Source organism: Nitratireductor sp. GZWM139 (assembly GCF_030068685.1).
Lineage (GTDB): Bacteria > Pseudomonadota > Alphaproteobacteria > Rhizobiales > Rhizobiaceae > Nitratireductor > Nitratireductor aquimarinus.
The window spans coordinates 1-57671 of sequence record NZ_JAMQML010000001.1 but is presented as its reverse complement, the minus strand read 5'-3'; the positions used below and the strand labels follow the sequence as shown (position 1 = coordinate 57671).

The following is a 57671-nucleotide window of genomic DNA, read 5'->3' as shown; positions in this document are numbered from 1 at the left end:
CATTCACCACATCCCGCGCCGTGCCGCCGCGTTTCAGATAGGCATAGGTGAAGGCGAAGCAGAAAAGACCGCCCAGCGCATAGACCGTTTGGGTGATGTTGTTGCTGGAGAACGACAATGGTGTGAGGTCGATGATCCGATGCCCTGCGGAAGAGCGCAGCACGATCATCGTTTCTGTGACGCCTTGAAGAATGCGCGGGAAGAAAAGCGCGGAAAAGACGCCATAGACGGTGAGCAGAAGCAGCCAGATGCCCGGCGAGGATGACGAGACGGCTGCGAAGACCGGGCGCTCGCCATGCGCCATGAAGAGACGCAGGCAGAAAAAGGCCAGAAGCAGGCTCGGCACGAGCACCGAAGCGCCGCCCAGACCCGGCACGCCAAAGGCTGCCGCAGCGCCAAACAGCGTGGACAGGACGATGACGTAGAACGCCATGCGCGGCGGCGCCAGAAGGACCACCCCACCGAGAACAAGCGATAACAAACCCAGTAATTCGATGCGCATGGCGCGCCTCGCCCTTTAGCCGCACAAGCGGCGTAAACCCGGTTGAGGATACCACGCATGCAATGGAGCGTCCCTGTTTCAGGGATACCTCTTATGGACAGTGGGACCGCGATTGGCTGAATTCCGGGATTGGCGGATGCAGTGATAATCTGCCGCCCGGGAGGTTACCGCATTGCCGTTTTCCTCAGATACATCACGCGCTTCTGGCGCATCACGGATCTCGGCGAAACGCCGGCTCCTTGTGTTCGGGTTTGCCACGGTCCTCACGCTCGGCATGCTCAAGGCCAGCGCCAATGACGAACCGGGCACAGAAGCCGACCGGCTGGACATTAACGCCATGCGCCTGTCGTTCGACGAGGATTTCACAAGTCTCGACGTTTCGGCCTGGGGACCGGGCACACGCTGGATCGCGCATACGCCCTGGTCGGGCGATTTCGGCGGTGCGCGCTTTGCCGATCCCGGTCAACGCACGCCTTTCAGCATCGAAGACGGGATGCTGAAGATCGAGGCAAAACGCGACCCGGAGGGCGACTGGCAATCCGGCCTGCTCGCCTCGATGGACCCCAAGGGCAACGGCTTTGCCCAGCAATACGGCTATTTCGAAATGCGCGCGCAACTGCCCGACGGCCCCGGCGTGTGGCCGGCCTTCTGGCTGATCGGCAAGGACCGCTCGCAATCCACCGCAGAGATCGACGTGATCGAATTCTACGGCGACAAGCCGGATGGCTATTCATCGGTCGTGCATGTCTGGCACCGCGACGGACGCCATTATTCGCGCTTTCACCGCAACAATGTCTTTGAGGATGCGCGACCGGGCGACTTCCATACCTATGGCGTCAGGATCGACCGCGACTGGATCCGCTTCTATTTCGACCGCACATTCGTCTGGAAGACCAAAACGCAGGAAGAGCATCGCCAGCCACTCTACATCCTGCTCAATCTGGCTCTGGTGGACGGACCGACGAAGGACGAGGCCCCCGACCCCTCGCACATGATCGTCGACTATGTGCGGGCCTACCGCCTTGATTGACGGGCAGCCAATGCCCTTCCAGAGCCGCCAATGCCCCCTCAGAGCCCCGGGGCTTAATGCTTTGGGATAGGCCTTCACCCCCTCCCGCAGGCCCCATCGCCGAATGACCTAGATGGGTAAAAACCTAAGACCTCCGGTCGGCGCGGGGCTCATCCAGATGGCCATCTGTTTCTTTGGCCGCCCACGTGGAAGTCTTGGCGTTGAAGGCATGAGAACCAATTTTTCTCCCGCGCCACAACTATAAACAGTGAGCATTTGCAGATGCTTGAAATATAGGCGCGGGCTTTTTCGGGCGGGGCGTCTACATGCATCGAAACCAGAACGACACCGAGCTGTCCATTTCCGGAACGGCCGTTTCTTCCACTCCTCATTCAGGGCACGCATCCGAACGCGGGTATGACCGCGACACGACGGTTCACGACACCGTGGCGGCGCTGGCGCGCCAGCGCCCCGATGCGATTGCGGTCGGCTTCGACGACGAGCGCCTGACCTATGCGGAGCTCGACCGGCTGGCCGCAAAACTCGCCGCCCGCCTCACCGCGATGGGCGTGCGCAGGGGCGACATAGTGGGCCTGCTTCTGCCACGCGCGCTGAAGACGCTGGTTGCCAAGCTGGCGATCCTCAAGGCGGGCGCTGCCTATGCGCCGTTCGATCCGGCCTATCCTCTGGAACACCTTTCCTACATGACGCAGGATTGCGCGCCGCGCGCCCTGATGATCGACGCCGAAAGCGCGGATCTTGCAGCCAGACTTCCCATAAGTGCAGAGCGCCTCATCGACATCGATGCGGCCATGGCCGGGCTGGCTGAGGACAATGCGCCGACCGGCAGCGCCGTGGCCGTCTCGGGCGGTGACGCTGCCTATGTCATGTACACGTCGGGCTCGACCGGCCGGCCCAAGGGCGTGGTCATACCGCATCGCGGCATTGTGCGGCTGGTGCGCGCGCAGAACTATGTCGACTTCCGCCCGGACGATGTGGTGCTGCACACGGCGACGATCTCTTTCGACGCCGCCACATTCGAGATCTGGGGCGCGCTGCTCAACGGGGCGCGGCTCGCCGGCATTGGCGACCGCACGCTTTCCATGCAGCGCATCGCGAAAACGATTGATGATGAGCGCGTCTCGGTGATGCTGCTCACCACGGGGCTGTTCAACCTTCTGGTCGATCATCCGGGCGGCAGGCTCACCTCGCTTCGGCATGTGTTTTTCGGCGGTGAAGTGGCGTCAGCGGATCATGCGCGGCGGTTTCTCGCCGCTCACCCCACATGCCGCCTGACCAACGCCTATGGGCCGACCGAGGTGACCGTCATCGCCTCGACTTTTGAGGTTCCGGCCGAGTTCCGGGACGACGCGATGCCGATCGGCCACTCCATCGCGCATAGCGGCATTCACATTCTTGATGATGATCTTCGCGCGCTGCCGCCCGGCCAGGAAGGACAGCTTGCGGTTTCCGGCGACGGGCTCGCCATCGGCTATCTGAACCGGCCGGAGCTGACGCAGGAGCGTTTCGTGACGATCCGCACCGCAGACGGCGAAAGCCTGCGCGTCTATCTGACCGGCGACATGGCGGTGATGGAGGCGGACGGGCTCCTGCATTTTCGCGGCCGCCGCGACCGGCAGGTCAAGATCGACGGCAAGCGCATCGAGCTGGACGAGATCGAGACGGCGCTGCGCCGTGACGCGCATCTGGCCGACGCCGTGGTGCAGTGTCATCAGGCGGGAACGGCCAAACGGCTGGTCGCCTATCTGCGCCCGCGCCCGGAGGGCGGAGCCATAAACGGTTATGACGAGTTGGGCTTTGCGGCTGCGGTTCTCGGGCGGCTGAAGGGCGTCCTGCCGGCCCATATGGTGCCGGGCCGGGCCATCGTACTGAACGAATTCCCCATGAACCGCGCCGGCAAGGTGGATCGCGCGCGCCTGCCGAACCCGGCTGATGCGCCCGCTTCCGCACCGGCTGCGGCAACGCCCCCTGCAGAGGGCATGGAGGCCGTCGTCGCGCGTCACTGGCGCAGCGTTCTTGGAACCGATGCCATCGGCCCGGACCAGAACTTCTTCGACCTCGGCGGCACGTCGATGCAGCTGATGCGCATTCACGCAGCACTCGAACAGGAACTTGGCCGCGCCATCGATGTGGTGACCCTCTTCGAGCACCCGAAAATCCGCATCCTCGCGCGCTTTCTCGAGAAGCAGGCGGCGGACGGCCCGCAGACCGCCGCCGCCCAGAGCCGCGCCGCGAGGCAGAGACAGGTCATGTCGCAATTCCGCCGGAGCAGAGCATGAACGGGCAGAGCATGAACGAGCACACGACGCCGAACGAACACGCACCGATGGCGGAAGACGATGCGGGCATTGGCAGCATCGCCATCATCGGCATGGCCGGGCGTTTTCCCGGCGCGCCCTCGGTCGATGCGCTGTGGCAGATGGCGCGCGAAGGGCGGCACGCCTTCCGCGCCTTTGCGCCCGACGAGATCGAAGACGCCTATGACGACGCCACCCGCGCGTCGCCCGACTATGTGCCCTCGCGGCCCTGTCTGGACGATGTGGGCATGTTCGATGCGGAGTTCTTCGGCATGTATCCGCGCGAAGCGGCGGTGCTCGACCCGCAGTTCCGCCTGTTTCTGGAGCTTTGCTGGGAAGCGCTGGAGAGTGCGGGCTGCGATCCCTTTGCGGCAAAGGACGCCATCGGCGTTTTCGCCGGGTCGTCGCTGAGCACCTATCTCATCAACAACATCCTGTCCGACCGGAAGAAGGCGGAGGCCTTCACCTCCGGCTATCAGGTGGACATGTTCAACGAGCTGGTGGGCGCGATCAACGACACGCTGGCGACGCGCGTGGCCTACAAGCTGGACCTGAAAGGGCCTGCTTTCACCATCCAGTCGGCCTGCTCCACATCGCTTCTTGCGGTGACGCAGGCCTGTCAGAACCTCCTGACCTATGGCTGCGACATGGCGCTGGCCGGTGGCGTGTCGATCTCGGTGCCGCAGAAGCGCGGCTACATCCACATGGAAGGCGGCATGGTTTCGCCGGACGGGTTCTGCCGCCCCTTCGATGCGCAGGCGGGCGGCACGGTATTCGGCAATGGCGGCGGGGTGGTGCTTCTGAAACGGCTGGAAGACGCCATCGCGGATGGCGACACGATCCACGCCGTCATTCGCGGCTATGGCGTCAACAATGATGGCGCGGACAAGGTGGGCTACACAGCGCCCAGCGTTTCCGGTCAGGCCGAAGCCATTGCGATGGCGCTTGCAAGTGCGGGCGTCGATCCGGCGAGCGTTGGCTATATGGAGTGCCACGGCACCGCTACGCCACTCGGCGATCCCATTGAGTTCAACGGCCTGATGAATGCCTTTGGCAACGCCGGCCCCGAAGGGCACTGCGCGCTGGGCTCCGTCAAAGGCAATATCGGCCATCTGGATGCGGGCGCGGGCGTGACCGGGCTCATCAAGGCGGCGCTCGTGGTGCGCGATGGTGAAATCCCGCCGGTGGCGAATTTCGTGTCGCCCAACCCGCACATGGCGCTCAAAGGCAGCCCCTTCCGCATCCCGACAGGGCTAACGCCATGGAAGGCGCAAGGCGCGACACGCCGCGCCGGCGTCAGCTCCTTCGGGGTTGGCGGCACCAATGCGCATGTGGTTCTGGAACAGGCTCCCGAAACCAGCACGCTGGAAGACCACACCACCCGGCCGCTCATCCTGCCCCTTTCGGCGCGCAATGAAGCAGCGCTCGCCACCATGCGTCAGAACCTGGCCGATGCGCTGCGCAAAGGCGCACAGCCGCTTGCCGCCGTGGCGCACACGCTTCAGGAAGGAAGGCACGCTTTTGCCCATCGCACTGCCGTCATCGCACGCACGCGCGACGAGGCGATCGCCGGGCTGGAGGCCGAACGCCCGATCAGTGGCGAAGCAGCACCGGAAGCCCCGCCCGTGGTCTTCATGTTTCCGGGCCAGGGCGCACAGCATGTGGGCATGGGCGGCGCGCTTTATGAAAGTGAGCCTGCCTTTGCCGAATGGATCGACCGGGGCGCTGCACTTCTGGAACCGCTGATCGGCCGCGACATCCGCGATTTCATCCGCCTGCCCCAGAACCGCGCGGCAGAAGAGCTTGCCGAAGCGCTGCGCGACACGCAGATCGCGCAGCCTGCGCTCTTCCTCGTCGAATATGCGACGGCGAAACTCTGGATGAGCCGTGGGCTGATGCCCGACGCCCTGATCGGCCATAGCGTTGGCGAATTCGTCGCCGCGACGCTTTCAGGCACGATGCGGTTTGAAGACGCGCTGCGTCTGGTGGCTGCGCGCGGAAGGCTGATGCAGGACCAGCCCAAAGGGGCCATGGTTTCGGTGCGCGCCGATGCCGAAACGGCTGCCGCACATCTGACCGACGGGGTGGAGATCGCCGCCGTCAACGCGCCGAAGCTCAGCGTCATCTCCGGCACGTTCGAGGCCATGGATGAAACATGCGCCGCGCTCGATGCCGCGGGCATTGCCTATAGCCGGCTGCACACCTCGCACGCCTTCCACTCGGCCATGATGGACGAGGCGGCGCAAGCGCTGGAAGAAGAAACGGCGATGGTCGAATATGGTCCGGCGACCATCCCTTACATTTCCTGCGTCAGTGGCGACTGGCAGACCGATGCGCAGGGCGCGTCACCAGCCTACTGGGCGCGCCACTGCCGCGACGCCGTGCGCTTTGCCGATGGCATTCAGGCCATCGCGCGCGACCGCCAGCCGGTGTTCATCGAAAGCGGCCCCGGCCGTACACTTTCGGTCTTCACCGCGCAGACGCTGAAGCGCGACGCCATTGCCGCCATCATCCAGTCCCTGCCCGAACACGACCGCGCATCCCTCGGCGAAGAAGCCTTCGCCGGGGCGCATGCGCGGTCGTGGATCGCCGGCTGCGCGCTGGACTGGCCGGCCCTGCCGGAAACGGCGCGGCGGAAGATCCCGCTGCCAACCTATCCATTCCAGCGCCAGATGCACTGGATCGACGCACCGAAGCCGGAAAACCGGGCGAGCGCCGCGACCGATGCGCCGCAGGCGGAGCCTCAGCCCGTGGCCCAGACCCAGACAACCATGACAGACGGAACGAGCCCAATGACCGCTGCACCTTCGACAACCGACCGGCCAGCCATGCTGGAAAGCGCCCTGATTGCCCTTCTGGCCGACCTTTCGGGCGAGGAAATGCCTGACGACGCGGCCGGCGCGACCTTCCTCGAGCTTGGCTTCGATTCACTCTTCATCGGCCAGTTCGCGCAGAAGGTGGAGAAGGAATATCGGATCAAGCTCTCCTTCCGCGAATTGCTGGGCAACATTCCGACCATTCATGACTTGGCGCGACACCTGGATGCCGAACTGCCGGCAGATGCCTTGCAGACGGCGTCTCCCCCTCCGGTGAAACAGGTCCCCCCCACGCCGGACGTCGCGCCCGCTGCGCCATCTACCTCGGTGAATGGAACCCCACAGCCGCCTCTCGGGCTCGAGGCGCTGTTCCAGTCTCAGTTGCAGATGGCGCAGCAACTTTTTGCGCAGCAGATGCAGACCATCCAGTCGCTGGGCGGCACGGCGGCAGCGGCAATGCCGCCCCCCGCCGCACAGGAGGCCGCGCCCCCTGCGCCAGCGCCGTCCCCTGCCCCGACACCCGAAACAACCGGTGATGAAAGCGAAATCGGCGGCAGCCGCATCCGTGTCTACAAGCCCGGCGCACAGGCCGGCGATCAGACGCTTTCGCCCGAAAAACGCGCCTTCATCGACGATCTGGTGACGCGTTATTGCGCGAAGAACGCAGGCTCCAGGGCGTTCACGCAAAAGCACCGGCCGCATCTGGCCGATCCGCGCGCAGCCTCGGGCTTCCGCTCCGACTGGAAGGAAATGGTGTTTCCCGTCGTCTCCGACCGGTCAAAGGGATCGCGCATCTGGGACATAGACGGCAATGAGTATATCGACCTCGTGAACGGCATGGGCCAGACGGCCTTCGGCCATGCCCCCGATTTCGTGACCGAGGCGATCCGCGCGCAGGTGGACAGGGGCTTTGCCATCGGTCCGCAGACGCCGCTTGCCGGCGAGGTGGCCGATCTCATCAGCGAGCTGACCGGACACCAGCGCGTGACCTTCTGCAACACCGGTTCCGAAGCGGTGATGGCCGCCATGCGGGTTGCCCGCACGGTGACGGGCCGCGACCGCATCGTCGTATTCGGCAATGATTATCACGGCCAGTTCGACGAGGTTCTGGTGAAGGGGCGCAGCCGCGCGGGACAGCACCGGACGCTGCCGATTGCGGCAGGCATTCCCTCGGATTCACTCTCGAACATCACCGTTCTGCCCTATGGCGCAGCAGAAAGCCTCGACTGGATCCGCGCCAATGCGGAGGACATCGCCGCCGTCATCATCGAGCCGGTGCAGAGCCGGCATCCCGAATTGCAGCCCGTCGAGTTCGTGCGCGCGCTGCGCGCGGTGGCGACGGAACGCGATTTCGCGCTGGTCTTCGACGAGGTGGTAACCGGCTTCCGCGTCGACCCCGGCGGCATTCAGGCCCTGTGGGGCATTCGCGGAGACCTGGCGACCTATGGCAAAGTGCTGGGCGGCGGCATGCCCATCGGCGTTCTGGCCGGCGACAGCCGCTATATGGATGCGCTGGACGGCGGACGCTGGGACTATGGCGATGACAGCGTGCCCATGGTCGCGCCGACCTTCTTTGCCGGCACATTCGTGCGGCATCCGGTGGTGCTGGCCGCAACCCGCGCCGTGCTGCAACACATCAAGGGCGAAGGCCGCGCGCTTTATGACCGGGTGGCCGGTCGCACGGAGCAGCTGGTCACACAGCTGAACACCCAGCTTTCCGAGCGTGGCATCGCCATGCCGATCCACGGCTACAAGAGCTGGTTCGTGACCGATTTCGGCAATGCCGATCCACTCGGCTCACTGTTCTACCCCCATGCGCGCCTTCAGGGCCTGCATGTGCAGGACGGCTATCCCTGTTTCCTGACAACCGCGCATTCGGAAGAGGATTTTCAGCGCATTGCCGCCGTGTTCGCAAACACGCTTGATGCCTTGCAGGAGGCCGGCATTCTTCGTGGTGAAGATGCGCAGAGCGCCCCTCTTTCAAAGCCCGCGCCGGAAGTGACGAAAACGGAAACCCCGCCCGCTCCAGCGCAGGCCCCGCTGACCGAAGCGCAGAAGGAAATCTGGCTTGCCGCGCAGGCGGGCGATGAAGCCTCGTGCTCGTTCAACGAATCCTTCAATCTCACGCTCGATGGCGCGCTGGACGAAGCCGCTTTCCGTCGGGCGCTCGACCTGGTGGTGGCGCGGCACAATGCGCTCCACATCAGATTTGCGCGCACCGGCGAGCATTTCGAGGTGATGCCCGATTTCCGCATCGACATGCCGCTGACCGGGCTTCCCGATGAAGCGGCGCTGGCCGCGATCATGGACCGCGAGGCCCGCACCGCCTTCGATCTGGTCAATGGACCGCTGGCGCGCGCGGAACTCGTGAAGCTTTCGGCAGACCGGCATGTGCTTGTTTTCACCGCGCACCACATCGTCTGCGATGGCTGGTCGGTGAATGTGCTGGTGGAAGAACTGGCCGAAGCCTATTCGGCGCTCGAGAAGGGCGCGACGCCCGACCTGCCGCCGGCGCTGGCCTTCTCGGCCTATGCGCAGGGCCGGGCGAACCGGCCCGGGGCGAGCAGCGAGACGGAACAGTTCTGGCTTTCGCAGTTTGAGACCGTGCCGGATCTGCCAGACATGCTCACCGACCGGCCACGGCCGGAACGGCGCAGCTTTGCCGGCGGTACCTGCACCGCGCATATCGGTGAGGACACCTACAAGCGGCTGAAGAAGGCCGGTGCAAAGAGCGGCGCGACGCTGTTCTCGACCCTGCTGGCAGCGCTGCAGGTGATGGTGTCGCGCCTTTCCGGCAGCAACGACATCGTGATCGCCGTGCCTTCGGCGGGCCAGAGCCTTGTCGGCGAAGAAACCCTGGTCGGCCATTGCGTGAACCTCCTGCCGCTGCGCCAGACGCTTGACGAGGACCGCGCTTTCTCCGCCCATCTGAAGGACACACAGACGCTCGTTCTGCAGGCCTTCGAGCATCAGGACTACACCTATGGAACGCTGGTGCGGAAACTCGGGCTGAAGCGTGACCCGAGCCGCCTCCCGCTCACCGAAATCCAGTTCAACCTGGAGCGCATGAGCAAGGGGCTCGACTTTGGCGGACTGTCGGCGAACGTGACGCCCAATCCCAAGGCGTTTTCCAATTTCGACATGTTCCTCAACATGATCGAGAGCAGCGACGGCATCCGCATTGATGTCGATTACAATGGCGATGTGTTCGACCCGGAGACCATTGAGCGCTGGCTCGGTCACTTCGCCACGCTGGCGGCGGCGCTGGCCGACGACATCGATGCGCGGATCGAACGCCTGCCGCTTCTCTCAAATGATGAGGCGGCATGGCTGACCCATGGTCTGAACCAGACCGAGACGCCCTGTGAAAGCGAGCGCTTCGCCTTCGAACTTTTCGGCGACCGGGCTGCTGAGACACCTGACGCCATCGCAGCCATGCATGGCGATGAAACGATCACCTATGGCGAACTGGATGCGCGAAGCTGGCAGCTTGCCCGCCTGCTTCAGGAAAAGCTCTTCATCCCCGGCCGCCGCATCGCGGTGGCGCTGGACCGGTCCATCGACATGCTGGTCACGCTGCTGGCGATCATGAAGGCGGATCACATCTATGTGCCGCTCGACCCGGATCACCCCGAAGCGCGTCTCAGCCAGACCATGGACGCAGCCCATATCGCCGCCGTGATCTGCCGGGATGAACGCATTGCCGCGCTTGCAAGCCACGATGTGCTGCCGATCCGGCTGGATCAAGAACGTGCGGCCATTGCCGCGCAGGATGCCGCGCCGCTTCAGATCCGCGCGCATGGCACATCGCAGGCGGCCTATATCATCTTCACATCCGGCTCGACCGGTGTGCCCAAAGGGGTGGAAGTGCCCCACAGCGCGCTGGTGAACTTCCTCACCTCCATGGCGAAGGAGCCCGGCTTCACGGCGCAGGACACGCTTCTGGCCGTCACCACCATCTCCTTCGACATTGCTGCACTCGAACTCTATCTGCCGCTCATCTGCGGCGGGCGGGTGGTGATCGCCGACCGGCTGCAGGTGCAGGACGGGTTCCAGCTCGTGCACCTTCTGAACGCGTGCGGGGCGAGCGTGCTCCAGGCGACGCCGACGCTCTGGCAGATGCTGATCGAGGCGGGGCTTGGCGAACGTCCGGCGCTCAAAATGCTGTGCGGCGGCGAGCCCCTGCCACCGGCGCTGGCGCGCAGCCTGATCGAAACCGGCGGCGAATTGTGGAACATGTACGGGCCGACGGAAACGACGATCTGGTCGTCCGTGGCGCGCATCGATGATGCGGATGCGCCCATCACCATCGGCCATCCGATCGCCAACACGCAGCTTCACATACTCGATGCGCGGGGCCGGATCGCGCCGGTTGGCGTGACGGGCGAGCTGAACATTGGCGGCGACGGCCTCGCCATCGGCTATTTCGAGAATGGCGAACAGACCCATGCGGCCTTCCGCAACGTCTCCATTGGCGGCGTTCCGCAACGGCTCTATAAGACGGGCGATGTGGGGCGGCGCATGCCAGACGGCTCGCTCCAGCTTCTGGGCCGCCGCGACAACCAGATCAAGCTGCGCGGCTTCCGCATCGAACTTGGCGACATCGAGGCGGTGGTTTCGGCGGCGGAGGGCGTGCGGCAGTGCGCCGTGGCCGCACCCGTGAACCGCAATGGCGACCGGCAGCTTGTCTGTCATGTGGTGCCCGATGATCCAGCGAACCCGCCGCGCCCGGATGCGCTGAGCGCGCATGCAAAGGCGCATCTTCCGGGCCACATGGTCCCCGCCTTCTGGGTCGAGGCCGAAGCGCTTCCGCAGACGGCCAATGGCAAACTCGACCGCAAGACGCTGGAACAACAGGGCATTCCGCGTCAGGAAGCGGCCATCATCCGAACCGCGCCACGCACACCGATGGAGGAGAAGCTCTCGGCCATCTGGCGCGACGTGCTGAACATTCCCGAGATCGGCGTCGAGGAAAACCTCTACGCGCTGGGCGCGGATTCGCTCAGCATCTTCCGCATCGCCGCAAGGATGATCGACGCCGGCCTGCCGCTGGAGGCGCGGCATCTTCTTCAGCACCCGACCATCGGCGAACTGGCGCTGATCGCCGAGGAAGCAGGCGATGAGCCGGTCAATGGCGTGCAGCCGCATGTGCCCTCGCTCAAGGATTTCCGGCATGGCGCACGCCGCCGCATGGAGGCGCACTGATGACCGACACGGAGCACCGCCCGCTTGCCGAGGGGGCAGACGAGATCATCGGCGAATTCCCCTGCACGCAGACGCAATTGCGCTGCTGGTTTCTGGACCGCTTGAGCCCGGGAAACCCGGCGCTCAACGTGGCCGTGCGTTGGGAAATCCGGGGTGATTTCAAGACCGAGAGCATCGAAACGGCCTTTCGGCAGATCATCGAGCGGCACGAGATCCTGAGAACGCGCTTTATCGAAATGGGCGGGCAGCCCGTGCAGCAGGTGGTGCGGGCGGTCTCGTTTCGCATGCCGGTGATCGATCTGCGCCATGTGCCGGCCGACCAGCGCGAGGCGCGCGTCCAGTCGATCAGCAAGGAGACGGCGGCGGCACCCTTCGATCTTGGCCAGGCGGGGCTCTTCCGCGTCACGCTCCTGATGGTGGAGAACCGGCGCGGCTTCATCCTGATCACCGCGCATCAGTCCTGCTTCGATGGCTGGTCGATCCGGGTTCTGGGGCGCGAGCTTGGCGAACTGGCTGCCGCCATCGACGCCGGACGCCCGGCGCAGCTGCCGGAACTTGCGCTGCAATATGGCGACTTCGCGCTCTGGCAGGACGAGTACCGCAACAGCTACGGTTTCGAGACCGAGAAGACCTATTGGCGCGAACAGCTGCGCGATGCGCCCTATTTCGAGATCCCGCCCGACCGGCCGCGTGGACGCGTGAAGACCAGCCGTGGTGAAATCCTCTCCGCCGTGCTTCCGATGGAGCTCGGCGAGCGGATCGAGGCGGCGGCGCGGGCGCAGCATGTTTCGCTGTTCAGCTATGGCGCGGCGGTGATCAGCGCAGCGCTGCATCACTATTCCGGCAGCCGCGAAATCCTGTTCGGAACGCAAATCGCCGGGCGCGAGGATGTGGATCTGGAAAGCCTGATCGGCGTCTTCATCAACAATCTTGTGCTGCGCTTCGACATTGCCGACGATCTGAGCTTCGCCGATCACCTGGCGCGGGTGAGCGCCACGGTGGGGGCCGCGCTCAATCATCAGAAAATGCCGTTCAACAATCTGGTGGAGCTGGTCAATCCTGCACGCGATCCCTCGCGCAATCCACTGGTTTCGCTGAACTTCAACCAGCAGAAGGCGTTTCTGGAAGACACGCGCTATGGCGATTTCGAGCTGATCAGCGCGCCCTCGCAGTCGCCGGGCGTCATCTACGATCTGAACTTCATCATGATTGGCCGCCCGACCGGCTGGCGCATGTCGGTGGAATACAACACCGATCTGTTCGATGAGGCGACGGCGCAGGAACTGCTCGACCTCTGGCAGAAGGCCTATGCCTTCGCGCTGACCGACCCGCAGGCGAAGATCGGCGACATGAAAGGCCCCGTGCGCGCACCCGCATCGCCGCAGGAGACGCGCGCAGAGCCGGCTTCGCACGTGGAAGCCCTGCTTCTTGCGCATCGTGACGTGGCTGATGCGGCGGTCAGGCGCGATGCCTCCGGTGCGTCTCACGCCTATGCGGCGCCGGCTGCCGGCCTTGCCACACCGCTTGAAACGCTGCCGGCGCATCTCACCGCCTATCTGGCAGAACGGCTGCCTGACGACGAGATGCCGGCGGGCATCAGCATTCTGCTTGCCCTGCCGCGCCGGGCTGACGGCGCGCTTGATGATGCAGCACTTCCCATGCCCGACCCCATGCCTGCGCCCGTCGCTCCGCCAGCAGCACGCAAGGCATCGCCACCAGCGGATCGGGAGGCGGAGCTTGGCCGGGTGTGGGCGCGCGTTCTCGCTGTGCCGCAGGTGCAGGGAAGCGATGATTTCTTTGCGCTCGGCGGCCATTCGCTTCTGGCGCTGCGCATGTTCTCGGCAATGCGCGAGACCTTCGGCGTGCAGCCGGACCTGGCGGTGCTTTTCAAGGAGCCGACGCTTTCAGGCTTTGCCCGCGCGGTCTTCGGTGAGGCGGAAGCACCGGTCGCAGACCATGCACCCGCTGCGCCGCCTGATGTGGAAACGGCGGAGCAGAACCCGGCGATCATCGACTGGGAAACCACCATCTACCGGCAGGGCAGCGGCGATTGCGCGATCTACACGCTCAACCATCCTTTCCTCTATTACCGGATGGCCAAAACGCTTCCCGGCCATGCCTCGGTCGTGAACCTGCACATGTTCAACGCCCGGATCGATGCGGAGACGGAGAACCTGACGCTGGAACAGATCGCCGGCGATGCGGTGGACGCCATGCAGCTTGGCGACCGGCCCAAAACGGTGGCGCTGGTGGGCCTTTGCGTGAACGGCATTCTGGCGGCGGAGATGACGCGGCAGATCCGCCTCAAAGGCCACGATGTGAGCTTTGTGGCGCTGATCGACAGCTGGGCTCCGGGCTATGTGCGCTCGCAGCCACGCTTCACCCGCTGGCGCTGGAACACCGAGAAACGCGCCAAGCGCCTGCTCTACTTCACCGGCAAGCTGATCCGCGGCCGCATTTCGATGATGACCTATCTGAAAGAGTTCAGCTTTTCGCTGAAGCTGGTGGAGCGCTATGCGCCGGACCGGGCGCTGAACCCCGAGGAAGAGGCAAACGAGGCGGTGACGCAGTTTCTGGTGCGGGCAGCGCGGCGCTACACCCCGCGCGCGCTCGATGGCGAAACGGTGCTCCTGTTCCGCAGCCAGGCGAACCATCCGCGCGCCAAACCGCTTCTGTTTGGCTGGCGCGGCTTCGTGCCGGATGATTCACCCGTGTTCGACCTGCGTGGCTGGCATGAGGATTCGCTCAGCGACAGCGGCATCGACAAGCTCTCGACCGTGCTCGGCGAGCGCCTTGAACTGGGAGGCGGCTCTGAACGCTAAGGGAAAACCGGCCAGCAACAGGAAGCCGCAGGCGCGTCCCCTGCGGATCGGGATTGTGCGCGCCATCGGGCAGACCTTCGAAAACTGGGAACTGCTTTTGATCGAGCGCCTGCTCTCGGACCGGCGCTTCAGGCTGGTCGCGTTCCTCACCGATCCCGCTCCACACCATGCGGCCCGGCCCGGCCTTCTGGCCAGAACGGTGGCGCGGATCGACAATTCGCTTTTCGCGCGCCAGCCCGCCTATCGCGCACGCCGCTTCGAGCGCGCGCGCAGTTCCTTCGTGAGCATTCCGCTGGAAGAAACCGGAGAGAACAGCGACCGCCACAGGCTGGAACTCGATCTGGTGCTGCGCCATTGCGAGGGCGCGCTGCCGGAAATGCTGACCGAAAACCTTCGCTTCGGCGTGTGGTCGCTTAGCCATGTCTTCACCCAGTCCGGACCCGTGAACTGGGAGGGCATGGGCGATGTGGCCGAAGGCGCGCCGACGAGCCATCTCTCGCTTTTCGTCGAGACTGCGCGCCAGCCGGAACGGCGTGCAATTGCGGAGGCCGAGTTCAATGTGAAGTTCAGCGCCGCGCGCAACAACGCCTTCATGAAGGAGAAATCGGTTCTGCTTCTGGTTCGGGAACTGCGGCGACTGGCCGAGACCCGGAAACTGCCGAAACCACTGAAAGCGGCTGACAGTGTTCAACCTGCTGCACCGCCCGGCCTTCTGACGACCGGTCGCTATGCGGCAGCACTTGCGAAGAACGTGACGCAGCGGGCGCTGAAATCCGTGCGCCGCGCCTCCCATCAGGATACGGCCGTGTGGACGCTCTACAGCGGGCGCGGGTCCATTGACGATTTCGATCCGAGCAAAGCCACGGAAATCCCGCCAACGGACACGGCCATCAAGGCCGATCCCTTTCTCTTTCACCATCAGGGAAAGACCTATCTGTTCTACGAGAATTACGGGCGCGGCGACACCAGGGCGCACATCGCGGTCGGCGAGATCACGCGGCGCGGCTTCGAACCCATCGGCATTGCGCTTGGCGGTGAGGAACACCTCTCGTTTCCCTTCGTTTTCAAGCATGGCGACGAGATCTTCATGATGCCGGAAACGCATCAGCGAAAGCGCATCGAAATCTGGCGCGCGGTCAGCTTTCCGCTGATCTGGGAGCCCTATTCGCGGGCGCTCGAAGGCTGGTCGGCCGCTGACAGCACGCTGTTCCACCATCGCGGCCAGTGGTGGCTTTTCACCAATCTGTCAGAGCATCACGCTTTCGAAGATCATTGCTCGGCGCTCTACGCTTTCCAGGTCGATGGCCCGAAACTCAACCGGCTTGTGTCGCACCGGCGCAACCCGGTGGTGATCGGCAGCGCCACGGCGCGCAATGGTGGCCGCATCTTCTCGCGCCATCGCCGCCTCTACCGGCCCGCGCAATACAATGCCCATGGCATTTACGGATACGGTCTCAACATCATGGAGATCGAACATCTGGACATGGAAGACTATCGGGAAACCTGCGTGCGGCGCATCCTGCCCGACTTCAAGCCGGGCCTGAGCGGCTGCCACCATTTCGATGCCAGCGGCTCCCGCTACATTCTGGATGCGCGCCTCAACGCCTGAGAGCGCTCAAGGCGAGCGCCCGGATGCCACGCGCCGCGCGTTTCGCGCCCCGGAGCCGGTTGCCGGCGACCGCGATAGTTGAGCGCAACGGCGTTGCCGGCCGTCATCGCGGCCACCGCACCGATATAGCCGCGCGGCAGCGCAAGGTTGGCAAGCCGCCACTGGGCCGGTGCATCGGCAACGCCATCCAGCCTCAGAAGCCGCGGCTGACCTTCCGGGTCGATGGTGACATCGAAGGATTCAAGCGGCAGCGAAAGCCCTGCCCCGTGCGCCTTCACGAAGGCTTCCTTGCGGGTCCAGCAGCGGAAGAACGCTCCCAGATAATCCTGCGAGGGAACGGCGGCGAGCGCCTCGTTCTCTGCCGGCGAAAAGAAATGCGCGGCCAGGTTTTCCCGAAACGGCAGAACGCGCTCGATGTCAATGCCCAGCCGATAGCGGTCCGATACGGCGAGCACCGCCATGCCCCCGCTATGGCTCAGGTTGAAGTGAAGCGGTGGTTCGCCGCGTCCGGCCAGCCGTGGTTTGCCAAAGGCATTGTAACTGAAGGAAAGACGCCTTGCGGGAACACCGAGATACGCCCCCAGAATGACCCGCAGCCGGCCCCGCCCGGCGATGAAGCGCAGGCGGTGCCTCTCATGCACGAAGCGGCCTGCGCGTGCGAATTCCGCCTCATCGAGAGCGGAGACGAGCTGCGGCAGCGCATCTAGGGGAACATCAAGCGACCATTGCCAGACATCAATCGTGCTGGCGCCAATACCGATCGGTTTAAGATGCATAGGACAACCGCCTTTCCTGTGAACTCTGGCCGGCCATGCGGCGGGCAAGATAGGCCATGAGCGCCGTCGGATAGTTCTCGCCAAGGCTGATGCGGCAGGTGCGCTTGAGAATGTCGCGCGAGCGGGCGCACATGTCCGGCCCGTAATCCACGCTGGCCTTTGCCCAGCCATAGGGGTTCATGGCCGGATGGAAGGCGCGCTTTTCAAGGATCGGCGTCCAGTGGGTGCAGACATGACGGCTGGAATCGAAGACCCGATACACGCCGCGCCTGTGTTTTGCGGCAAACGTCTTCGCCTCCTCTTCGGTCTCGAAGAGAAGGTGAAGGCCAACCGCATTCTGCGGATCATTGTGCGGCCCCAGCCGGAAGGCGTCGCAGCCCGACAGGATGCGCGCCATGACCTGATGCCGCCGGCGCATGCGCTTCAGCATCGGGTCGAGTTTCGCGAGCTGCACATTCAGCATCGCGCCCTGGATCTGGCTTGCCTTGAAGTTCACGCCAAAGAAGCTCGGCTCATTGTAATTGTCGAGATGGCCGCGAAAGAGCTCGCCCACATCGTGATACATGCGCGCGCGGGCAAAGAAGCGGTCGCTCTGCGAGGCCACCGCCCCGCCCTCGCCGATATTGATGTTCTTGAACTGGTTGAAGCTGAACGCGCCAATGTCGCCAATGGTGCCCACGCGCCGGTCGCGATAGGTGACACCGACCGCCTGGCACGCATCCTCGATGACAAGCAGGCCATGCTTTCGCGCCAGCGCCATGATCGCTTCCATGTCGCAGACCATGTTGGCCATGTGCACGGGCAGGATCGCGCGGGTGCGCGGCGTGATCCGGCGCTCGATGTCGTCGGGGTCCATGGTCAGCGTTTCGTCGATGTCGACAATCACCGGCACGGCCCCAACCGCAAGCACGGCGGCGGCGGTGGCGATCCACGTATAGGCGGGCACCAGAACCTCATCGCCCGGCCCCACGCCTGAAGCTGCAAGGCCGCTGATCAGCGCCCCGGTGCCGCTGCTGACGGTGAGCACATGCCTGATGTCGAACTGTTGCGAAAACGCCTTCTCGAACCGGTCAAGCGGCCCTTCGCCCGGTCCCCCATAACGCGCCAGACGACCAGAGGCGATGACCCTTCCGATGGCCAGCCACTCACGCAAACCAACCTTTGCCATAGTGTTTTCCCGCTTTGCCGGCGGGCGGCTTCATGCCCGGTCTGCGCGGTGCGCAGAAGGGGCACGTCGCTTGCGCCGCGGCGCCCCATTTACGCTTCGAGCCTATGCCGCGCCCAAGGGGTTTTCAAATAATCCAATCATCCGAAACAGGGGCGCTCCGGCCCTACCCGGCCATGGCCAAAACCCTTAGCAAGTAGCCCCTTCTATGCAATTTGGATGAATTCGGCCTGGGCCGTGTTTTTGCTAGCCTTGCTGCGGGGTTTTCACGGCGCGGCAAGCCGTTTTGTCCATGGCTGAGCCGCCCTCTCAGGTGGCAATGTGTCCGATACAGACTTGCGAACCATGCCTTCCGGCACTCAGTTCGAAGCCGATCTCGCCCTTGTGGGCGCGGGACCGGCAGGGCTGGCGATTGCCCGCGAGTTTGCCGACACGTCCGTAAAGGTTCTGCTGATCGAAAGCGGCGGCACGGATTTCGATCCGGACGCGCAGACACTCAACCGGGTGGAAAATGTCGGCGACCCGAATGCGCGGGACGCCATGCCGCTCCAGCGCGGCTATACGGGCGATCTCGCCTGGCTCAACGATATTCCCGCCTTCGAACTGCGCAACCGTCTGGTCGGCGGCAGCACCCACACCTGGGTGGGCAAATGCGCCGCCTTCGATGACATCGATTTCGACATGCGCAAATGGGTTCCCGGCTCCGGCTGGCCCTTTCCGCGCCGCGATCTCGCCGGCGAGCTGGACCGTGCGGCGGAACTGCTCAATCTCGGCCCCAACATCTATGACAGGGCGCTTTATCACCGGCTGGTCTCGCCGCCGGCCGAAATAGATCTGAACGACGATCTGGTGCGCACCTTCTTCTGGCAGTTCAGCCACAGGGCGGGCAGCAGCGAGCCGCTGCGTTTTGCAGATATCGCGGCCAGGCTGACGGCGAAGAACATTGACATTCTCACTCATGCGACCGTCACCCGCATCGGCCTTTCCGAGAATGGGCGGCGGATCGAGACGCTCGACCTGAAGAGTCTTTCGGGCACCGAGGCGAGCGTGCGGGCGCGCAAGGTGGTTCTGTGCTGCGGCGGCATCGAGAATGCGCGGCTTCTGCTTGCCTCGAACGACGTGGCGAAACAGGGCATCGGCAATGAGCGCGACTGCGTGGGGCGGTATCTTGCCGATCATCCGCGCACCGTGATCGCCCGGTTCGGCAGGGACACGCTGCAGGACGTGGCCGAGCATTTCGGCTTTTACGGCCTGACGCACAATCACCGCACGCATTTCTATCTGCGCGGACTGGCGCTGAGCCCGCGTCTTCAGGCCCGCGAAGGGCTGCTCAACTGCGCCACCTATCCGGTGCAGATGCTTGCACCGACCGACCCATGGGTGGCGCTCAAGCGCTTTTATGCAGGCAGGCAGCGGTTTCGGCTCGGCGATCTGCGCACGGCCCTTGCCGCGCCCGGCGGGCTGGCGGCTGGCCTGCACCGGCGGCTCATCATGAAACGCGGCCTGCCGCGCCAGATGACGGAACTGCGCTTCGACGCGATGGTCGAGCAGCGGCCCAACCGCGAAAGCCGGGTGACGCTTTCATCGCGGCGCGATCCGCTTGGCATCCCCATGCCGCGCGTCAACTGGAAGATAGGCTGGGCGGAAACGGCCAGCGTGGCGCGGCTTGCCGAGTTGATCTCGGCGGAATTCTGGCGGGTGGGCCTGCCGCAGCCAGGTCTTGAACAATGGGTTCTGGACGAAGACTTCAAACATGCGCCCTTCGCCGACATGGCGCATCCCGCCTGCACCACCCGCATGGGCGAAGACCCGTCGTCCAGCGTGGTCGACCGCAATGCGCAAATTCATGGCGTCGAAGGGCTTTATGTGGCGGGAAGCTCCGTCTTTCCAACGCCCGGCCATGCGAACCCGACGCTGATGATCCTCGCGCTGACCCTGCGGCTGGCCGACCACCTGAAAGCACGGCTCTTGCGCTGAAAGCCCCTGCCGGGGTTTCCTCTAGCCTTCGGACTTCAGCCAGCCGGTCCATTTCCAGCTTGCATAGAGAACGCTCAGATAGATCAGTGCGCCGACGAGCACCTGAACGGCCATCTGCGAATAACTGGGCAGATGCGCTTCGGCGGGCCAGTGCGCAAGCGACGAGACACCCACGAACATGACCGCAGCAGCGAGCCCGATCAGACCGCTATTGGCCGCGATGCGGGACCAGTCGAGCCGGCCATAGCGCGCCTGATACCAGATCGAGAGCCCGCCGGCGAAGACAGCCGCCACGCATTGACCGAGCGCCGCATAGACAAGCCCGAAAGGCGCAAGCGCAACCATCATGCCGATGGAGGTGACACTGATCATCAGCGAGAGCGGCCAGAGCCGGCTCACCTCGCCTCGCACCGAAAGCAGCGGTTCGGTCACATAACCCTGGAACATGAGCAATTGCCGAACGGCGAGGATCTTCACCACCAGCGCCACCGGCGCCCAGCCGCTGCCAAGCGCGATATCCACCAGATTGGTCGCCACCAGAAGAAGGCCGACATAGACAGGGGCAGCCACGGCGAAAAGCACCGGCAGGAAGACGTTGCCCGCCCGCGTGATCGCATCGTCACCCGTCCCTGCATCCTGATTGCCGGCACGGCGGAAGATCACCCAGGCGAGAAGACGCGCCGGCTCGCCGACGAGTTCGGAAAAGGCAGCGACGATGCGCTCGGCCGCCCGGTAATAGCCAGCATCGGCAAGGCCAAGCAGGCTGCCCACAAGCAGCGTTCCCGAATAGGCGCGGCCGAAAACGATGAGCCGCACGCTCACAATGTAGCGCGCGAAGTGGATCACTTCGGCCAGTACGCTGCGGTCCGGCAAGCGTGGGGCGATCCAGCCCAGCACCCAGATGCCGCCAAGGACATTGAGGAGGTTCGTGACAAGACGACCGATCACCAGCGCGACGATGTTCCAGCCCGTCCAGAGGCCGAACAGCGCCACCACCAGACCGCCTGCCTCGCTGATCATGCGGATGATCGCCTGACGGTTGAGCATATGGCGATGAACGAGCGTGCCGTCATAGACCGTGTTGAGCGCGGCGGGCACGAACCACAGTGTGAAGAGCGCGAACAGCCAGGATTGCCACACCGGGAACCACAGCCCGCCGACGATCAGAACGCTCCAGAGGCCAAGCAGCGTGAAGCCGCTGCCGCTCAGGAGTGCGATTGCCGCAAGCTCGGGAAGCCTTTGCTCGCCATGTTCGGAGCGCATGATGAACTCGGCCCACCCGCCTTCGCTGACCACGACCAGCAGAAACGCGATGGCCGAGACGAAGGCGAAGAGGCCGAATTCGGCCGGTTCCAGCACATGGGCGGCAGCGACGAAAACGGCAAGCTGCGCCACCTGCGCGAACAGCCGGGCCACCATGACCCAGACCCCGCCGCCCAGCAGTGTGGAGAGCGGCAGACCGAGAAAGCCGGCGGGCTGTGTGTCATCCTGCCGAGGTTTGTGATCCGGTTTCACCAGCCGTTCCCCCCGCCGCTATTCACCTGCGCGGGCGCATCAGCTACGCTTTCCTTGAAATGACCGATGATTCGCCGTCTCTGGCGGTGCATAAATCGGAAGTGCGGTTGCATGGATTTCGATGCCCGATCTCGGTGCGGCCCGGCGTTGAGACAGGGGCTGCAGATGGTTGCGGTTCCTCGTGAGCGGTTACAGCTTTGGTGCTTTTCGGCGAACAACGAGCAGACAGTGCGAGACGCGAGTAAAGAAGACCAGATGAACCAGGGTTTCCTGGCCCGGCCCTTCAAGGCGATCAGCGCAAAGATCGCCACGCGTTGGATTGTTATTGCCTTCTGTCTTGTCGTCTGGCTGGCCGTTGTCTTTCTCTACCTCCTCTAGAATTCCCGTGTGCGCTCTGCTCTGCGCCAGAGCAATTCCAGGAAAAGCGGGAACCGGTTTTCCGTCCGGAATTGCGCAGGAAACGCCCTAACAACCATTGTGATCGAACAGGAACACGCCGACCGTGCGCCAGACGATCTTGAGGTCGAGCCAGGTCGTGCGGTTCTGGAAATAGTGGACATCAAGCCCGACGCGCTGGTCGTAAGACGTGTCGTTGCGCCCTGACACCTGCCACAGCCCGGTGATGCCCGGCTTCATCAGCAGATAATCATTGATGCGTTCGCCATAGCGCACCATCTCGTCTTCCACGATCGGGCGCGGCCCGACGACGCTCATCTCGCCTTTCAGCACGTTGACGAACTGCGGCAGCTCATCGAGACTCGAAACCCGAAGGAAACGGCCAATGGGATGGATGCGCGGGTCGTCGCGCAGTTTCTGGCAGGCGCGCCATTCCTGAAGAAGCACCGGATTCCTGTCCAGAAGCTCCTTGAGCAGCCGGTCGGCGTCGCGCCGCATGGTGCGGAACTTGAGACAGTCGAAAACGCGCCCGTCGCGACCGATGCGCTTCTGCCGATAGAAGACCGGCCTTCCGTCGCTGATAAGGATGCACATGGAGATCGCGGCGAAAGCCGGCAAAAGAAAAAAGAGAACAAGAATACTGAAGACGATGTCGAATGTTCTCTTGAAAACAAAATAGGAGCGGAAATGTCTTACTTTCCGCAGCTCCAATTCCTGTTTTACGGAACTATCGTATGCGTACAGCATGAACCCGCCCCTGGGTGTTGTTCTGTGTGCCTCGACGTCGATCATTATAAAGCCGCGCAAACCGCGTGATATAACTCCATCGGGGTAGTGGACGGCGCTATTTAGGTGCAATCCACCGAACAATCGGACCATCCCTACCCCCGCAACGCCGCCGGTCTAATCGGCATCATTTGAGTTGCTGGGCGGCTGGCCAAAAGCATTAGCGCTCCAGACTTGTGCGATGGAGGGAACGCCCTGTTTCGGTTGCGGCGGCCTTTGCACGCGTGGCCCGCAGAATGCGGCGTCCGTGCTCTGCACTGGCGCGCTCCAGCACGCTGCCATAAAGCGCAAGCAGCGCTGAAAGCCACGTCTGCGCCGTATTAGCGAGCTGCGGCGCGGCCGCCAGCGCATTGTCGCTCATCGCCGCGACCAGCCCGTCATCATCGGCAAGCCGGCGCAGTGTGGCGGCCAGCGCCTCGATGCCGCCGGTCGGGAAGGTGAAGGCCGCGCCCGCATGCGTCAGCTCCCGACCCAGAAGCGCGTGGCCGGGCAGCACGACCGGAATGCCGCTGCCCACCGCTTCGAGCGCCGCCAGCCCGAACGGCTCGGGCACACGCGAGGAAATGACCACGCAGCGCGCAGTGCGCATCAGCTCCGCGATGCGGGCGCGGTTGCACCAGCCGTGCAGCGTGACTTCCGGATAGCGGTTTTCAAGAACGGTGCGCCCTGCCCCTTCGCCGATGACGTGAAGCGGGACGCCGGCCAGACGGGCAGCCTGTGCCGCGTCTTCAAAGCCCTTTTCCGGTTCCAGCCGCCCGACAAAGAAGAAGTCACGCATCGCCTGCGGCCGCGCGCCCGACCGCAGGAAGGGCTCGACCGGGTTGCGGATGGTCACCATGCGGCTGTCATCGATGCCCGAACGGGCAAAGTAATCCCGCATCGCCTCATGCACGAGAACGATATTGGCCGGCTGGCTGTGAAGCGCGAAGAAGCGTTGCATCATCATATGCCGTGCCGAGCGCCAGGCCTTTTGATGAAAGCCGCGCTTGTCGCATTGCGTGGTCAGGCAGCGCAGCGACATGGGCGCAAGCTTGCACACCGAAGCCATCGGGTAGTTGATGAAGCCGCCATTCGGGCAGGCCAGAAAATAGTCATGCGCGTGCAGCACGACACGCCCGCGCACCGGCATCAGCGCGCGGAAAATGGAGGGTGACAGGATCTTCGACCACCCATGCACGTGATAGATGGTCGAGGGTCTGTCGTGCGCCTCGATCCAGCCTCTGAGTGCGGCATGGGCGTTGCGATTGTAGAGCCCGCCGACAAAGGCCGCGATCCGCCCGCGCTCCACGAGCGGCCTGCCGCCCAGATGCACCGCGTCTGGCTGGCCTGCCTGCGCAGGACTGTCGCCGGCAAAGAAGGTGACCGGCACGCCGGCCTCGCGCAACAGGCGCGCGGACAGGCACGAAAGGTTGGATGCGCCACCGATCTCGGCTGACCTGTCATTGATGATGACGACACGTCCCGGACGCATGGCTGGCTCCTAGTCCAGAACGGTGACGTTTTGCGGCGCAAGCCGGCCACGCACGAGATCCACCAGCGCGCGCATATTGCCCGAGAGCCGGCCACGCCGGTCCACCCAGGGTTCTGGCCGGAAGATCTTCACCGTGTTGGCGACAAGATTGCGCATGATCTGCGGCGCGGCATGGCGCGGGCTCATGGTCTTCTTGCGCATCAGATAGACCGGGTTGGCGATCTGCGAATAGCCAAGCCGGATGCCCGATGTGCGCCCCGTCTTGGTGCCCAGATGCACCCCGCGCAGCCTTTGTGAGCGCACGATGCGCCCATGGCGCGCAAGCTGCCGGCTGAAATCCACATCCTCCAGCCAGCCATAGAGCGGCAGGTTTTCATCAAACCTCAGCCCATAACCACGCACCGTCGACATGCGAACGGCCATGTTGCAGCCATAGCCGTTATAGACCGGCTGTTCGCCACCGCGCGGCGGCGCGTCCGACCGGGTGCGGATGATCCGCAGCCCGTCTTCCAGCGGGATTCCCGGCCCCAGAATGCCGTCGGCATCCACCGTTCCCGTGCTCATGACCACATCCGGATATTCCCGGAAGATGCGCACAGTCTCTTCCACATAGGAGGGGGCGACGAGGAAATCGTCATCCAGAAAGAGCAGAATGTCGGCCTTGCCGACGCATTCAAGAATGCGGTTTCGCTGTCGGCAGAGCCCGCGCTCCGAGAAGACCACGCGGGTTCGCCCGGAAAGCGCGCCAAGTGCGGCGGGATCGACGTCATCATCGGCAGCCGCGCAAATGACGATCTCGTCGACCGGCTGCGACTGGTGCAGAAGATGCGGCAGGACAGAATGAAGGATCGGCCGTCGGCCAGTGGTCGCAATGCCCACGGCCACCCGATAGTGCATGTGTCGATGAAACCGTTCAAACGCCATGATGCTCTCCCGCTCCAACCGTGTTTCTGCTGGAAGGTCGCCACCACTGCCCCGATTTGCGCTTGTTGAAGACCACGCCCAGAATGCCGACGCGCGACTTGCCGAAGGTGGAAAGCGCATTCGCCAGCCACTCCACAGTCATGTTGCGGCGGTTTCCGAGCACGAGAAGAATGCCGTCGACATAGGCGCTCGCCGCGCGCGCATCGGCGGACGTCGCGAAGGTGGAGAGGTCGACGATGATCACGTCATAGTCGTGCCGGAGCTCTTCCAGCTTCTTCTTCAGCGCCGGCAGATGGCCGAAGCGGTGCCCCGGATGCGCGGCCTTTCGTATCTGGTCGACGGTCAGGACGGGAAGGATCGGCGCTTCATCGTGACGGACCTGCTTTTCGCCCTTGCGCTTTCCATCGGCAGGCGTGTCCAATTCCAGATCGTCGCGATAGATCGCAAGCCCTGCTTTCGGGCCTGCACTGGCGGCCTGAATGCTGAGATAGGGCTTTTTGAAATTGGCGTCGACCAGCACCACCCGCAGCCCTTCATTGGCGTAGAGCTGGCCCAGATTGGCCGCGATGGTGCTCTTGCCCTCGCCGCCACCGACCGATGTGAGGCCGACGACGATCGGCCCACCTGCAGGAAAGGCCGCGTCGATGGAGCTTTTCACGCCGCGCAGCGCCTCGGAGAAACCCGAATAGGGCGCATCCAGAACGAAGCGCAGCGCGCCCTTGCTGCCGGGGGCCTGGAAACGCGTGAAGGGCACATAGCCAAGCGTGGGCAGGCCCAGTTCGCGCCCCAGCCGCTCGCCGGAGCTGATGCGCCGGTCGAGCACGTCGCGCAGGCCCGCAAGCCCCAGCCCGCCGGCAAAGCCAAGCATCAGCGCCATCGGCATGATGAGGGTCGTCTTCGGCCAGTTCTTCGCGAGCGGCGGCGTGGCCGCCGTCACCATGCGCGCATCACCAATCGGGAAGGACTGTTTCTGCAATGTGCTGATGAGCTGCTGCAGAACGCTTTCATACATGCGGCGATAGGTGGTCGCGCGGCTCTCAAGCTCCGTCAGCTCGACCCGTGCGAGGTTCTTTTCCGACACATTGCCCTTGATCGCATCGAGCTGCTTCTGAAGGAGCTGTTCGCGCGCCTCAGCCGTGTCGAGATTGGACTTGTAGACCCCCTGAATGCGCACCAGCTCGGTGGTGATGAGACCTTCAAGACGCGCGATCTCGGCCTTCGCCGCAAGCGTCGGCTCGCTCTCTGCGCCATACCGCGTCTGCTGCGCCTCAAGTCGGGTGCGCGCGGCGCCTAATTCGCTGCGCAGCCGGTTGATCTCGGTGTTGTTCAACGCCTCGCCGACATAGCTGTCCGGCAGTTCACCGGCGAGCATGCGGTTGATCGTGGCAAGCCGCGCGGCCTCGCCCGCTTTTGCAGCCTGCGCGGACAGCAACTGGCTGCTGATCTCGGTGAGCTGCTGCTGATCGAGACCGGACGCACCCACCTGTGCGATGTCGTTGCGGTTTCTGTATTCCTCGGCGCTGAGGGCGGCCTCATGCGCCTGCTGACCGACCTCGACCAGCCGGTCCTCAATCCATTGCGCGCCCCGCGCGATGATCTGCGATTTGGCGTCGAGGCTCGACTGCATATAGGTGTTGGCAATGGCGTTGGCCGCCCGCGCCGCCTTGACTGGATCGGTGGAGGTGTAGCCGATCTCAAGCACATAGGACTGACCCACACGCCGAACCGAAACGCGCCCCAGAAAACCCGCCATGGTGCGGCGCATGATGTCTTCTTCATCGGGTTCGCCCGCGGCCGCAGCGCCTTCATCCCCCTGATCGAACACCGATAACAGGGAGGAGATCGCACCGCGCACCGCAGACCGCCATGAAGAGCTGGTCTGTATCTCCGGATCTTCGGTCAGGTTGAGCTGCTTGATCACCGAGCGGGCGATGGCCTCAGACTTGACGATCTCCACCTCGCTGGCGATTTCCGCCGTCTCGATGATGATGGTGCCGGTGGAAGCATCCTGCGACGCGATGCGGGCCTGTTCGCGGTCGATCACGATGCGCGCAATGGAGGTGTAGGTGGGCTGGGTCTTGGCGATGTAGAGCGCACCAAGCGCAAGCCCCGCCGCCGAGGCCAGCGCGAGGATGAAGAAATGCCGGCGCAGAAACGCCCATATGTCGCGGAATGAAATGTAGTCCTGCTGCTGCCGGCTTTCCCTGGACGCCATGTCCGTCCCGGTCAGCTTTCTGATTTCCTGCACCACCATGTCCTGTCCCGCCCCGTCTTGTAGCGCCGCCTTAAGGCACGGCGATCTAGCGCGACTGCGCCTGCATGATTTCGTTTTCCAGAGACACGCGCGGCGTTGCGGCGCGCAGCAGATCGAGCTGCACGTCAAGAACGTCGCCCGGCTCCAGACGCGTCGTCTCGCTTGCCTCGACCCGCATTGTCTGATCGCCGCCACGCAGCACGCTGAAGCGCAGCGGCTGCTGTTCCACCGCGCGCTCACCGCGCCGCAGGAGCGAAGCGCCCGTTGCCTGAAGAAGCTGCTCCGTTACCCCGCGACGCAGTTCAAGATCGTCGATTTCCAGATTGACCTTCTGCAGTTCCGCGCCGATTTCGGTGCGCCGCACGCCTTCAAGGCTGAGCGCGTCGCGCTCGGTCTCGCTCAGCCGCTGCTGCGCGCGCATCGAAGCGACCGCCAGATCGAGGCGGCTTGCCTGCAGATCCGCCACGATGCGTTCAAGCCCGGTTTCGCGCGATTTCGTGACCGTGCCCTTCTTGACGAGCTGGGCCACATTGCCGAGTTCGTCCTGGGCGATCTGGATCTGCCGGTCCTGCGCGACCATCTTCTCGCCGAGGATCTTGATCTCCTCGCGGAAGAGCGTTCCAAGCTCCGAAAGCGAATTGTGTTGACGCTGATAGGCGTTGCGCCGGGCCTCGAAAATGGCCTGCTCGTCCCGCACGAACTGGGCTGCATGACCCGCCAGCGGACGGCCCTGCAACGCCGTCTCGAAATCGACCTCGGCGTTCTCGACCAGCTCCGCCTCAAGGCGCGCACGGCGTGTTGAAAGCTGGAGAAGCTGAAGATCGATGCGGCCGATCTCGCCGGCGTAACGGATCTGTTCAAGCTCCGAATAGCCGCCGGACTGGTCGGTTCGGCGCACCCGCCCGCCCGCCATGGCGAGCGCCTGCAGCACGCTGAGCCCCGGTTTGAACTCGAACTCGCCCGGCCGCTCCACGCTGCCGGTGACGAACACGGATGGATACCGCACCACCTCCACCGTGGTGTCGGGCGGCGCGAGTAGACCGGTCTTTTCCTGAAGTGCCGCCGCAATCTCTCCGGCCAGCGCCTGCGGTGTCCGGCCTTCGGCCTCCATCGGACCGACCAGCGGCAGCGCAATGCGGCCCGAAGGCGAAATCGCATATTCGCCATTGAGCGCCGTCCATTCGCGATATTCGCCCTGCGCCTCCACCCACTCGACCACCGCGATCTTCACCCGCGTCTGCGGCAGGAGCCGAAACTCCTCGGAAGCGCGGGAAGGAGTGCCCGGCAGGAGAAGGAGAAGAGAAGCGAGGAGAAGCATGAGGGCCGCGATGACGCGCCCTGACAGATGGTCGGTGGAGACTGTGCACTTGATGCTGCGCTGCTTCATCCTGCCCGTTCCGAATAGATGCGGTTCTGGATCGATACGGTTCCGGGGAAGACGCGAGACCTCCTCCCCCACCGTCGATCATCGGGCGAAACGGCGTCAGGTAAATTCGGTTGAAATGCTGTGCGGCTAGTTCCTTTCGGCTAGGGCGTCTAAGCCCATTGGGCTTTTGAGGCAGAGCGGGCAGCCCCGCCCCTTTGCAACCGTCCGATCGGATGATGACCTAGCCCGTTTGCGCGCAACGCTCCCTCGTTCAGACATGCCTTAAACCGTATTGTCGGCGTGCCCGCGCGCGCGCTTTCACAGCAATATCCCGGAAGACAAATCCGGGAGGAGCACCGTGCGCGTCGCCATTGTCCATTACTGGCTTGTCTCCATGCGTGGAGGCGAAAAGGTCGTCGAAGCCCTGTGCGACATGTATCCCGATGCGGACATCTTCACGCTGATCTATGACGAGAGCCGGGTTTCGGAGAAGATCCGGCGGCACCGGGTCATCCCCTCCTTTTTGCAGAAAATCCCGGGCTCGCGTCGCCACTACCAGTCGCTTCTGCCGCTGATGCCGTTTGCGCTGGAGAGCCTTGATGTGTCCGGCTACGATCTGGTGATTTCCAGCGAATCCGGCCCGGCCAAGGGCATCACGCCGGGGCCGCAGGCTACCCATGTCTGCTATTGTCACTCGCCCATGCGCTATGTGTGGGATCACTATCATTTCTACCGCGCCAATGCCGGGCCGCTGGCCCGCCTCATGATGCCGTGGATCGCGCCGGCGCTGCGCACCTGGGATGTCACCACCGCCGCGCGCGTGGACGCATTTGTCGCCAATTCGCGCCATGTGGCCGACCGGATCGGGAAATACTATCGGCGTCGCGCAACCGTGCTCAATCCACCGGTGAGCGTCGATGATTTCGCGCCGGCTGCAAATCTTGGCGATCACTATCTCGTTGCCGGCCAGCTCGTCGGCTACAAGCGGGTGGATCTGGCCGTACGCGCCTTCACCACGATGGGACGAAAGCTCGTCGTCATCGGCGAAGGGCCGGAGACAGAGGCGCTGAAGCGGCTCGCCGGTCCCACGATCATATTCCTCGGCCGCGCCCCCTTCCCGCAACTGAAGGAGATGCTGGCGACCTGTCGTGCACTCGTTTTTCCCGGCACCGAGGATTTCGGCATCGTGCCCGTGGAAGCGATGGCGAGCGGCAGACCCGTGATCGCCCATGCCAGTGGCGGCGTGCTCGATTCCATCGTGCCCGACCGAACCGGCCTTCTGTTCGAAGACCAGTCCGAGGCCGGGCTGATCGACGCCGTGCATCGTTTCGAAGCGATGGAGAGCGCCTTCCGGCCAGACCTGATCCGCCAGCATGCCGAACGCTTCAGCGACACGCATTTCAAGGCGCGCCTCCAGAAAATCATCGATGACGAGATCGCCCGGCGAAAGCCCGCGCCCGTTTCGCCGATGCCGGCGCGACGCCCGCGCACACCGCTGCACCCAAGGCTTGCCGGCGTGAAGATGCAACGGGACACCCATATGAGAAACGGAGCGTGACGGGACCATGTTTTCAGCTCTGCGCATACGCAACACAGAGCCCGACCGGGACAGCGATGCGGCGCGGTTCGCGCAGCTTCTGGCGAATCTTGAGGAACTGGAGGCGGCTTTGCGGCACGAGCGACAGGGCCTCAAGGAACGCTGCGAGCGCGTGGCGGCCACTGCCGCCTTTGCGCAGGAGCGTTTCGAGGACCACCCCCGTGAGGCACGGCTCTCCACGCAGATCGATGACATGACCTGCGCCATGAAAACCTACACGCGGCGCATGGCGGCGCTGCAACGCCAGATCGGCCTTGTCGGGCAGCTTCGGCTGATGGCGCAGAGCTTTGTCGCCGACCATGACGAGACACCGTCCTACACGCTGGCGCGATCCGAACTGCGCCACTGAACCGGCGCCAAAGCCATGCCTTTCAAAATGATTAGAGGAGAACCGCCGATACGCTGACAAGATGAAAGGCATAAGACCTAAGCGCAGGGGATTTGCACCAACGTTCTATCTGCACGGCGCGCGCGGGCTTTTATGATTTCAGGCAGTTGCAGGCATTGCACAACACAAGTCATTGGGTGTTAAGCCACCGCCTTCATTGAGGTTTTCAGGGAGGCTTTCAGGCTTGACGCAATAGATAAACGAGGCTCCGGATCGTCACGCCGAGGCAATGGCGAGGGATGTCTCCCGGTTCAAACGGAGAGGAGCGAACCGGGGGAGCGGGAGGATATGCGAAACGATGGCAGTGAGCCGGTGTCGGCCAACCAGGCACCGGACGGCGGACCAGGAAAGGTCGGTGAACCGGGCAGAATTCTCATGACAAGCAGTGGCAGTTCAGAACGCGCAACTCAACAAACCGACACAGCCGACATGCTCGCGCTCATCGAAGAGAACATTCGCACCTTCGAGCTGAGCCTGTCGGGAATGCGCGTTGTGGTTCCCGTCGACAACGGGCTTCTGGCCGCCACCGCCACCATCGCACTCATGGCCGGGGCAAGCGCCGTCACCGCCATCACCCCGCCCGCCACGCGTTTCCAGCCTGCTGAAGAAGCAGCAGACGCAACGCGTGCGCTGGCCGAAGCAGCCGGACTTGCGGACGCCCTCTCCATTGAAGAGCGCATTGACGACGAGACCTGCCGCACCACCAACATTCTGGTGAACGGCCCATCCATTCGCCCCATCACAAGGTCCCTGATCGAGCGCATGCACGAACACTCGGTCGTGGCGCTTCTCCACGAAGCATGGATGACGCTGACCGGCGAGGTGGATGTGGAAGCCTGTCTGGAACACGAGGTGCTCATTTCCGCCGTCAATGAATCCCACCCCCTCGTGGGCGGCAGGGAATACCAGAGCGCGCTTTGCCAGGCGCTTTTCAGGGATGCCGAAATTCCGCTGGAGGATGCGGACATCGTGCTCATCTGTGACAATCCCCTCTCCGACAATCTGGAACAGGGCCTGCGCCGGGCCGGTGCGCAGGTGGCTGTCGTGGCCCACGCCAACCAGATATTCGAACACAGCTGGGACGCCATCCTGCTCGCCAAGCGGCCGCATGACGAACCCCGACTGGGCATTCAGGATCTCGGCTGGATCGCCAAGAGCGCTCCCAATGCAACGGTGATCCAGTATTGGGGCGATGTGGACCGGAAGGCGGCGCGCTACTTCGAACTGAAGGTCTGGCCGCAGCGCACGCCTGGCAAGGGACAATGGGGCCTGCCGCTTGATACGCTCGGCCCCGGTCCGATGCTGCGGCGCATCACAGGCGGCCTGAAAGCGGCCCAGACCGTGCTCGCCGGCCAACCGATCGCACCGGGTGATCTGGCGCAAACCCTTACATCTCCCGACATTTTCAATGGCGATTGACATTCGCCAATCTGCGCCTCACGCCTTCGCAACTGCGAAAAACTGTGTCATATCCCTGTCGCTATCGCACGGATGCGACCCTTTCCGGATCGTCTGGCGAAAGCGAAGGGAGGAGTATATTGAGCGCCACCGCAAGAATTGCAGCTCTCACCCCGCCTGACATTCTGGCGAGAAAGGGGGGCGAACCGCTCGTCTGCCTCACCGCCTACACCACGCCCCTCGCCCGCATCGTGGACCGGCATTGCGACATCGTCCTTGTCGGCGACAGCGTGGGCATGGTTCTTCACGGTCTGCCAAGCACGCTCGGTGTCACTCTCGACATGATGATCATGCACGGGAAGGCCGTGCGGCGGGGCGTGGAACGCGCTCTGCTCGTGGTCGACATGCCCTTCGGCTCCTACGAGGAATCGCCGGAGCAGGCCTTTCGCAATGCCGCCCGCATCATGGCCGAAACGGGCTGTTCCGCCGTCAAGCTGGAGGGCGGTGAGACGATGGAAAGGACCATCCGCTTCCTCACCCGCCACGGCATTCCCGTCATGGGGCATATCGGCCTGACCCCGCAGGCGGTGAACAGTTTCGGCGGCTACAAGGTGCAGGGGCGCGGCGATGACGCCTTCCACATTCTGCGTGACGCGGAAGCCGTGGCGGACGCCGGCGCGTTTTCCGTGGTGCTGGAGAAGGTCCCGGCCGCACTTGCCGACCGGATCACCGCCACCACCCCCATCCCCACGATCGGTATCGGCGCATCCGCATCCTGCTACGGCCAGATCCTCGTCGTCGACGACATACTCGGGATGTTCGATACGTTCCGGCCGAAATTCGTGAAGCGGTTCGCAGAGCTCGGCCAGACAACGGATGAAGCCATTGCCGACTATGCGCGCGATGTGCGCGCAAGGCGCTTCCCCGCCGCCGAACATGTTTTCTCCGACACCGTCCCGGCGCTCCACAAGGGAAAGACCGAATGAGCCTCAGCATTCTCCGCACCGTTGCCGATCTGCGCGACCGGGTTCAGACGTGGCGGCGCGCCGGCGAGCGCGTAGCGGTGGTGCCCACCATGGGGGCGCTGCACGAAGGCCATCTGAGCCTGGTGCGGGCCGGCAGGGAGCGCGCGGAACGCGTGATCGTGACGCTCTTCGTCAATCCCAAACAGTTCAACAACGCATCGGATCTGGCAGCCTATCCGCGCACCGAGGCTGACGACGCGGCGAAGCTTGCGCCATTCGGCGTCGATGTTCTGTTCGCGCCCGGCGTTGAGGAAATGTATGGCAACGGCTTCGCCACTACCGTTTCGGTCTCCGGCGTGAGCGAGGGCCTGTGCGGTGCGCACCGCCCCGGACATTTCGACGGCGTCGCCACCGTGGTCAGCAAGCTTCTGCTGCAAAGCGGCGCGGACTGCGCGCTCTTCGGCGAAAAGGATTTTCAGCAGCTTCTGGTGGTGCGCCGGCTTGTCGCCGACCTCAACATCCCGACAGAGATAATCGGCTGCCCGACCGTGCGCGAGGCCGATGGGCTAGCCCTCTCGTCGCGCAATGTGCGCCTGACGCCGGAAGAACGCCGCAAAGCGCCTGCCATCGCCAATGTGCTGCAGGAAACTGCCACGCGTCTTGCCTCGGGCATGGCGGCCGCGCCGGTTCTTGAGGAGGCGCGTTCGGCACTGGAAGCTGCCGGTTTCGACCGTGTCGAATATTTCGACCTGAGGGACGCAGAAACCCTGCTTCCGATCGACCGCGTCGATCAACCCGCAAGGCTGCTCGCCGCCGCCTGGCTGGGTGAAACACGCCTCATCGACAATCTGCCGGTGATACCTCTGGGGAATTGAAGACCGGCTTTTGCTGATACGGATTTTGCAATAGCGATCACGTCACAGCTGCGTGATTTTCAATCCCAACCACTTGATTTCACAGTGATCGCCCGCCCTGCGATACTCCGCGCTTCGGCAAGTGTAAGATCGCGCCGAAGTCCGTAAAAAATCACCATCTACAGGGAGGTCGTTATGAAAACCCTCATTCTGACGGCATTGGCAACGCTGTTTCTCGCCGCACCTTCAGTCGCCGTGGAACCGATCAAGGGAAGCCTGAATTACGAAACCAGCATGTCAACGCTGGACAACACCCCTATCGGCTCGGTGACCTTCAATGACTTCTACAACAGGGGTACCCACTACCGTGAAATCTACATCGTCGGTCCGGACCGTCGCCTGAACCTGGTCAACCGCACGGTGGTCAGCGATTGATGTAACATTGTCTGTTTCCCAGCTAAAACGGCCCTGACATTCAGGGCCGTTTTTTTGTGCGCCCTGCACGCTTTTTCCTGTCCGCCCCGTCTTCATCCTTGAGACGATGGGAGAGGATGGCGGTGGCGACGGTGGTGGCCGTGGCAACGAAGACACCGAGGCCAATCAGCACATAGACGATGGTGAACATCTTGCCTGCAAAGGTTTGCGGGGAGAAGTCTCCATAGCCCACGGTCGAGATGGTGATGACCGAGAAATAGACTGCATCCAGAAAAGACCAGTCTTCAGCCCAGGAATAGAAGATCGCGGCACACAGAACGATGGTGCATGTGAAAGCCATCAGGCTCAGAACATTCCTGTCGGAAAAGGCCGCACGCACCCCCCGCCAGAGTTCCGCGATCATCCTCATTTTTCTTCGCCGTTTTGCAGCACCGCCTGCACGTCTTCGGCAAGAAGGAGTGCAATCGGCCGCGTGCCCTCAAAGTTTGCCAGAATGATTGCAAACATCGAAGTGAGCGGAATGGCCAGAATGGCGCCCGGAATGCCCCACAGGGACGACCAGAGCGCAAGCGACACAAGCACCACGAAAGGCGACATGTTGATCCGCCGCCCGATCATTCGCGGCTCCAGAGAATTGCCGACCCACATCTGCGCACCCGTGAGCAGGATCGCAACAACAACCGTCGTCTGGATCGAACCGAACTGCGCAAGCGTCAGAAGCACGGGGAAGACCACGCCAAGCAGCGACCCCACATAGGGGATGTAGTTCAAGAGGCCGATAAGCACCGCCCAGAACAGCGCAAAATCGACGCCAAACAGCTTGAGGACCGTAAAGGACATGACGCCCAGAATGACGTTCACAAGCGTTTTGACGGTAAGGTATTCGCCGATATTGCGGTTGATGTCGCGCACCATCATATGCGCCTGGCTGGCCCGCTCCTGAGGCAGGACAGCAGCGATCTTGCGCGCAAAGCCGCCACGCTCGGCCATCAGAAAGGTGGAATAGATCACGGCCATGAAGATCACGCCGGCCAGCGAGCCGACCGAGCCGATGCCGACAGCCGCAATCCGCTGCAGGTTGATCCGCCCCCAGAGCGTCTCGATCAGCGTGCTGAGATTGGGAATTTCTTCAATCTCGAAGCGGGCCGATATGCTCTCCAGCATATCCGTCAGGTTCTTCTGGTAGACGGGCAGGCGCGCCATCACCTGCTCTGCCGTGCCGACCAGAACGCTCGCCAGAAGCAGCAGCACCAGAACGAAAATCGCCAGCACAACGCCCCTGAGCGCCCATTCCGGCAACAGGCCGATCAGCGGCACCCGGGCAAGCGCCGCTGTCGCGGTGAGCAGGACATAGACGGAAATGATCGCGATGAAGATCGGCATCAGAACCGATTTCCCGACCACAAGTATCCACCCGATCAGGACCGCCAGTACGACGGCCATGACCAGTGTGGTGAAGGCACGAAGCGGATCAGCCTTTTGGAGCATGTTGTCTCAGACGCAGCGACAGAAGCACGAGTGCAGCGCCGCTTGCGAGCAGTTCGAGTGCAACGATCAGCCCGAAATTGAGGCTGAGGCCCATGAGCACGATCAGGCCGAGAACGGCCGATACGCCGCCCGCCACGAGCAGCGCGGGGAAAACCGTGTCACCGCGCAGGCTACGCCCCATCCACACCTTGCCGAGGCCCGACGCGAGCAGGAACACACCCAGCAGGACGCGCAGTATGCTGCCATCGCCAAACGGTCCGAACAGAAGCGACACGCCGAGAAAAAGCGCGGCTGCCGCCAGCAGCCCTGCGCCGGTCATCGTGCGAACATCCTTCGCCTTATAGGCTGCCCAGCCCTGAAGGGCGCCGACGATGACCAGCGCCCAGCCACCCAGCGTGATCGTCAGGTTCGAGGCCGAGTTCAGGTTGAACAGGGCAGCCAGGCCACCGACCAGCGCCACAACGCCGGCCAGGAGCCACAACATCCAGTGCTTCATTTTATCTCTCTCACACTGCCGGGCTTTTGCGGGAAAGCGCCAGCACAATCAGGGACACGCCATTGGAGATCAGTTCCACGGCGAGGAAAATGCCCAGAACGACCAGCGCCGACTGCGGGAAGTTCGCGAGAATCATGCCACCGAGCACCAGCGAGACGATGCCGGCCAGGATCATGATCCAGCGCAGACGCGAATCCGATGCGCCAATGCCCAGGAAAATGCGCATCACGCCCATGGCCAGAAGCATCGCAGCGACCACGAAGGTCAGCGAGACCATGCCGCCAAGCGGATTCGCAATCAGGCTCACGCCAACGAAAAGCAGCGCCAGCCCCAGCAGGATGGACAGAAGCCGTCCGCCCCACCCCTGATCGTTGAACACCGACAGGATCGTCAGAATGCCCACAACGATAAACACCCAGCCGGCCAGAAGCTCGGCCGTGAGCGTTGCGGCCAATGGATTGGCCAGCGCGATAAAACCACCGACAAGCGAGATAATGCCCGCGAGCAACCACCAGAACCAGTTCTTCATTTTACTCTCCTTGAGGCCGCCTAGAGCAGCCATTCCACCGGCAACCAGCCGATAACAACTGTAGCAATCTGCTGGAACCATGTAGCGCCAGGTTCTTCCTGATAGATTACCGGATCGCCCTGCCGCTTCTCCTCTACCCAGATCATCTTGTTTTCCGGTGTGAGTTCAGGCTGATAGCTTACCAGATCGAGCGGACCATCAAAGCCGGCGCTCACCTGCTGCGCCATGGACGGACTGTCGATCAGGAAACCCATCTCGCAATTCAGCATCGCCGAGCGCGGATCGAAGTTGAACGACCCGATAAAGATGCGCTCGCCATCCATCGCGAAGGTCTTCGCGTGCAGGCTCGCGCCCGAAAGCCCCAGCGGCTTCAACTGGATCGCCGATTCAGGCGTCACCCCGCCACGCAGCTTCAGCTCATAAAGATTGACGCCGGCCTCCAGAAGCTCGCGCCGGTATTTGGCATAGCCGCTGTGAACGAGAAGCACATCCGTGGTGTTGAGCGCGTTGGTCAGGATGTTCACCTGCCTGTCGGTGCGCGCCAGATCCCCGAAATAGGCGGCCCCGATCTTTCCCGGCACGAAATAGGCCGAGATCAGATCAAGCCTCTCGCGCGTTTCGCCGAGAAGCGCGCCCAGCCGCATGATCATGAGTTGATCGCGCGTGGCGATGCCCTGCCCCTTGACCGGATCGTCGGCCACGAGCTGCACATTGGTCCATTCAAGCGCCTCGCCGCCCCCGGCATAACGCGCCGCACTGCTTTCCAGTTCGGCCAGAACCGCGCGGGCTTCCTCGCTGCCCTCCACCTCCGCGACACGCGTCTCGAAGCCGGCCATATCGCCCGAACCATTGATGATCGTCTCGACGCTGAACACGGAAGCGCTGTTCCAGTATTGATCGAACACGGCCGCCGTCTGCGGCAGCACATGGCCCGTCGCCAGCACGTCCATGTCCACATAGAAGGCGTCGCCGATCTGGAAATATTCATCGCCGATGTTGCGGCCGCCGATAATCGCCGCCGCACCGTCCGCGATCAGTGCCTTGTTGTGCATGCGCCGGTTCATGCGGAAAAAGTCGAACGTATATCCGAAGAGCTTTGGCCGGCGCACCGTGGAAGGATTGAACAGCCGGATATCGAAATTCGGCAGCGTGTTCAGCGCGGCCATGTAGCCGTCGAGGCCCGGCACGCCATTGTCGTCGAGCAGGAGGCGCACCCGCACTCCGCGGTCGGCGGCCTCTTTCAGAGCCGCCAGAAGCAGGATGCCGGACGTATCGTCATGCCAGATGTAATATTGCGCATCGATGGAGACTTCGGCCCGCTCGATCAGCGCGAGCCGGCTCGCCAGCGCATCCTTGCCATCGGCCAGCGGAAGAACGCCGGTTTTGCCGGGGTGGCTTGAGGCCCCCTGCGCCATCAACCGCCCCAGCGGTGTGGCGGGATCGACCGCAATCGTCTTTTCCGGCGCGCGATTGGAAATGTCTGGAAGCGGGAACAGCAGGCGCAGAATGATCACCGCCACGGTGGCCGCGATCGCGATGGAAATCAGAGTGAGTATCACCCGCTTCATGCGCAAGGAGCTCCCGGCCGCGTGGATAGAAGCCCCAATGTATCCCAACTATATGAAGAATTGGCAAGAAACCGGCTTTGCGTGTCGAGAAACGGAATGAAAAAGGGGCTCTCGCCGGTGTGCGGGAGCCCCTTGTCTTTCTCGCCGGTGCGCCTTCGTTCAGGAGGCGAAGGCGGTCTCGTAGATTTCAGGCTTGAAGCCAAGGATGCGCTGATCGCCGAGATCCAGAACCGGGCGCTTGATCATGCTGGGCTGCTCCAGCATCAGCTTGACGGCCTTGTCGGCGTCGAGATCCGCCTTGTCCGCATCAGACAGTTTGCGGAACGTCGTGCCGGCGCGGTTGAGAACCTTTTCCCAGCCCAGCTCGCGGACCCAGGCTTCCAGCCGCTCACGGTCGATGCCGGCGGTCTTGTAGTCGTGAAACGCATGCGCAACGTCATGCGCCTCAAGCCAGGACCGCGCCTTCTTCATCGTGTCGCAGTTCTTGATGCCGTAGATCACGACAGGGTTCGAAGCGTTCATCGCCGGATCACTCCCACTCAATGGTGCCGGGCGGCTTGGACGTCACGTCGTAAACGACGCGGTTGATGCCCTTCACCTCGTTGATGATGCGGGTCGCCGCGCGGCCGAGGAATTCCATGTCGTAATGGTAGAAATCGGCGGTCATGCCGTCGACCGACGTTACCGCACGCAGCGCGCAGACGAACTCATAGGTTCGTCCGTCGCCCATAACGCCCACGGTCTGCACCGGCAGAAGCACGGCGAAGGCCTGCCAGATCGCATCGTAGAGACCGGCCTTGCGGATTTCGTCCAGATAGATCGCATCGGCGGAGCGCAGGATCTCGAGCTTCTCGCGGGTCACGCCGCCGGGGCAGCGAATGGCGAGGCCCGGTCCCGGGAAGGGATGGCGGCCGATGAAGCTGTCGGGCAGGCCGAGCTCCTTGCCGAGCACGCGCACCTCGTCCTTGAAGAGCTCGCGCAGCGGCTCCACCAGGCTCATGTTCATGCGCTCTGGCAGACCGCCTACATTGTGGTGCGACTTGATGGTGACCGAGGGACCGCCGGTGAACGAGACGCTCTCGATCACATCGGGATAAAGCGTGCCCTGCACCAGGAAGTCGGCGCCGCCGAGCTTCTTGGCCTCTTCCTCGAACACTTCGATGAACAGGCGGCCAATGGTCTTGCGCTTCGTCTCCGGGTCGCTCTCGCCTTCCAGAGCGCCGATGAAACGGTCGGAGGCGTCCACCAGGATGAGCGGGAGATTGTAGTGCTCGCGGAACATGGCGACGACTTCCGCCGCCTCGTTCTTACGCATCAGGCCGTGATCGACCAGAATGCAGGTGAGCTGATCGCCAATGGCTTCATGGGTGAGCAGCGCGGCCACGGAGGAATCGACGCCGCCGGAAAGCGCGCAGATCACCTTGCCGTCGCCAACCTGCTTGCGGATGGCTTCGACGGCCTGCTCGCGATAGGCTGCCATCGTCCAGTCGCCCTGAAGGCCGGCAATGTTGTTCACGAAATTCGAAAGAAGCTTCGCGCCATCCGGCGTGTGCACCACTTCGGGGTGGAACTGCACGCCGTAATATTTGCGCTCCTCATTGGCGATGGCCGCAAACGGCGCGCCCGTGGAGGTGCCGACAACGCGGAAGCCGGGCGGAATGGCCGTCACGCGGTCGCCATGGCTCATCCAAACCTGATGGCGCGTGCCCTTGGCCCAGATGCCTTCGAACAGCGGGCAATCGTCCTCGATTTCGAGGAAGGCGCGACCGAATTCACGGTGATCGCTGCCTTCGACCTTGCCGCCGAGCTGGGCGCACATGGTCTGCTCGCCATAGCAGATGCCGAGCACCGGAAGACCGGAATCGAAGATCACCTGCGGCGCGCGCGGGCTGCCGATATCGACCGTCGAGGCCGGGCTGCCGGAGAGGATGACCGCCTTGGGCGCAAGGCGCTCAAACGCCTCTTCCGCCGACTGGAACGGTGCGATTTCGCAATAGACTCCGGCTTCGCGCACCCGCCGCGCAATGAGCTGCGTGACCTGGCTGCCGAAATCAACGATGAGAACTGTGTCGGGATGGGATGTCGTTTTCATGGCGAGCCTTTAGAGAAAGATACGGGTGGGCGCAAGCGGGCGGGCAAAGTTTTCCCGGTGCCGAAACGCCGCATCCGGGCCTGAAGCGGCTGGTCTGTTTGTACTGAAAATCATGCAGCGCGCCATCACAAAAGCCCCTTGGCGAGGGCTTCTTCCAACTGATCCACGGCCGATGCGAGCTTCTCGTCGATGACGTGCAGATACTCCGTCCAGTCGGCCACGTGCTGCAGTTCGGCAGCGCCATCGGAGATGCCGCGCAGCGCCACCAGACCGAGACCGAAGCGCTGGCAGGCGCGCAGCGCCGCAAACGTTTCCATGTCCACCATCTCGGCGTCGATGGCGTCATAGGCCGCGCCCGAAACGATATTCGCGCCGGTCGAAAGCGTTGCCTCGCGAATGCCGGGAATGCGATGCGGCAGGGGCATGACCGCCGGATGATCGAGGAACGGCGTCACGCCCTTCTCGAAACCGAGCGGCGAGGCATCCATGTCGCGGTAGGACACGGCGGTCGCCTGATAAACCTCGGTCTGCTCCAGCGAGCGGCTGCCGGCCGAGCCAAGCGACACGAGCAGGTCGGGCAACTGCCCTTCCGCGTCAAGCAGCGCAAGCTCGGCGCCCAGAACAACGCCGGCCTCGACCGGGCCGATGCCGGTCATCAGCGGTGTGAAGCGCTTCTTGAGATGCGGGCCATATTCGGCATCCGCCGCCATCACGAAGAGAACGCGCTTGCCGGAGAGGATGGCCGGTTCCACGGGAGCCCGCGTCATCCTTCCAGCCCTTCCCGTCCGACGATGGTCATCATGGTTCCGGTCATGGTGGCGATCAACTTGGCATCTCCTTCAGAAGAATAGGCATAGGCCTGGCCGTCAGCGACAATGATGGTGCGGCCGGGCTTGGTGACCTCGCCGCGAAACAGAAAGCGCTCTCCGCGCCCCGGCGCAAGCAGATTGACCTTGAATTCGATGGTCAGCACCGCAGCATCCACCGGCATCAGCGAAAAGGCGGCATAACCGCAGGCAGAATCGAGCGCTGTCGAAATCACGCCCGCATGCAGAAAGCCGTGCTGCTGGGTCAGCCCTTCGGCATGAGGCATCTCGATCTCGACAATGCCCGGCGTCACGAGCGTCAGCTCCGCGCCGATGGTCTGCATCATCTTCTGGCGGGCAAAGCTTGCGCGCACCCGCGCTTCGACATCCGTGGGATTGGTCTCGTTGGGATTGGTCCCGTTCATAAGCAGACCTCCTGTGCCGCGGTTCCGGCCTCTCTCAGACGCACTCCAGAGCGGCGAAGTGGAAACCGTCCGTTGCAGTGCGGTGGGGCGAAAGCGCGATGCCGGTCGCCCGGTCTATTCTTGCCCTGGCCGCCTTGCCGGGGAAGTGCCTTTCCCAGAGCGCCTCATGGTCCACCGGGCGAAACGCCGGATTTGCCTCGATGAAGGCGCGGACCTGATCTTCATTCTCTTCGGCAAAAACCGAGCATGTAATGTAGGCGAGACGACCGCCGGGACGCACGAAACGCGCGGCCTTGGCGAGAATTTCGGCCTGCTCGGCCTGACGCTGTTCCAGCTGCTTCTCACCCAGCCGCCATTTGGCGTCGGGCCTGCGCCGCCAGGTGCCGGCCCCGGTGCAGGGCGCATCGACCACGACCAGATCGAGCCGTCCCTCGAAGGGCGCAAGGGCAGCCTCATCCGCCACCGCCTGCACATTGCGGCACCCTGCCCGCTTCAGCCGGTCGATGATGGGGGCAAGCCGTTTCCTGTCTGCATCGAATGCGTGGATCTGGCCGGTATTGCCCATGGCTGCCGACATGGCGAGCGACTTGCCGCCAGCGCCGGCGCAGAAATCGAGCACCTGCATGCCCGATGTCGCATCCGTCAGCTCTGCGACGATCTGCGATCCCTCGTCCTGCACTTCGAACCAGCCATCGCGGAAAGCCTGCTCGGACTGCACATTGGGATGCCGCCCCTGCCCTTCGATGGCCGGAACGCGCAGGCCCTGAGGCGCGAGATCGCAGGGCAGCGCACCGGCGCTGGCAAGCGCCTTTGCAACCTGATCGCGCGTCGCCCGGAGCGTGTTGGTTCGCATGTCGAGCGGCGGGCGTTCCGAAAGCGCTGCGGCTTCCGCCACCCAGTCGTCACCCCAGGTGCGTTTCAGAAGCGGCTCGCACCATTCAGGGCTTTCCGCACGCACACCATCAGGTGCTGCATCAAGCGGATGATCCGCAATGCGGGCAATTTCGTCGCTGGAAAGCGGCGGCGGCGCGAAACTGTCTTCCGCCAGCGCGGCGTTGAGCATGTCCGGCGTGCACTCGCCCTGCAAGAGCAGAGCGCCGAAGGCCAGCGCGCGTGGCGTTTCTTCCTGAAAAATCCAGCCGGCAGAGCGTTTGCGGCGCAGCGCATCGTAAACGATGTTGCCGATGGCGGCGCGATCCTTGGAGCCAGCGAAACGGTGGGACAGTCCCCAGTCTCTCAGCGCATCCGCTGCCGGCCTGTATCGCCGGTCGATATCGTCCAGAATCTCAATGGCCGCAGCCAGCCGTCCGCCAAGTCGCATGTCTTACCTTTGCCGGTTACCCGAATGGCGAACAGCTAGCCGGTACAGGCCATTTGCACAAGTGAAACGGGCGTGGATCGCTCCACGCCCGTCACTTATCCCCGGTACTGATCCGAGCCTTTTGCCGGTTTTCTATTCCGCAGCGTGCTGCGGTGTCTTGCCGGTCACCGGAACCGCATTGGCCTCATAGCCATGCGCTTCCTTCAGCGCCTTGCGCACACCGTTCCCGTAATCGGGATGCACCTTGTCGAAATGCGCGAGCTGGCGCTCGATGATTTCGCCCGGCACCCCGCCCATGGCGGCGGCGATGTTGGAGAACAGCCGGTTCTTCTGGCCCTCGTCGAAGAGGTTGAAGAGCGCGCGCGGCTGGCCGTAATCATCATTGCCGATGCGGTGGTTGTAGCGATCCGCATCGCCCGAGATCCTGAGCGGCGGCTCCTTCGCAGCCGGGCTTTCCACCGGACCGCCAAAGGAATTGGGCTCATAGAATGCATCCGGGTTGCCGGTCTTGATGCCGCCGAACGTGTTCATCTCGCCATCACGGTGATAGTGGTGAACCGGGCATTTCGGCTGGTTTACCGGGATCGTCTCATAATGCGTGCCCAGCCGGTAACGGTGCGCATCGGCGTAGGAGAAGATGCGCGCCTGCAGCATCTTGTCCGGCGAGTAGCTGATGCCCGGCACGATGTTGGAGGGCGAGAACGCCGCGTTCTCGATCTCGGTGAAGTAGTTGTCCGGGTTGCGGTTCAGCTCCATCACACCGATGTCGATGGGCGGATAGTCCGCGTGCGGCCATACCTTGGTGAGATCGAACGGATTGTACTCGGTCTTCTCCGCATCGGCCTCGGGCATGATCTGCACCTGCACCTTCCACTTGGGGAATTCGCCGCGCTCAATCGTGCCGAACAGAGCTTCCTGATAGCTTTCGCGGGTCTTGCCGACCACCTCTTCAGCCTCGGCATTGGTGTAATGCTTGTGGCCCTGCATGGTCTTGAAGTGGAATTTCACCCAGAAGCGCTCACCCTTGTCGTTCCACAGCGAATAGGTGTGCGAGCCGTAGCCGTTCATGAACATCGGCGCGACCGGCAGGCCGCGGTCGGACATGAGGATGGTCACCTGATGCAGGCTTTCCGGCGACAGCGACCAGAAATCCCACATCGCCGTGGGCGACCGCAGATTGGTGCGCGGGTGACGCTTCTGCGTGTGAATGAAGTCCGGGAATTTCAGCGCATCGCGGACGAAGAAGACGGGCGTGTTGTTGCCCACCAGGTCCCAGTTGCCGTCCTCGGTGTAGAATTTGAGTGCAAAGCCGCGCACGTCGCGCTCGGCGTCGGCTGCGCCCGCCTCGCCCGCAACGGTGGAGAAGCGCGCCAGCATCGGCGTTTCAGCGCCCGGCTGCAGCGCCTTGGCGATGGTGTATTTCGAAATGTCGCCGGTGATCTTCAGCACGCCATGCGCGCCCCAGCCCTTGGCGTGCACCACGCGCTCGGGAATGCGTTCGCGGTTCTGGTGCGCAAGCTTTTCGATGAGCTGGTAATCCTGAAGGAGAACCGGTCCGCGCTCACCCGCAGTCACGGAATTCTGGTTGTCGCTGACGGGGGCGCCAGCGGACGTGGTCATCGTGGGTTTGTCTGCCATGAAAGATACTCCCTTGCTTGCTCTCCGGTGCCTGACCGGTTGCCGGTTGGACTGCGGCATGGCTTGGAACAAATTGAAGGTAGTCACGCCGCCTCATAAATTCCAATTGTCTTTCATATTCGATGCGATAATCTGAAGTTATGATACGCCTCACCATCAGACAGATGCAGTATTTCGAGCGACTGGCCGAAACGCTTCATTTCGGACGCGCGGCCACGAGCTGCGGCGTGACCCAGCCTGCCCTTTCGGCGCAGATTTCCGAAATGGAGGCGCAGCTCGGTTTCAAGCTGTTCGAACGCGGCAGCGGGGCCGTGCGCCTGACCGCCGAGGCTCATACGCTGCTTCCGCGCGTGGTGCGCATTCTCTCCGAGATCCGGGAGCTGGAGGGCGAGGCCCGGCGCGAGCGAAAAGCGCTTGAAGGCCGTTTCCGCCTTGGCGTCATCCCCACGATTGCGCCTTACCTGCTGCCCGAGCTTCTGCCGCTTCTCAAACAGCGGTTTCCCAAACTGCGGCTGGAGGTGCGCGAGGCGGTTACCGAGATGCTGGCCGAGGACACGGCGACCGGCAGGCTCGATGCCATGATCGCGGCGCGGCCCATCAATGACAACCGGTTGCTGCCCGAAGCGCTTTTTGACGACCCCTTCTATCTCGCCGTGCCGAGCGAAGACGCTGAACGCCTTGCCCCGCCCGTGGCGCAGGAGAGCATGGCGCTCGAACGGCTGATGCTTCTGGAAGACGGGCACTGCATGCGCGGACAGGCGCTGGAAATCTGCGGCAAGGTGAAACCCGTCACCATGGAGACCTTTGGCGCAACCAGCCTGACGACGCTTTTGCACATGGTGTCGCATGGGATGGGCGTAACCCTCATACCGCAAATGGCGCGCGCTTCGGCAAAGCTCCTGCCCTCCGTCAGCGTGCTGCCGTTTCTCGCCCCCGGCCCTTCCCGCAGCATATGCCTGGCTGGCCGAAAGTCCAATCCGCGCAAGGCCGATTTCGCGGCCCTGCACGAGGCGATCCTGCAGGCTCACACAGCGCTTCTCGCGCGTGGCTGAAACTCAGATCGCCAGCCGCAGGGCGAGCAGAAGCCACATTGCGCCAAGCGCGAAGAACCCCAGCACAAACAGCGGCTGGCGGTGGCGTATCCTGTTCGACGTAACATGCACATAAGCATGACCGCAGCGCGACAGAACGAAGACCCAGGCCAGCGAAACCGCTGCCACGCCGGCACCCCCGGTCACGAACAGCGCCAGGCAGACCGCATAAAAGAGCACCGGCAGCTCGAACTGATTGGCCAGATTGTTGCGCACATAGAGGCTTTCCGCCGGCTCATCGCGGTTTTCGCGAAACTGCGAGACCGTGGCGCTGCCGCTTTCCACCGCCTTCTTCCGCCGCATGCCGATCAGCAGATAAACCGCATAGACCAGCGCCACCTGCGCGATCATCGGCCAGAAAATGGCGGTCTGGGACATGGTCTTCCCCCTGTGTGAACTGTGAATCCTGATTTCCCCATCAGCTCCTAAATCCAGAGCCTTTGCAAGGTTGCCCACATTGCAAGGATCGAATCATGAAAGCTTATGCCGCCGAGTGTTTCGGCACGTTCTGCCTCGTCTTTCTGGGCTGTGCGAGCATCATCGCCGGGGGATTCGGCAATCTTCTGCCGCTGGGCGGCATCGGCATCGCCCTGTCATTCGGCGTTGCCGTCATTGCCATGGCCTATGCCATCGGCCCCGTTTCCGGCGCGCATATGAACCCGGCAGTCACCGCCGGCGTTTTTCTTTCGGGGCGCATGCCGGCCCGCGACGTGCTTCCCTACATTCTGGCGCAGATTGTCGGCGGAACGCTCGCCGCAGCAGCCCTCTGGGGCATTGCGCAGGGCAACAACGCGGTCGCTCCCGTTTCACGCGCCGCAAACGGCTGGGAATCCGCCGGACTTTACCCCACACCCACCGCCTTCGCGCTTGAAGCGCTCGGCACCTTCATTTTCGTGACGGTCATTCTGGGGGTAACCGCGAAGAAACACCGCACCGCGCTTTCCGGCATGGTGATCGGACTGACGCTTGCGGTCCTTCACCTGTGCCTCATCCCGGTGACGGGCACGTCCATCAATCCCGCGCGCTCAATCGGCCCCGCCCTGTTTGCCGGCGCGCGCGAGATGAACCAGCTCTGGCTGTTCATCGCCGCACCGCTTACCGGGGCGATCCTCGCCGGCATTCTGGGAAGAACAGGATACCTGGAGCGCGCCTGACGCAATGAAAAAGGGCCTGAGCGGCCCTTTTCCAAACGCGTAGATGCCTGAAGCGCTCACACGCCGCCCGGATAATTCGGGCTTTCACGGGTGATCGTGACGTCATGCGCGTGGCTTTCACGCAGGCCCGCACCGGAGATGCGCACAAAGGTCGCCTTGCGGCGGAACTCTTCCAGATTGGCCGCGCCGACATAACCCATGGCCGCCTTCAGACCACCGGTGAGCTGGTGCAGAACACCGCCAGCCGGTCCCTTGTAGGGCACCTGGCCTTCGATGCCCTCAGGCACGAGCTTCAGCGTATCCCGCACTTCCGCCTGGAAGTAGCGATCCGCCGACCCGCGCGCCATCGCGCCAACCGAACCCATGCCGCGATATGCCTTGTAGGAACGGCCCTGGTGCAGATAGACCTCGCCCGGGCTTTCATCCGTGCCGGCGAGCAGCGAACCAACCATTGCCGCCGATGCACCGGCGGCAAGCGCCTTGGCGAGATCGCCGGAGAACTTGATGCCGCCATCGGCGATCAGCGAAACGCCCGCCTTGTCCGCCACTTCCACCGCCGACATGATGGCCGAGAGCTGCGGCACGCCCACACCGGCAACGATGCGCGTGGTGCAGATGGAGCCCGGCCCGATGCCGATCTTCACGCCATCCGCACCGGCGTCGATGAGCGCCTGTGTGCCTTCGGCGGTTGCGACGTTACCGGCAATGATGCGCACATTGCTGGAAAGCTTCTTGGCCCGCGCCACTGCGTCGAGCACGCGCTGGGAGTGGCCGTGGGCGGTGTCGATCACCAGAAGGTCGACGCCGGCATCGATCAGGCGCTCGGCGCGCTCGAAACCATCCTCGCCGACACTGGTTGCGGCGGCGGCGCGAAGGCGGCCCTGCGCATCCTTGGAAGCATGCGGGTTGAGCTGCGACTTCTCGATGTCCTTGACGGTGATGAGGCCAACGCAGTTGGACGCGTCATCAACCACGAGCAGCTTCTCGATGCGGTGCTGATGGAGAAGGCGCTTGGCCTCGTCCTGAGCGACGCCTTCCTGCACGGTGACGAGATCCTGATGCGTCATCAGCTCGCGCACACGCTGCTCGGGATCGGAAGCGAAACGCACGTCGCGGTTCGTCAGGATACCGGCAAGACGACCCGTTGTGTGGCCGCCAGCGCCGCCATTCTCGACAACCGGAATGCCCGAAATTCCATGGGCGCGCATCAGCGCCTGCGCCTCGGCCAGCGTTGCGTCAGGGCCGATTGTGATGGGGTTCACCACCATGCCCGACTCGAACTTCTTGACCTGGCGCACTTCCTCGGCCTGCTCGATGGGCGAGAGGTTGCGGTGAATGACGCCGATGCCGCCGGCCTGCGCCATGGCGATGGCGAGACGCGCTTCCGTCACCGTGTCCATGGCGGCGGAAAGGATCGGAATGTTGAGATCGATGTCGCCGGCAATGCGCGTGCGCACGTCCGTCTGGCCGGGCATCACTTCCGAGTGGCCGGGCTGCAGGAGCACGTCGTCGAAAGTAAGCGCCTCGGCGCCGGTTGCAGTCTCGATGATTTTAGCCATGGCCGACCCTTTGGAATAAGAGGACACGCGACCTCGCCACTCAAAAGCAAGGCCTCGTCTGTGTGATTCCCTTTCAGGATTGGCGCTGGCTGGTAACACGTCAGCGCCGACTTGAAAAGGTGGTGCTTTGTAAGCGTAACAATTGTTGTCCACATGACATGACAGCACCAACACAGCTCCGTCACTGCCACAGGACACGCCGCACGCGCCGTGCTAAAGCCTCCAACGCTGATCCGGTCTGCCCACAATTCCCCCTCTCCGCGGCCCCTTCCCGCGACAGACCGGCACAGGAACATAAAGCCTTGAACCGCACACTGCCGCTCATACTCGCCGTCGCGCTCTTCATGGAGCAGATGGATTCCACCGTCATCGCCACCTCGCTGCCGGCCATCGCTGCCGACCTCGACACCAGCCCGGTCACGCTGAAACTCGCGCTGACCAGCTATCTCGTCTCGCTGGCGATTTTCATTCCCATCAGCGGCTTCATGGCCGACCGCTACGGCGCAAAGCGGGTCTTCCGCATCGCCATCGGCGTGTTCGTGATCGGCTCCATCGCCTGCGCCTTTTCCAATTCGCTGGCTTCGTTCGTTCTGGCGCGCTTCCTGCAGGGCATGGGCGGCGCAATGATGACGCCCGTCGCACGGCTGGTGCTGGTGCGCGCCGTGCCGCGCGAGAAGCTCGTCAGCGCCATGGCGTGGCTCGCCGCCCCCGCGCTGATCGGCCCCGTGGCCGGCCCGCCGCTGGGCGGCTTCATCACCACCTATTTTTCCTGGCACTGGATCTTTCTGATCAATGTGCCCATCGGCCTTCTGGGCATCTATGTCTCGGGCCGCGTGCTGCCGGAGTTTCCCAAACAGGAGACCGGCCGGCTGGACACGATCGGCTTCATGCTCTCAAGCATCGCCGCCTCCGGTCTGGTGTTCGGCCTTTCGGTCATTAGCCTGCCCGCCCTGCCGCCGATTGTGGGTGTCTGCACCGTGCTCATCGGCGCGCTTGCAGCCGTGCTTTACGTGCGTCATGCGCGGCGCACCTCGCATCCGGTTCTCAATCTCGGCCTGTTCGCCAACCGCGCCTTCCGCTCGTCGATCATCGGCGGTTCGCTCTTCCGCATCGGCGTCGGCGCAGTGCCGTTCCTGCTGCCGCTGATGTTCCAGGTCGTGTTCGGGCTCACGCCCTTCCAGTCCGGCCTTTTGACCTTCGCTTCGGCCTTTGGGGCCATTGCCATGAAATTCATCGCCAGCACGGCGCTGCGCCTTGGCGGCTTCCGCGTCGTTTTGGTCACCGCATCCCTGCTGGGTGCGGCCAGCATCGGCGTCAACGCCTTCTTCACGCCGCAGACATCGCACTGGACCATCATCACGGTTCTGGTGTTTTCAGGCCTTCTGCGCTCGCTCTTCTTCACGTCATCCAACGCGCTCACATTCTCAGAGCTCGGCGACCGGGAGGCCAGTCAGGCCGCCACGCTTTCTGCGGCTTTCCAGCAGGTGAGCATTGCAATGGGCGTGGCCGTGGGCGGCGGCATTCTTGAGGCAACCGCGCTTGTCACCGGCACCGCTCTGGGCATCGATGCGTTCTTCAACGCCTTCCTGATCGTGGCTGGTCTTTCAGCACTGGCGGCCATTCCGTTCCTCAGCCTCCCGCCAGAGACGGGCAGCAGGGTGTCGGGCCACAAACGCCGCAGGAGCGCCGCATCCGCGACGCCGGCTCCCGCAGCAGAGTAAGGCGTTTTGCGCCTTACGCTTCGTCTTCGGGTTCTTCCTTCTTGCGGCCCTTAAAGCCCTTGGCGAGCAGATAAAGCTCCACCGATTCCGCCCGCGAGGCCTGCGGCTTCACATGATGAACCGACTTGAAGTTGCGTTTCAGCTGATCGAGCAGGCCGGTTTCCGCACCGCCCTGAAAGGCCTTGCACAGGAAGTGGCCGCCGGGCTTGAGCACTGACAGGGCGAAATCCGCCGCCGTCTCGCACAGATGCATGGTGCGCAGATGATCTGTCTGACGGTGCCCGGTTGTCGGCGCGGCCATGTCGGAGATCACCAGATCCGGCTCTGCGCCAAGCGTCTCCATCAGGCGCTCTGGCGCATCATCATCCAGAAAGTCCATTTCCAGAACGATGGCGCCCGGCACCGCATCCATGCCCAGATAATCGATGCCGACCACCAGCGGGTTCTCCGGCGTCGAGTTGACGCGCTCGGCCGCCACCTGACACCAGCCACCGGGAGCCGCCCCCAGGTCGATGACCCGCGCGCCCGGAAACAGGAGCTTGTGGCGGTCATCGATCTCGGTCAGCTTGTAGGCCGCGCGCGAACGCATGCCCTCGGCCTGCGCCTTGTGCACATAGGGATCGTTCAGATGGCGTTCGAGCCAGCGGCGCGACGAATTCTTGAGCTTGGTCTTCTTGATGCGCGTCTTGAGCGCGCGTGCGCCACCGCTCTTGCCTGCCGGTTTCTTGGTCATGCACTCCGTCCCGTCCGCCGCCGGCGACGCCAAGCGCCATCGGCCGCCATCATTTCACTCAACATGCCTTCGCGCAGGCCCCGGTCGGCCACTCTCAGCCGTTCCGAGGGCCAGCGGCGGCGTATCGCCTCAAGGATCGCGCAGCCGCCAAGCACCAGATCCGCCCGGTCCGCGCCGATGCAGGGATTGGCCTTGCGCTGCTCGAAATCCCACGAAAGCAGCGTGTCGATCATGCGGTCTACATTGTCCCGCTCCATCCACAAACCGTCGACCTGGCGGCGGTCATAGCGCGCCAGCCCCAGATGAACGCCCGCCAGCGTCGTCACCGTTCCGGACGTGCCGATCAGGTGGAAGCGCCCGCCGGCAGCGACCTGCGCCAGCCGCCCGCCATCATCAAACCGGTCGAGCATCTCGCTCACCGCATCGACCATCGCAGCAAAGCTCTCGGGCGTCACATGGTGTCCGCCAAAGCGTTCGGCAAGCGACACCACGCCCACCGGCAACGATGTCCAGGCGACGATGTGATCGGCGAGCCGTGGCGTGCGGTGGCGCGAAATGTCCACCAGCGCGATTTCCGACGAGCCTCCGCCAATGTCGAACAGGACCACGCCTTCCGTGCCGCGCTCGACCAGCGTGCTGCAACCGGCCACCGCCAGGCGGGCCTCGGTCTGCCGGTCGATGATTTCGAGCCTGAGCCCGGTTTCCTTCTTCACGCGCTCGATGAAGGCCGCGCCATTCTGCGCCGAGCGACAGGCTTCCGTCGCGATCAGCCGCATGCGCTTGGGCCGGCGATTGCCGAGCTTGTCGGCGCAGACGCTGAGCGCCGAGACCGCGCGATCCATGGCAGCGTCACTCAGGCGGCCTTCGATCGAAAGCCCCTCACCCAGGCGAACGATTCGCGAAAAGGCGTCGACGACACGAAAATATCCCGGCCGCGTGGGCGTTGCCACGAGAAGCCGGCAATTGTTCGTGCCCAGATCGAGCGCCGCATAGGAGGCGCGCTGGCTTTCCTGCGATGATTCGCGTCGACGGGCCTGTTGCGGGCGTTTTGGTTTTTTGGGTTCGCTTTGGGGCGCTTCCTGTGCGGCGACGCCTTCCTGCGCATCACGCACGAAAGCCCGGCGTTTCCGCCGTTTTCTGCGCTTCCGCTTGCGCACGGGCTCATCGCAATCGCGCACATCCGCGCTGCCGGATGATGCAGACGCACCATCCCTGCATGCAGAGGGGCCGGCCGACCGATCGTCGAAGCCGAGGGTTGATCCCCCATCCGACGCGGCATCCCGGACGACCCTCTCAACCGGCGAAACATCGCCGTGGTCGTGGTTTTCCACCGCTATTCCTTCGCCGCCGCGCAAGCCTCGGGGGCGCATCAGGCAGCTTATTTCGTTTAGTTGCGGCCAACGTATCAGCCGGCGTCGATTTCACCAATAGCGGTGTTTGCCTGAAACGCACTGTTCGATGATTACAAAGAAAATTGCGCAATCGCGAAATTGAATACGCATGTGCCCTTGACTATGAAATTCAGCTTGTTAAATAGCGTGTCGAAAGCGGCCACCGCCGCCCGCTGGGGAATAGGTTAACGGTAGACCCACGGACTCTGACTCCGTTAGTCCTGGTTCGAATCCAGGTTCCCCAGCCATTTCGCACGTCCGCAGTTTGGATTCATTAAAGAATCCGTCCGCTGCGAATCCTCAAATGCAGTGTTTTTGCCGATTTTTGCCCTCTGTGCCCAAAACTGTCGCACAGGACTGATGCACAATGCTGTGCACGTCCGTGCCAATGCACAAGGTAGCCCTCATGGCAGCACGGCATCGCCTCGCCAACCTCACCCGCCGCGGCAATATCTTTTACTGGCGCGCAAGGGTGCCCTCCGCCTTCGCCTCCAATCAGCGCAGCCATCTTGCATTGTCTCTGCGCCACGGGGATCATACAAAGGCCAAAAGCATGGTCCGGCGGCTCAACATGCTGCTGGCGGAACTGGCTGAGGAAGACAGGGCGCGCATGACAAGCCGCGAACAGCTGGAAGACCTTTTCCGCGCCGAGATCGAGCGCATGAATGAAAGCATGGACGATCTCGCCTTTGCCGCACGCCGCACAGGCTCGGCGGCGGAAGACAATGTGCGCGCCGACATCCTCATCGGCTGGGTCTATCGCCTGATCCAACTTTTCGGCACTGGCCGCCACATGCGCTTTGATGAAAACTGCCCTGCCAGGCGCGCCCTGAAAGAGGCAGGGTTTGCCCACCGCCAGATTGACAACATCGCAGAGACCTTTGAGCAGGAACGAACGGAATGCAGATCGCGGTATTTCGAGCGCTTCCTGAAAGCCGAAATGGACGCACACGGCGTGAAGGACACGCCGCTGAACCGAGAAAGAGCCACCCAACAGATCATGCGGGCCAAGGCGGACGTCCTGCTGGGTGAACCCGAACGCTATGGGCCGCTGAGCAGAGACAGCGATGTTGCGGCTCTGTTTACCGAAGCCCAGACACCTCCATCATCAGCTCCGGAGGCTTCATCCAACCCCTCACCCACTACAGTTGAACCGAAGCGGCCAGAAGAGAACCTGGAAACAGTGATCACGCCTGCCGATGAACAGACGGAAACACTGCAGGCGTCAGCCCCCGCCCCTCCGAAACCTTCCTCGCTCGCACCTGCTACGCACGAAGCAGAGCCCCCATCTGCACTGGTGAACACCCCTGCGCCAACGCCTAAAAGCATCCCCCCCCTCTGCTGCTGCCGCCTCCTCCTCAGTACCGGACGACACGGATGGCATTGACCTGCCGCTGCCGCAGTTCCTTTCTGAATGCGACGCGTTGATGAAGAGCAATCAGCATCACTGGGAGACGGCAACGGCGAAAGACGTCAAAGTTGCGGTCACCATGCTGGTAGGCGTACTGGGAGAACAAGGCGTCACGCAGTCAAGCCAGATGCGCCAAATCCACCTGGGCAGGCTGCGTGAGCATTTTGATCATATCCTTGCCAATTACGGTCGCAGCGCGCGGTTGCGCGATCTCGGCACAGCGGCGCTACGCGAAGCCTCAGCACAACGCTTGAAATCTGACATGGAAGCGGGGCGAGAACCGCCGAAAATGGGCCTAGGCCCATCAACGATCCGCAAGCATCTCGCCAATATCCAGACCTTCCTTAATTTCATCACAGGCCGCGGCTATCATGTACCGAAACTAACCATGGACGGCCTACGCCCGAAGAAGCCAAAACTCAGCGATGTAAGGCGCATCACCGACAAACCAGGCCCCGAACAGCTACGCCCCATGTTCGACATGCCGATCTTTACGGGCTGCAGGAGTGCGGAGGAACAGGAGAGCAAAGGGCCACACATCTACCATTCGGCGAGTTATTTTTTACCCATGCTGATGGTATATCTCGGCCCCCGCCGCAACGAGGTTGCTGGTCTGTCAGTCAATGACATTGTGGATACAGAAAATGGCTGGGCCATCAGTATCCGCCCGAACAAATACCGCAGTCTGAAGAATGCAAACTCGATGCGATTGCTGCCTGTTCCAGATGAAGTTTTGCGACTGAAATTCATCGACTACGTCGAGGCGATCAAGAGCTCGGGGTACGACATGCTGTTTCCGGAACTATTCGCGAAAACTCGCCAGGCTGATGTCGGCGACCGCTTCTACAAAGATTTTGTACCGAAGCTTCATCAGCACTTGAGAGATAGCGAACGCTGGAATCGCGTTTTGCATGCGCTAAGGCATGGGTTAGCGGACACTTTGAAGCAGGAACTGGTACATCCAAGCATCATCAGCGACATTGCGGGGCGGCTCAACAGCGACGAGACGAGCATGCGATATACCAATCGCGCGGGACTGAATGTTATCAAGGATGCGCTGGCGAAGTATCCGGTCATCACAAGCCACCTGGAACCGCGATCAATCGAGCTTCTTCCCTGGGTTGCGGCGAATGAGGCAGCCCCTTGGGAGGGACAGTCAAAGCGAGAGAGGCTTCGCCACGCACGCAGGCTGCGATCCGCAACCAAACCTTGCTGATTTGAGAAAAGCGCGATAGCAGAACCGACACTCGTTAAGCCGAGCACTATTTCTAGAGGACGACTATGTTTGCTGCACTAAGGAGTGCCATAGATGATTTGTGGGCTGGGCTTCGCATGCACAGAGTATGGATTGCGTTGGCGCAGGAAGATATCGGGGATCAGCATCGCAGAACAACGCTAGGTCCGCTTTGGTTACTAATAAACTACCTGGCATTCGCGGGAACGTTCATCTTCGTGATCCATCGTGGAGACAGCTCCGCTTCGAATTACGCAGCCTATGTGGCAACTGGACTGTTCGTTTGGTTTTACATCATGGAAGTCGTCACTATGAGTGCGACGCTATTCACGCGTGAAGAGAGCTTCATAAAAGGCACCACCCTTCCTCTGACCACCTACGTTATGAGGTTATTTGGCCAAACTGTGGTCCGTGCCGGATACGCGTCTCTTGGCTGCCTAGCCATACTATTTCTCAGCGGAGTATACCCTACCGCGTATTGGCTCTATGCTGCAGCGGGTTTAATCCTGATCTTGATCACCACTCCTGCAGCCATACTGGTGGTTGCATTTTCGGGAGCATACTTTCCTGACAGCCAATTCATCATTTCAAACGTTATGCGAATAGGGATGTTCCTAACGCCCGTTTTCTGGACATACGAAGGCTCTGGCGGCGTACGCCACTTACTATATTACTGGAATCCATTCACATATTTTCTCGAGACAGTAAGGATGCCTATCGTAGAAAACGCTCTCCCCGCCCAAGCTTTTTATATATGCCTCGCAATAAGCTTGCCCCTTTGGGCTTTGGCCCTCTTTCTACTCGGTAAATTCCGAAAAGAGATCGTGTTTCTGGTTTGATGGTTAGCATAAAAGTAGACAACCTTAGTCTTTCCTATCGGTTGCGTGAGAAACTTACACTTTCGCGCGGATCTCGGTCGGGTTCAACGGGCGGAAAGCTTGAAAGTACAGGGCGTACCAAGCAGGTGACCGCTCTAAGCGGTGTGAACTTCGACCTCACTTCAGGAGATCGCCTAGGCCTAGTCGGGTCAAATGGCGCGGGGAAAACAACACTACTGAAGGTACTCTACGGCATCTATCAGCCAACGATTGGCAGCGTTGATATCTGCGGGAAGGTGGATGCTCTGTTCAACATTAATCTCGGTTTCAGAAGAGAAGCAACAGGAAGGCGCAACATCGAACTGCGAGGCCTTATAAACGGCTGGCCACCATCCGTTATAGAAAGCCGGATGGAAGAGATCATCGAGTTTAGCGAGCTGGGCGATTTCATCGAATTACCCTTTAAGAGCTACAGCCAAGGCATGGCTGCTCGCCTGGCATTTTCTGTCGCCACCTGCCTTGAGCCTGAAATCCTGCTCATGGACGAATGGATCGGAGCTGGTGACCCACAATTCCAAGATAAGGCCAGAGAGCGTATGGATAAGCTGGCGAAGAAAGCGGGCATAATTGTCCTAGCAAGCCACAACCACGGGTTGCTAAAGAAGACATGCAACAAGATTCTTGAGCTCGAACGCGGTGAGGTAAAAGGCTTTTATAGCGCGGATGAATGGGCTTCGACTTAGCGAAGCTGCAAATCTGCCCGAAAAGATGGGACCACTTCAGAGAGAATGGCAGGCTGACTGGGACTATCCTGAATTTTGTGCCCTGACGTGGTAACTGCTCTGAGAGGAGACCCCACGTATGGGCATCGACAAAGACCTGCTGGACCGGCTGATGGAAGCCGCTCGCCGGGCGATCTGTTTGGCAAGACCGGCATCCTGGCGGAACTGACCAAGGCGCTAGCAGAACGTGCGCTGAGCACTGAGATAGACGTCCATCTGGATGAAGAGCGTGCAGAGGAAGCACCTGAGGGCCAGAACCAGCTCCCCAATCGCCGCAACGGGCGCAGCCATAATACGTGCAGGTTCTTCGTCTTCTGGAGAGCTTCGACCTTGCAGACCTGCATGCGGCCGTGAAGCAGGCCATTCAGCTCGGCGCGATCGGCTTCGATGCAGTCAAGCATCTGATCCTGTGCCGGGTCGAGCGCCGGCCGCCACGGTTGGACCTGTCGATCTATCCCTACCTGCCGAGGGCGACGGTCGAGAAGACCTCGGCGAAGGCGTATATGCGCCTCCTGTCGTCTGATGCGGGAGAAGCGGCATGAGCACCGAAGCGCCCGACATCCTGCTTGCCCACTACCTCAAGGCCTTGAAGCTGCCGACGTTCCAGCGTGAGCACCAGAAGCTGGCTCGGCTATGCGCAACCGAGGGCGTCGATCACGTCGGCTACCTCTTCCGACTTGCCGAGCGGGAGATGATCGAACGGGATCGCCGCAAGGTCGAACGCCGGATCAAGGCGGCCAAATTCCCGGTCGTCAAAAGCCTGGATAGCTTCGACTTCACAGCCATCCCGAAGCTCAACAAGATGCAGGTGCTGGAATTGGCCGTAAGCGGTGCGCCGGTCACACTGCCTGGTCGTAGTTCCATGG

The 57671-nt window shown here is 62.7% G+C and carries 45 protein-coding genes, 1 tRNA gene and 2 pseudogenes (1 of these 48 running past the window's edge); 24 read left to right on the top strand and 24 right to left on the bottom strand.

Annotated features, from left to right (window positions below; translation table 11 throughout):
- Window positions 1-502, bottom strand: the 5' end (the start) of a protein-coding gene (locus NDI72_RS00235; RefSeq protein ID WP_283799224.1) for a hypothetical protein. Its footprint begins 908 nt before the window's first position; only the first 502 of its 1410 coding nucleotides appear in the window; its start codon is at window positions 500-502; the stop codon falls past the left edge of the window.
- A gap of 274 nt (window positions 503-776) precedes the next feature.
- Here NDI72_RS00235 and NDI72_RS00230 point away from each other — a divergent pair, with 274 nt between their 5' ends.
- From NDI72_RS00230 to NDI72_RS00210, 5 genes are all read left to right on the top strand, one after another.
- The gene (locus NDI72_RS00230) at window positions 777-1532 is read left to right on the top strand and encodes a glycoside hydrolase family 16 protein (RefSeq protein WP_502888365.1); all 756 of its coding nucleotides are present in this window, start codon (window positions 777-779) and stop codon (window positions 1530-1532) included.
- 305 nt (window positions 1533-1837) lie between these two features.
- On the top strand, window positions 1838-3811 hold the full coding sequence (locus NDI72_RS00225; RefSeq protein WP_283799222.1) for a non-ribosomal peptide synthetase: 1974 nt from the start codon (window positions 1838-1840) through the stop codon (window positions 3809-3811).
- On the top strand, window positions 3808-11850 hold the full coding sequence (locus tag NDI72_RS00220; protein ID WP_283799221.1) for a hybrid non-ribosomal peptide synthetase/type I polyketide synthase: 8043 nt from the start codon (window positions 3808-3810) through the stop codon (window positions 11848-11850). Before NDI72_RS00225 ends, NDI72_RS00220 begins: the two co-directional genes overlap by 4 nt.
- Entirely contained in the window at window positions 11850-14672 is a 2823-nt protein-coding gene (locus NDI72_RS00215; RefSeq protein ID WP_283799220.1) for a condensation domain-containing protein, read from the top strand. The genes NDI72_RS00220 and NDI72_RS00215 overlap by 1 nt, the downstream gene beginning before the upstream one ends.
- A complete protein-coding gene (locus tag NDI72_RS00210; protein WP_283799219.1) occupies window positions 14644-16281 on the top strand; it encodes a glucosamine inositolphosphorylceramide transferase family protein in 1638 nt (545 codons plus the stop codon). Before NDI72_RS00215 ends, NDI72_RS00210 begins: the two co-directional genes overlap by 29 nt.
- Here NDI72_RS00210 and NDI72_RS00205 read toward each other — a convergent pair.
- Window positions 16251-17057, bottom strand: coding sequence for a 4'-phosphopantetheinyl transferase family protein (locus NDI72_RS00205; protein ID WP_283799218.1), 807 nt, complete (start codon window positions 17055-17057; stop codon window positions 16251-16253). The two genes, NDI72_RS00210 and NDI72_RS00205, sit on opposite strands and share 31 nt — an antisense overlap.
- Window positions 17047-18225, bottom strand: a complete 1179-nt coding sequence (locus NDI72_RS00200) for a DegT/DnrJ/EryC1/StrS family aminotransferase (RefSeq protein ID WP_283799217.1) — start codon at window positions 18223-18225, stop codon at window positions 17047-17049. The genes NDI72_RS00205 and NDI72_RS00200 overlap by 11 nt, the downstream gene beginning before the upstream one ends.
- A gap of 342 nt (window positions 18226-18567) precedes the next feature.
- Here NDI72_RS00200 and NDI72_RS00195 point away from each other — a divergent pair, with 342 nt between their 5' ends.
- Window positions 18568-20199, top strand: coding sequence for a GMC oxidoreductase (locus tag NDI72_RS00195; RefSeq protein ID WP_283799216.1), 1632 nt, complete (start codon window positions 18568-18570; stop codon window positions 20197-20199).
- Between the two features lie 21 nt (window positions 20200-20220).
- Here NDI72_RS00195 and NDI72_RS00190 read toward each other — a convergent pair whose 3' ends face one another.
- On the bottom strand, window positions 20221-21714 hold the full coding sequence (locus NDI72_RS00190; RefSeq protein WP_283799215.1) for an oligosaccharide flippase family protein: 1494 nt from the start codon (window positions 21712-21714) through the stop codon (window positions 20221-20223).
- A 111-nt stretch (window positions 21715-21825) separates the two neighbouring features.
- Between NDI72_RS00190 and NDI72_RS00185 the strand changes: the two genes are divergently transcribed.
- Window positions 21826-22092 (top strand): hypothetical protein, encoded by a 267-nt coding sequence (locus tag NDI72_RS00185; RefSeq protein ID WP_206545800.1) that lies wholly within the window; start codon window positions 21826-21828, stop codon window positions 22090-22092.
- Between the two features lie 87 nt (window positions 22093-22179).
- On the opposite strand, the gene NDI72_RS00180 is transcribed toward NDI72_RS00185, so the two are convergent.
- The 5 genes from NDI72_RS00180 to NDI72_RS00160 all read right to left on the bottom strand — a co-directional run bounded on the left by NDI72_RS00180 (window position 22180) and on the right by NDI72_RS00160 (window position 28932).
- Window positions 22180-22857 (bottom strand): sugar transferase, encoded by a 678-nt coding sequence (locus tag NDI72_RS00180; protein ID WP_283799214.1) that lies wholly within the window; start codon window positions 22855-22857, stop codon window positions 22180-22182.
- Between the two features lie 199 nt (window positions 22858-23056).
- Complete coding sequence (locus NDI72_RS00175) at window positions 23057-24367, bottom strand: glycosyltransferase family 4 protein (protein ID WP_283799213.1); 1311 nt, start codon at window positions 24365-24367, stop codon at window positions 23057-23059.
- Window positions 24368-24376: 9 nt separating this feature from the next.
- A complete protein-coding gene (locus NDI72_RS00170; RefSeq protein ID WP_283799212.1) occupies window positions 24377-25291 on the bottom strand; it encodes a glycosyltransferase family 2 protein in 915 nt (304 codons plus the stop codon).
- A complete protein-coding gene (locus tag NDI72_RS00165; RefSeq protein WP_283799211.1) occupies window positions 25281-27545 on the bottom strand; it encodes a GumC family protein in 2265 nt (754 codons plus the stop codon). Before NDI72_RS00165 ends, NDI72_RS00170 begins: the two co-directional genes overlap by 11 nt.
- A gap of 46 nt (window positions 27546-27591) precedes the next feature.
- Entirely contained in the window at window positions 27592-28932 is a 1341-nt protein-coding gene (locus tag NDI72_RS00160) for a polysaccharide biosynthesis/export family protein (protein WP_283799210.1), read from the bottom strand.
- A gap of 337 nt (window positions 28933-29269) precedes the next feature.
- On the opposite strand from NDI72_RS00160, the gene NDI72_RS00155 reads away from it, so the two are divergent.
- The 6 genes from NDI72_RS00155 (at window position 29270) to NDI72_RS00130 (ending at window position 34548) form a co-directional block, all read left to right on the top strand.
- Complete coding sequence (locus NDI72_RS00155; RefSeq protein WP_283799209.1) at window positions 29270-30469, top strand: glycosyltransferase; 1200 nt, start codon at window positions 29270-29272, stop codon at window positions 30467-30469.
- Between the two features lie 7 nt (window positions 30470-30476).
- Entirely contained in the window at window positions 30477-30857 is a 381-nt protein-coding gene (locus tag NDI72_RS00150; protein ID WP_283799208.1) for a hypothetical protein, read from the top strand.
- 468 nt (window positions 30858-31325) lie between these two features.
- Entirely contained in the window at window positions 31326-32315 is a 990-nt protein-coding gene (locus NDI72_RS00145; RefSeq protein WP_283799207.1) for a hypothetical protein, read from the top strand.
- 119 nt (window positions 32316-32434) lie between these two features.
- Window positions 32435-33280: a 3-methyl-2-oxobutanoate hydroxymethyltransferase gene (gene panB, locus NDI72_RS00140; protein ID WP_283799206.1), complete on the top strand. Its 846-nt coding sequence runs from the start codon at window positions 32435-32437 to the stop codon at window positions 33278-33280.
- Entirely contained in the window at window positions 33277-34134 is an 858-nt protein-coding gene (gene panC / locus NDI72_RS00135) for a pantoate--beta-alanine ligase (RefSeq protein ID WP_283799205.1), read from the top strand. Before panB ends, panC begins: the two co-directional genes overlap by 4 nt.
- A gap of 174 nt (window positions 34135-34308) precedes the next feature.
- Window positions 34309-34548: a hypothetical protein gene (locus NDI72_RS00130; RefSeq protein ID WP_206545789.1), complete on the top strand. Its 240-nt coding sequence runs from the start codon at window positions 34309-34311 to the stop codon at window positions 34546-34548.
- A gap of 40 nt (window positions 34549-34588) precedes the next feature.
- Here NDI72_RS00130 and NDI72_RS00125 read toward each other — a convergent pair whose 3' ends face one another.
- The 11 genes from NDI72_RS00125 to katA form a co-directional block, all read right to left on the bottom strand.
- Window positions 34589-34957 carry a potassium channel family protein gene (locus NDI72_RS00125; protein WP_204360789.1) on the bottom strand — a complete coding sequence of 123 codons (369 nt, stop codon included), beginning with the start codon at window positions 34955-34957 and terminating at the stop codon, window positions 34589-34591.
- Window positions 34954-36036 (bottom strand): AI-2E family transporter, encoded by a 1083-nt coding sequence (locus NDI72_RS00120; RefSeq protein ID WP_206545788.1) that lies wholly within the window; start codon window positions 36034-36036, stop codon window positions 34954-34956. Before NDI72_RS00120 ends, NDI72_RS00125 begins: the two co-directional genes overlap by 4 nt.
- Window positions 36020-36532, bottom strand: a complete 513-nt coding sequence (locus tag NDI72_RS00115) for an HdeD family acid-resistance protein (RefSeq protein WP_113154446.1) — start codon at window positions 36530-36532, stop codon at window positions 36020-36022. The genes NDI72_RS00120 and NDI72_RS00115 overlap by 17 nt, the downstream gene beginning before the upstream one ends.
- A gap of 10 nt (window positions 36533-36542) precedes the next feature.
- Window positions 36543-37061 (bottom strand): HdeD family acid-resistance protein, encoded by a 519-nt coding sequence (locus NDI72_RS00110; protein ID WP_222473826.1) that lies wholly within the window; start codon window positions 37059-37061, stop codon window positions 36543-36545.
- 20 nt (window positions 37062-37081) lie between these two features.
- Window positions 37082-38629 (bottom strand): phospholipase D family protein, encoded by a 1548-nt coding sequence (locus NDI72_RS00105; RefSeq protein WP_113154444.1) that lies wholly within the window; start codon window positions 38627-38629, stop codon window positions 37082-37084.
- Between the two features lie 159 nt (window positions 38630-38788).
- Entirely contained in the window at window positions 38789-39151 is a 363-nt protein-coding gene (locus NDI72_RS00100; RefSeq protein WP_206547198.1) for an ArsC family reductase, read from the bottom strand.
- 7 nt (window positions 39152-39158) lie between these two features.
- Window positions 39159-40721, bottom strand: coding sequence for a glutamine-hydrolyzing GMP synthase (guaA, locus tag NDI72_RS00095; RefSeq protein ID WP_113154442.1), 1563 nt, complete (start codon window positions 40719-40721; stop codon window positions 39159-39161).
- Window positions 40722-40846: 125 nt separating this feature from the next.
- On the bottom strand, window positions 40847-41488 hold the full coding sequence (locus tag NDI72_RS00090; protein ID WP_206554094.1) for a 5'-methylthioadenosine/S-adenosylhomocysteine nucleosidase: 642 nt from the start codon (window positions 41486-41488) through the stop codon (window positions 40847-40849).
- Complete coding sequence (locus NDI72_RS00085) at window positions 41485-41952, bottom strand: PaaI family thioesterase (protein ID WP_113154440.1); 468 nt, start codon at window positions 41950-41952, stop codon at window positions 41485-41487. The genes NDI72_RS00090 and NDI72_RS00085 overlap by 4 nt, the downstream gene beginning before the upstream one ends.
- 34 nt (window positions 41953-41986) lie before the next feature.
- Window positions 41987-43273: an RsmB/NOP family class I SAM-dependent RNA methyltransferase gene (locus NDI72_RS00080; RefSeq protein WP_283799204.1), complete on the bottom strand. Its 1287-nt coding sequence runs from the start codon at window positions 43271-43273 to the stop codon at window positions 41987-41989.
- Between the two features lie 132 nt (window positions 43274-43405).
- On the bottom strand, window positions 43406-44911 hold the full coding sequence (gene katA / locus NDI72_RS00075) for a catalase KatA (protein WP_283799203.1): 1506 nt from the start codon (window positions 44909-44911) through the stop codon (window positions 43406-43408).
- A gap of 140 nt (window positions 44912-45051) precedes the next feature.
- On the opposite strand from katA, the gene NDI72_RS00070 reads away from it, so the two are divergent.
- Window positions 45052-45963 carry a hydrogen peroxide-inducible genes activator gene (locus NDI72_RS00070; RefSeq protein ID WP_283799202.1) on the top strand — a complete coding sequence of 304 codons (912 nt, stop codon included), beginning with the start codon at window positions 45052-45054 and terminating at the stop codon, window positions 45961-45963.
- Between the two features lie 3 nt (window positions 45964-45966).
- Here NDI72_RS00070 and NDI72_RS00065 read toward each other — a convergent pair whose 3' ends face one another.
- The gene (locus tag NDI72_RS00065; RefSeq protein WP_113154436.1) at window positions 45967-46380 is read right to left on the bottom strand and encodes an MAPEG family protein; all 414 of its coding nucleotides are present in this window, start codon (window positions 46378-46380) and stop codon (window positions 45967-45969) included.
- Window positions 46381-46475: 95 nt separating this feature from the next.
- Here NDI72_RS00065 and NDI72_RS00060 point away from each other — a divergent pair, with 95 nt between their 5' ends.
- A complete protein-coding gene (locus NDI72_RS00060) occupies window positions 46476-47156 on the top strand; it encodes an MIP/aquaporin family protein (RefSeq protein WP_206545781.1) in 681 nt (226 codons plus the stop codon).
- A 56-nt stretch (window positions 47157-47212) separates the two neighbouring features.
- Here NDI72_RS00060 and guaB read toward each other — a convergent pair whose 3' ends face one another.
- The gene (gene guaB, locus NDI72_RS00055; RefSeq protein WP_206547194.1) at window positions 47213-48715 is read right to left on the bottom strand and encodes an IMP dehydrogenase; all 1503 of its coding nucleotides are present in this window, start codon (window positions 48713-48715) and stop codon (window positions 47213-47215) included.
- Window positions 48716-49017: 302 nt separating this feature from the next.
- On the opposite strand from guaB, the gene NDI72_RS00050 reads away from it, so the two are divergent.
- Window positions 49018-50436: a DHA2 family efflux MFS transporter permease subunit gene (locus NDI72_RS00050; protein WP_113154433.1), complete on the top strand. Its 1419-nt coding sequence runs from the start codon at window positions 49018-49020 to the stop codon at window positions 50434-50436.
- A gap of 13 nt (window positions 50437-50449) precedes the next feature.
- Here NDI72_RS00050 and NDI72_RS00045 read toward each other — a convergent pair whose 3' ends face one another.
- A complete protein-coding gene (locus tag NDI72_RS00045; RefSeq protein WP_113154432.1) occupies window positions 50450-51169 on the bottom strand; it encodes an RlmE family RNA methyltransferase in 720 nt (239 codons plus the stop codon).
- Window positions 51166-52500 (bottom strand): Ppx/GppA phosphatase family protein, encoded by a 1335-nt coding sequence (locus tag NDI72_RS00040; RefSeq protein ID WP_502888360.1) that lies wholly within the window; start codon window positions 52498-52500, stop codon window positions 51166-51168. The genes NDI72_RS00045 and NDI72_RS00040 overlap by 4 nt, the downstream gene beginning before the upstream one ends.
- Before the next feature lie 234 nt (window positions 52501-52734).
- Here NDI72_RS00040 and NDI72_RS00035 point away from each other — a divergent pair.
- The 8 genes and pseudogenes from NDI72_RS00035 to NDI72_RS00005 form a co-directional block, all read left to right on the top strand.
- Window positions 52735-52808 (top strand) — tRNA-Gln (locus NDI72_RS00035).
- A 158-nt stretch (window positions 52809-52966) separates the two neighbouring features.
- On the top strand, window positions 52967-53947 hold the full coding sequence (locus NDI72_RS00030; RefSeq protein ID WP_283799200.1) for a DUF6538 domain-containing protein: 981 nt from the start codon (window positions 52967-52969) through the stop codon (window positions 53945-53947).
- 40 nt (window positions 53948-53987) lie between these two features.
- Window positions 53988-55187 carry a tyrosine-type recombinase/integrase gene (locus tag NDI72_RS00025; RefSeq protein ID WP_283799199.1) on the top strand — a complete coding sequence of 400 codons (1200 nt, stop codon included), beginning with the start codon at window positions 53988-53990 and terminating at the stop codon, window positions 55185-55187.
- Window positions 55188-55252: 65 nt separating this feature from the next.
- Window positions 55253-56044 (top strand): ABC transporter permease, encoded by a 792-nt coding sequence (locus NDI72_RS00020; protein ID WP_283799198.1) that lies wholly within the window; start codon window positions 55253-55255, stop codon window positions 56042-56044.
- A gap of 143 nt (window positions 56045-56187) precedes the next feature.
- Window positions 56188-56766 (top strand): ABC transporter ATP-binding protein, encoded by a 579-nt coding sequence (locus NDI72_RS00015; RefSeq protein WP_283799197.1) that lies wholly within the window; start codon window positions 56188-56190, stop codon window positions 56764-56766.
- Between the two features lie 118 nt (window positions 56767-56884).
- Window positions 56885-57102: pseudogene (locus NDI72_RS22025) on the top strand (ACT domain-containing protein); the annotation flags it as partial.
- Window positions 57099-57347, top strand: a pseudogene (locus NDI72_RS00010) (IS21 family transposase); the annotation flags it as partial. The pseudogenes NDI72_RS22025 and NDI72_RS00010, both read left to right, overlap by 4 nt.
- The coding region (locus NDI72_RS00005) for an ATP-binding protein (protein WP_283799196.1) at window positions 57344-57671 on the top strand (328 nt) is incomplete at its 3' end. The pseudogene NDI72_RS00010 and the gene NDI72_RS00005, both read left to right, overlap by 4 nt.

Coding starts and splice junctions, on each gene's coding strand:
- NDI72_RS00115 (WP_113154446.1), bottom strand. CDS start 36,532: ATGAAGCACTGGATGTTGTGGCTCCTGGCCGGCGTTGTGGCGCTGGTC.
- guaA (WP_113154442.1), bottom strand. CDS start 40,721: ATGAAAACGACATCCCATCCCGACACAGTTCTCATCGTTGATTTCGGC.
- NDI72_RS00025 (WP_283799199.1), top strand. CDS start 53,988: ATGAAGAGCAATCAGCATCACTGGGAGACGGCAACGGCGAAAGACGTC.
- NDI72_RS00125 (WP_204360789.1), bottom strand. CDS start 34,957: ATGAGGATGATCGCGGAACTCTGGCGGGGGGTGCGTGCGGCCTTTTCC.
- NDI72_RS00065 (WP_113154436.1), bottom strand. CDS start 46,380: ATGTCCCAGACCGCCATTTTCTGGCCGATGATCGCGCAGGTGGCGCTG.
- NDI72_RS00090 (WP_206554094.1), bottom strand. CDS start 41,488: ATGACGCGGGCTCCCGTGGAACCGGCCATCCTCTCCGGCAAGCGCGTT.
- NDI72_RS00215 (WP_283799220.1), top strand. CDS start 11,850: ATGACCGACACGGAGCACCGCCCGCTTGCCGAGGGGGCAGACGAGATC.
- katA (WP_283799203.1), bottom strand. CDS start 44,911: ATGGCAGACAAACCCACGATGACCACGTCCGCTGGCGCCCCCGTCAGC.
- NDI72_RS00130 (WP_206545789.1), top strand. CDS start 34,309: ATGAAAACCCTCATTCTGACGGCATTGGCAACGCTGTTTCTCGCCGCA.
- NDI72_RS00020 (WP_283799198.1), top strand. CDS start 55,253: ATGTTTGCTGCACTAAGGAGTGCCATAGATGATTTGTGGGCTGGGCTT.
- NDI72_RS00195 (WP_283799216.1), top strand. CDS start 18,568: ATGCCTTCCGGCACTCAGTTCGAAGCCGATCTCGCCCTTGTGGGCGCG.
- NDI72_RS00045 (WP_113154432.1), bottom strand. CDS start 51,169: ATGACCAAGAAACCGGCAGGCAAGAGCGGTGGCGCACGCGCGCTCAAG.
- NDI72_RS00160 (WP_283799210.1), bottom strand. CDS start 28,932: ATGAAGCAGCGCAGCATCAAGTGCACAGTCTCCACCGACCATCTGTCA.
- NDI72_RS00225 (WP_283799222.1), top strand. CDS start 1,838: ATGCATCGAAACCAGAACGACACCGAGCTGTCCATTTCCGGAACGGCC.
- NDI72_RS00030 (WP_283799200.1), top strand. CDS start 52,967: ATGGCAGCACGGCATCGCCTCGCCAACCTCACCCGCCGCGGCAATATC.
- NDI72_RS00100 (WP_206547198.1), bottom strand. CDS start 39,151: ATGAACGCTTCGAACCCTGTCGTGATCTACGGCATCAAGAACTGCGAC.
- NDI72_RS00220 (WP_283799221.1), top strand. CDS start 3,808: ATGAACGGGCAGAGCATGAACGAGCACACGACGCCGAACGAACACGCA.
- NDI72_RS00185 (WP_206545800.1), top strand. CDS start 21,826: ATGGATTTCGATGCCCGATCTCGGTGCGGCCCGGCGTTGAGACAGGGG.
- NDI72_RS00200 (WP_283799217.1), bottom strand. CDS start 18,225: ATGGCAAAGGTTGGTTTGCGTGAGTGGCTGGCCATCGGAAGGGTCATC.
- NDI72_RS00205 (WP_283799218.1), bottom strand. CDS start 17,057: ATGCATCTTAAACCGATCGGTATTGGCGCCAGCACGATTGATGTCTGG.
- NDI72_RS00145 (WP_283799207.1), top strand. CDS start 31,326: ATGCTCGCGCTCATCGAAGAGAACATTCGCACCTTCGAGCTGAGCCTG.
- NDI72_RS00230 (WP_502888365.1), top strand. CDS start 777: ATGCTCAAGGCCAGCGCCAATGACGAACCGGGCACAGAAGCCGACCGG.
- guaB (WP_206547194.1), bottom strand. CDS start 48,715: ATGGCTAAAATCATCGAGACTGCAACCGGCGCCGAGGCGCTTACTTTC.
- NDI72_RS00165 (WP_283799211.1), bottom strand. CDS start 27,545: ATGGTGGTGCAGGAAATCAGAAAGCTGACCGGGACGGACATGGCGTCC.
- NDI72_RS00175 (WP_283799213.1), bottom strand. CDS start 24,367: ATGCGTCCGGGACGTGTCGTCATCATCAATGACAGGTCAGCCGAGATC.
- NDI72_RS00085 (WP_113154440.1), bottom strand. CDS start 41,952: ATGAACGGGACCAATCCCAACGAGACCAATCCCACGGATGTCGAAGCG.
- panC (WP_283799205.1), top strand. CDS start 33,277: ATGAGCCTCAGCATTCTCCGCACCGTTGCCGATCTGCGCGACCGGGTT.
- NDI72_RS00110 (WP_222473826.1), bottom strand. CDS start 37,061: ATGAAGAACTGGTTCTGGTGGTTGCTCGCGGGCATTATCTCGCTTGTC.
- NDI72_RS00120 (WP_206545788.1), bottom strand. CDS start 36,036: ATGCTCCAAAAGGCTGATCCGCTTCGTGCCTTCACCACACTGGTCATG.
- NDI72_RS00170 (WP_283799212.1), bottom strand. CDS start 25,291: ATGGCGTTTGAACGGTTTCATCGACACATGCACTATCGGGTGGCCGTG.
- NDI72_RS00080 (WP_283799204.1), bottom strand. CDS start 43,273: ATGCGACTTGGCGGACGGCTGGCTGCGGCCATTGAGATTCTGGACGAT.
- NDI72_RS00070 (WP_283799202.1), top strand. CDS start 45,052: ATGATACGCCTCACCATCAGACAGATGCAGTATTTCGAGCGACTGGCC.
- NDI72_RS00180 (WP_283799214.1), bottom strand. CDS start 22,857: ATGCTGTACGCATACGATAGTTCCGTAAAACAGGAATTGGAGCTGCGG.
- NDI72_RS00150 (WP_283799208.1), top strand. CDS start 30,477: ATGTTTTCAGCTCTGCGCATACGCAACACAGAGCCCGACCGGGACAGC.
- NDI72_RS00060 (WP_206545781.1), top strand. CDS start 46,476: ATGAAAGCTTATGCCGCCGAGTGTTTCGGCACGTTCTGCCTCGTCTTT.
- NDI72_RS00105 (WP_113154444.1), bottom strand. CDS start 38,629: ATGAAGCGGGTGATACTCACTCTGATTTCCATCGCGATCGCGGCCACC.